Origin of the sequence: Nonomuraea sp. NPDC059023 (genome assembly GCF_042740095.1) — a bacterium.
Lineage (GTDB): Bacteria > Actinomycetota > Actinomycetes > Streptosporangiales > Streptosporangiaceae > Nonomuraea.
On the sequence record NZ_JBHYIO010000023.1, the window covers coordinates 55121 to 112791 of the forward strand.

At 70.7% G+C, this 57671-nt stretch carries 47 protein-coding genes (2 of these 47 running past the window's edge); 30 read left to right on the forward strand and 17 right to left on the reverse strand.

The window, feature by feature from the left end; translation table 11 throughout:
• Positions 1-299, reverse strand: the 5' portion of a protein-coding gene (locus ACFWYW_RS33890; RefSeq protein ID WP_379612474.1) for an MFS transporter. The gene continues 835 nt to the left of window position 1, outside the view; only the first 299 of its 1134 coding nucleotides appear in the window; the start codon lies at positions 297-299; its stop codon lies off the left edge, out of view.
• 78 nt (positions 300-377) lie between these two features.
• Between ACFWYW_RS33890 and ACFWYW_RS33895 the strand changes: the two genes are divergently transcribed.
• The 6 genes from ACFWYW_RS33895 (at position 378) to ACFWYW_RS33920 (ending at position 9089) form a co-directional block, all read left to right on the forward strand.
• Positions 378-1295, forward strand: coding sequence for a LysR substrate-binding domain-containing protein (locus ACFWYW_RS33895; RefSeq protein ID WP_379612473.1), 918 nt, complete (start codon positions 378-380; stop codon positions 1293-1295).
• Positions 1296-1574 (forward strand): acylphosphatase, encoded by a 279-nt coding sequence (locus tag ACFWYW_RS33900; RefSeq protein ID WP_184960384.1) that lies wholly within the window; start codon positions 1296-1298, stop codon positions 1572-1574.
• Between the two features lie 190 nt (positions 1575-1764).
• The gene (locus tag ACFWYW_RS33905) at positions 1765-1959 is read left to right on the forward strand and encodes a hypothetical protein (RefSeq protein WP_157250910.1); all 195 of its coding nucleotides are present in this window, start codon (positions 1765-1767) and stop codon (positions 1957-1959) included.
• A gap of 219 nt (positions 1960-2178) precedes the next feature.
• Positions 2179-5856 carry a chromosome segregation protein SMC gene (gene smc, locus ACFWYW_RS33910; protein WP_379612472.1) on the forward strand — a complete coding sequence of 1226 codons (3678 nt, stop codon included), beginning with the start codon at positions 2179-2181 and terminating at the stop codon, positions 5854-5856.
• Positions 5857-5910: 54 nt separating this feature from the next.
• Positions 5911-7083, forward strand: coding sequence for a signal recognition particle-docking protein FtsY (ftsY, locus tag ACFWYW_RS33915; protein ID WP_379612471.1), 1173 nt, complete (start codon positions 5911-5913; stop codon positions 7081-7083).
• A 335-nt stretch (positions 7084-7418) separates the two neighbouring features.
• Positions 7419-9089 (forward strand): tetratricopeptide repeat protein, encoded by a 1671-nt coding sequence (locus ACFWYW_RS33920; RefSeq protein ID WP_379612470.1) that lies wholly within the window; start codon positions 7419-7421, stop codon positions 9087-9089.
• Positions 9090-9147: 58 nt separating this feature from the next.
• Here ACFWYW_RS33920 and ACFWYW_RS33925 read toward each other — a convergent pair whose 3' ends face one another.
• The 3 genes from ACFWYW_RS33925 to ACFWYW_RS33935 are packed head-to-tail and all read right to left on the reverse strand — an operon-like array spanning position 9148 to position 12007.
• Positions 9148-9930, reverse strand: coding sequence for an ABC transporter ATP-binding protein (locus ACFWYW_RS33925; protein ID WP_379612469.1), 783 nt, complete (start codon positions 9928-9930; stop codon positions 9148-9150).
• Positions 9927-10979: a FecCD family ABC transporter permease gene (locus ACFWYW_RS33930; protein WP_379612468.1), complete on the reverse strand. Its 1053-nt coding sequence runs from the start codon at positions 10977-10979 to the stop codon at positions 9927-9929. Before ACFWYW_RS33930 ends, ACFWYW_RS33925 begins: the two co-directional genes overlap by 4 nt.
• The gene (locus tag ACFWYW_RS33935) at positions 10976-12007 is read right to left on the reverse strand and encodes a FecCD family ABC transporter permease (protein WP_379612467.1); all 1032 of its coding nucleotides are present in this window, start codon (positions 12005-12007) and stop codon (positions 10976-10978) included. Before ACFWYW_RS33935 ends, ACFWYW_RS33930 begins: the two co-directional genes overlap by 4 nt.
• A gap of 95 nt (positions 12008-12102) precedes the next feature.
• On the opposite strand from ACFWYW_RS33935, the gene ACFWYW_RS33940 reads away from it, so the two are divergent.
• Positions 12103-13074: an ABC transporter substrate-binding protein gene (locus ACFWYW_RS33940; protein WP_379612466.1), complete on the forward strand. Its 972-nt coding sequence runs from the start codon at positions 12103-12105 to the stop codon at positions 13072-13074.
• On the opposite strand, the gene ACFWYW_RS33945 is transcribed toward ACFWYW_RS33940, so the two are convergent.
• Positions 13071-14144 carry a PLP-dependent cysteine synthase family protein gene (locus ACFWYW_RS33945; RefSeq protein WP_379612465.1) on the reverse strand — a complete coding sequence of 358 codons (1074 nt, stop codon included), beginning with the start codon at positions 14142-14144 and terminating at the stop codon, positions 13071-13073. The two genes, ACFWYW_RS33940 and ACFWYW_RS33945, sit on opposite strands and share 4 nt — an antisense overlap.
• A gap of 245 nt (positions 14145-14389) precedes the next feature.
• Here ACFWYW_RS33945 and ACFWYW_RS33950 point away from each other — a divergent pair, with 245 nt between their 5' ends.
• Positions 14390-14974: a sigma-70 family RNA polymerase sigma factor gene (locus tag ACFWYW_RS33950; RefSeq protein ID WP_379612464.1), complete on the forward strand. Its 585-nt coding sequence runs from the start codon at positions 14390-14392 to the stop codon at positions 14972-14974.
• On the opposite strand, the gene ACFWYW_RS33955 is transcribed toward ACFWYW_RS33950, so the two are convergent.
• Together ACFWYW_RS33955 and ACFWYW_RS33960 are read right to left on the reverse strand one after the other, a co-directional pair.
• The gene (locus ACFWYW_RS33955) at positions 14951-15907 is read right to left on the reverse strand and encodes an anti-sigma factor RsbA family regulatory protein (RefSeq protein WP_379612463.1); all 957 of its coding nucleotides are present in this window, start codon (positions 15905-15907) and stop codon (positions 14951-14953) included. The two genes, ACFWYW_RS33950 and ACFWYW_RS33955, sit on opposite strands and share 24 nt — an antisense overlap.
• Before the next feature lie 28 nt (positions 15908-15935).
• Entirely contained in the window at positions 15936-16769 is an 834-nt protein-coding gene (locus ACFWYW_RS33960) for an EamA family transporter (protein WP_379612462.1), read from the reverse strand.
• Positions 16770-16857: 88 nt separating this feature from the next.
• Here ACFWYW_RS33960 and ACFWYW_RS33965 point away from each other — a divergent pair, with 88 nt between their 5' ends.
• The 6 genes from ACFWYW_RS33965 to ACFWYW_RS33990 all read left to right on the forward strand — a co-directional run bounded on the left by ACFWYW_RS33965 (position 16858) and on the right by ACFWYW_RS33990 (position 22298).
• Positions 16858-17433 (forward strand): helix-turn-helix domain-containing protein, encoded by a 576-nt coding sequence (locus ACFWYW_RS33965; RefSeq protein ID WP_379612461.1) that lies wholly within the window; start codon positions 16858-16860, stop codon positions 17431-17433.
• A 75-nt stretch (positions 17434-17508) separates the two neighbouring features.
• The gene (locus tag ACFWYW_RS33970; protein ID WP_379612460.1) at positions 17509-17814 is read left to right on the forward strand and encodes a hypothetical protein; all 306 of its coding nucleotides are present in this window, start codon (positions 17509-17511) and stop codon (positions 17812-17814) included.
• A gap of 57 nt (positions 17815-17871) precedes the next feature.
• Positions 17872-18630 (forward strand): polysaccharide deacetylase family protein, encoded by a 759-nt coding sequence (locus ACFWYW_RS33975; protein ID WP_379612459.1) that lies wholly within the window; start codon positions 17872-17874, stop codon positions 18628-18630.
• Complete coding sequence (locus tag ACFWYW_RS33980) at positions 18627-20135, forward strand: helicase HerA-like domain-containing protein (RefSeq protein ID WP_379612458.1); 1509 nt, start codon at positions 18627-18629, stop codon at positions 20133-20135. Before ACFWYW_RS33975 ends, ACFWYW_RS33980 begins: the two co-directional genes overlap by 4 nt.
• Before the next feature lie 30 nt (positions 20136-20165).
• Positions 20166-20816 (forward strand): DUF2461 domain-containing protein, encoded by a 651-nt coding sequence (locus ACFWYW_RS33985; RefSeq protein WP_379612457.1) that lies wholly within the window; start codon positions 20166-20168, stop codon positions 20814-20816.
• A gap of 54 nt (positions 20817-20870) precedes the next feature.
• Entirely contained in the window at positions 20871-22298 is a 1428-nt protein-coding gene (locus tag ACFWYW_RS33990) for a DUF2079 domain-containing protein (RefSeq protein ID WP_379612456.1), read from the forward strand.
• Here the strand turns inward: ACFWYW_RS33990 and ACFWYW_RS33995 are convergent.
• Positions 22295-24784, reverse strand: a complete 2490-nt coding sequence (locus ACFWYW_RS33995) for a hypothetical protein (RefSeq protein ID WP_379612455.1) — start codon at positions 24782-24784, stop codon at positions 22295-22297. The genes ACFWYW_RS33990 and ACFWYW_RS33995 overlap by 4 nt on opposite strands.
• Positions 24785-24926: 142 nt before the next feature.
• On the opposite strand from ACFWYW_RS33995, the gene ACFWYW_RS34000 reads away from it, so the two are divergent.
• Complete coding sequence (locus ACFWYW_RS34000; protein ID WP_379612454.1) at positions 24927-25541, forward strand: hypothetical protein; 615 nt, start codon at positions 24927-24929, stop codon at positions 25539-25541.
• Between the two features lie 51 nt (positions 25542-25592).
• On the opposite strand, the gene typA is transcribed toward ACFWYW_RS34000, so the two are convergent.
• A complete protein-coding gene (gene typA / locus ACFWYW_RS34005) occupies positions 25593-27446 on the reverse strand; it encodes a translational GTPase TypA (protein ID WP_379612453.1) in 1854 nt (617 codons plus the stop codon).
• Between the two features lie 72 nt (positions 27447-27518).
• Positions 27519-28058 (reverse strand): TetR/AcrR family transcriptional regulator, encoded by a 540-nt coding sequence (locus ACFWYW_RS34010; protein WP_379612452.1) that lies wholly within the window; start codon positions 28056-28058, stop codon positions 27519-27521.
• 78 nt (positions 28059-28136) lie between these two features.
• Here ACFWYW_RS34010 and ACFWYW_RS34015 point away from each other — a divergent pair, with 78 nt between their 5' ends.
• Genes ACFWYW_RS34015 through ACFWYW_RS34030 form a run of 4 tightly spaced genes read left to right on the forward strand, consistent with a single transcriptional unit; the run spans position 28137 to position 32500 of the window.
• Positions 28137-28871, forward strand: a complete 735-nt coding sequence (locus ACFWYW_RS34015; protein WP_379612451.1) for an AMP-binding protein — start codon at positions 28137-28139, stop codon at positions 28869-28871.
• 42 nt (positions 28872-28913) lie between these two features.
• Positions 28914-31328: a LuxR C-terminal-related transcriptional regulator gene (locus tag ACFWYW_RS34020; RefSeq protein ID WP_379612450.1), complete on the forward strand. Its 2415-nt coding sequence runs from the start codon at positions 28914-28916 to the stop codon at positions 31326-31328.
• 55 nt (positions 31329-31383) lie between these two features.
• A complete protein-coding gene (locus ACFWYW_RS34025; protein WP_184960361.1) occupies positions 31384-31734 on the forward strand; it encodes an AMP-binding protein in 351 nt (116 codons plus the stop codon).
• 10 nt (positions 31735-31744) lie between these two features.
• Positions 31745-32500, forward strand: coding sequence for an alpha/beta hydrolase (locus tag ACFWYW_RS34030; RefSeq protein ID WP_379612449.1), 756 nt, complete (start codon positions 31745-31747; stop codon positions 32498-32500).
• Positions 32501-32928: 428 nt separating this feature from the next.
• Here ACFWYW_RS34030 and ACFWYW_RS34035 read toward each other — a convergent pair whose 3' ends face one another.
• Positions 32929-34362 (reverse strand): aldehyde dehydrogenase, encoded by a 1434-nt coding sequence (locus ACFWYW_RS34035; protein ID WP_379612448.1) that lies wholly within the window; start codon positions 34360-34362, stop codon positions 32929-32931.
• A gap of 424 nt (positions 34363-34786) precedes the next feature.
• Entirely contained in the window at positions 34787-37720 is a 2934-nt protein-coding gene (locus ACFWYW_RS34040) for a M14 family zinc carboxypeptidase (protein ID WP_379612447.1), read from the reverse strand.
• A gap of 274 nt (positions 37721-37994) precedes the next feature.
• On the opposite strand from ACFWYW_RS34040, the gene ACFWYW_RS34045 reads away from it, so the two are divergent.
• The 3 genes from ACFWYW_RS34045 (at position 37995) to ACFWYW_RS34055 (ending at position 40904) form a co-directional block, all read left to right on the forward strand.
• Positions 37995-38885 carry a coiled-coil domain-containing protein gene (locus ACFWYW_RS34045; protein ID WP_379612446.1) on the forward strand — a complete coding sequence of 297 codons (891 nt, stop codon included), beginning with the start codon at positions 37995-37997 and terminating at the stop codon, positions 38883-38885.
• Complete coding sequence (sigJ, locus tag ACFWYW_RS34050) at positions 38885-39730, forward strand: RNA polymerase sigma factor SigJ (protein WP_379612445.1); 846 nt, start codon at positions 38885-38887, stop codon at positions 39728-39730. The genes ACFWYW_RS34045 and sigJ overlap by 1 nt, the downstream gene beginning before the upstream one ends.
• A gap of 64 nt (positions 39731-39794) precedes the next feature.
• Positions 39795-40904, forward strand: a complete 1110-nt coding sequence (locus ACFWYW_RS34055) for an NAD(P)/FAD-dependent oxidoreductase (RefSeq protein WP_379612444.1) — start codon at positions 39795-39797, stop codon at positions 40902-40904.
• On the opposite strand, the gene ACFWYW_RS34060 is transcribed toward ACFWYW_RS34055, so the two are convergent.
• A complete protein-coding gene (locus ACFWYW_RS34060; RefSeq protein ID WP_379612443.1) occupies positions 40886-42178 on the reverse strand; it encodes a GH1 family beta-glucosidase in 1293 nt (430 codons plus the stop codon). The genes ACFWYW_RS34055 and ACFWYW_RS34060 overlap by 19 nt on opposite strands.
• A 71-nt stretch (positions 42179-42249) precedes the next feature.
• Between ACFWYW_RS34060 and ACFWYW_RS34065 the strand changes: the two genes are divergently transcribed.
• A complete protein-coding gene (locus ACFWYW_RS34065) occupies positions 42250-42897 on the forward strand; it encodes a TetR family transcriptional regulator (RefSeq protein WP_379612442.1) in 648 nt (215 codons plus the stop codon).
• On the opposite strand, the gene ACFWYW_RS34070 is transcribed toward ACFWYW_RS34065, so the two are convergent.
• Both ACFWYW_RS34070 and ACFWYW_RS34075 read right to left on the reverse strand, forming a co-directional pair.
• Positions 42894-44351 (reverse strand): peptidoglycan D,D-transpeptidase FtsI family protein, encoded by a 1458-nt coding sequence (locus ACFWYW_RS34070; protein ID WP_379612441.1) that lies wholly within the window; start codon positions 44349-44351, stop codon positions 42894-42896. The two genes, ACFWYW_RS34065 and ACFWYW_RS34070, sit on opposite strands and share 4 nt — an antisense overlap.
• A 36-nt stretch (positions 44352-44387) precedes the next feature.
• The gene (locus tag ACFWYW_RS34075; RefSeq protein WP_379612440.1) at positions 44388-44756 is read right to left on the reverse strand and encodes a MerR family transcriptional regulator; all 369 of its coding nucleotides are present in this window, start codon (positions 44754-44756) and stop codon (positions 44388-44390) included.
• Between the two features lie 69 nt (positions 44757-44825).
• Between ACFWYW_RS34075 and ACFWYW_RS34080 the strand changes: the two genes are divergently transcribed.
• Positions 44826-45749, forward strand: a complete 924-nt coding sequence (locus ACFWYW_RS34080) for an aldo/keto reductase (RefSeq protein WP_379612439.1) — start codon at positions 44826-44828, stop codon at positions 45747-45749.
• On the opposite strand, the gene ACFWYW_RS34085 is transcribed toward ACFWYW_RS34080, so the two are convergent.
• Positions 45746-47611, reverse strand: coding sequence for an ABC transporter ATP-binding protein (locus ACFWYW_RS34085; RefSeq protein WP_379612438.1), 1866 nt, complete (start codon positions 47609-47611; stop codon positions 45746-45748). The genes ACFWYW_RS34080 and ACFWYW_RS34085 overlap by 4 nt on opposite strands.
• 141 nt (positions 47612-47752) lie before the next feature.
• Here ACFWYW_RS34085 and ACFWYW_RS34090 point away from each other — a divergent pair, with 141 nt between their 5' ends.
• From ACFWYW_RS34090 to ACFWYW_RS34115, 6 genes are all read left to right on the forward strand, one after another.
• Positions 47753-50161, forward strand: coding sequence for a LuxR C-terminal-related transcriptional regulator (locus ACFWYW_RS34090; protein ID WP_379612437.1), 2409 nt, complete (start codon positions 47753-47755; stop codon positions 50159-50161).
• 20 nt (positions 50162-50181) lie between these two features.
• Positions 50182-52542, forward strand: a complete 2361-nt coding sequence (locus tag ACFWYW_RS34095; protein ID WP_379612436.1) for a tetratricopeptide repeat protein — start codon at positions 50182-50184, stop codon at positions 52540-52542.
• A 392-nt stretch (positions 52543-52934) separates the two neighbouring features.
• Positions 52935-53714, forward strand: a complete 780-nt coding sequence (locus tag ACFWYW_RS34100; protein ID WP_379612435.1) for an AMP-binding protein — start codon at positions 52935-52937, stop codon at positions 53712-53714.
• A 109-nt stretch (positions 53715-53823) separates the two neighbouring features.
• The gene (locus ACFWYW_RS34105) at positions 53824-55122 is read left to right on the forward strand and encodes an ABC transporter substrate-binding protein (RefSeq protein WP_379612434.1); all 1299 of its coding nucleotides are present in this window, start codon (positions 53824-53826) and stop codon (positions 55120-55122) included.
• 49 nt (positions 55123-55171) lie between these two features.
• A complete protein-coding gene (locus tag ACFWYW_RS34110; protein ID WP_379612433.1) occupies positions 55172-56053 on the forward strand; it encodes a carbohydrate ABC transporter permease in 882 nt (293 codons plus the stop codon).
• Positions 56050-56877 (forward strand): carbohydrate ABC transporter permease, encoded by an 828-nt coding sequence (locus tag ACFWYW_RS34115; RefSeq protein WP_184960344.1) that lies wholly within the window; start codon positions 56050-56052, stop codon positions 56875-56877. The genes ACFWYW_RS34110 and ACFWYW_RS34115 overlap by 4 nt, the downstream gene beginning before the upstream one ends.
• Here the strand turns inward: ACFWYW_RS34115 and ACFWYW_RS34120 are convergent.
• Positions 56867-57671 carry the 3' portion of a 2-hydroxyacid dehydrogenase gene (locus tag ACFWYW_RS34120; RefSeq protein ID WP_379612432.1) on the reverse strand. It continues 215 nt past the right edge of the window, so the window shows 805 of its 1020 coding nt (coding positions 216-1020); its start codon lies off the right edge, out of view; its stop codon occupies positions 56867-56869. The two genes, ACFWYW_RS34115 and ACFWYW_RS34120, sit on opposite strands and share 11 nt — an antisense overlap.

The window sequence follows — 57671 nt, forward strand, 5'->3', positions numbered from 1 at the left end:
AAGTTGGGCGCGAGCGCCGCCACCACGTTGGACAGCACCAGCAGCGCCATGAGCCCGGCCAGCAGCATGCGCCGGTCGAGCCCGCGTACGCTCATGGCCAGCACGGGCGCGGCCACCGCGGCGACCAGGCCGGGCGCCGACATGGTCAGCCCGGCGACGCCGGTGGAAACTCCCATCGCGCCGCTGATCGGCGTCAGCAGCCCGATGGGCATCATCTCGCTGGTCACCACGATGAAAATGCCCACGGCCGTGGCGAGGACGGCGGGCCAATATGCCCGGGATGTGTCAATCGTCGTCATGGTCCAAGCCTGTGAACGAGCGCACGCGGGAACAATGCCGAAGATCGAATCCTTGGTTTAGCTGGACTAAGGAGTGCCGTGGAGTTCAGACAGCTGGAGACGTTCGTCGTGGTGAGCGAGGAGCTCCATTTCGCCAAGGCCGCCGAGCGGCTGTACCTGTCTCCCGGCCGGGTCAGCCAGATCGTCCGCTCGCTGGAGGACTCGATCGGCGCCCGGCTCTTCGAGCGGACGAGCCGCCGGGTGCGGCTGACCCCGCTGGGCGAGCGATTCCTCGCCGACGTACGCCCCGCCTTCGAGGGGCTGCACGGCGCGGTGAACCGCGCCAGATCGGCCGCCAGGAGCGTGTACGGCGTGCTGCGGGTCGGATTCCTCAGCACGCCGGGCGAGGTCGTCACCGGGGCGGTGCGCGCCTTCGAGCACCGTTTCCCCGAGTGCGCGGTCGAGCTGGTCGAGGTCCCGCTGTCCGATCCGTTCGGCAAGGTGCGCGAGGGTGTGGTGGATCTCACGTTCACGCTGCTTCCGGTCGCCGAGCCCGACCTGGAGACGAGCGTGGCGCTGAACCGGGTGCCGATGCAACTGGCCCTGTCGCCGGCGCATCCGCTGGCCGGGCGCGTGTCCATCGACGCAGAGGAGCTGGCCGGAGTGCCGCTGGTCGGGGTGGAGGGCCCGGCGCCGCGCTGCTGGAGGGAGCTGACGGCCCCGGTGACGACGCCCGGCGGCCTGCCCATCCCGTCGGCCGGAGAGGTTTCCACGAGCCAGGAGGGCCTGACCGAGGTCGCGCTGAACCGCGGGAGCATGTTGTTCTGCACCCCGACGGCGGCCTATCTGGGGCGCGACGACGTCACGTTCGTGCCGGTCACGGGCCTGCCGGACTCGGTGCTCGGCCTGGTGTGGCAGCGTACGAGGCGCACGACGGCGATCACCGCGTTCGCTGAGCTGGCTGCCGACCGAAATGCCGGAGAAGTGGCAGTAAATCTACAGAGAGTGACCGGATGAATGGGCGATGACACGCGGCTGACGGCCTGGGTAAGGGGTCGTGTCCAGGGTGTCGGCTTCCGCTGGTGGACCCGCGCGCGGGCGCTTGAGCTGGGGCTGGCCGGGTGGGCGCGCAACATGGACGACGGCCGGGTGGAGGTCGTCGCGGAGGGGTCCAGGGAGTCCTGCGTCAAGCTGCTTGAGCTGCTGCGAGGTTGCGACACGCCGGGCAAGGTGACGGGAGTAGTGGAACGGTGGAGCGAACCCCGAGGTAGTTTGGTTGGGTTTATGGAGAGGTAGACCCTTTCGTTAAACCCCCCAAATAGGGTATATTTGTATGTCGGGAGTGCCCATCGGTGCGTCTCTGCGGTGCGTTCGACTTGACCGCCCACACTGCCGGTGCGACTCTTGTTAGGTACCACGCGCACCCCTCCCGCGGAATAGAAGTGCGCGAACCAGTCTGGTCACTCAGCGTGGAGGACCCTTAACCATGGCGAAGGCTCTACTAGGCCACGTCGGCGGTCCTGACCCTCGGATGGTCTCGGAGATGCGCCGCCTGCAACAGCGTATTCGGGATCTGGAGGCAGAACTCATCCGGCTCCAGGCCCAGAATGACGCTCTTGCGGCGCAGACCCGTGATGAGGCACGGGGCCGTATGCAGGAGCGCGAGCCGGCACTCACCTGAGTGGTCGGAGCGCTACATCTAGGGACGTCTCGGAGAGGCGTCCCTTGCTATTTGTCCACATTTCTGAAGAAGTTCACGTTGGTGGTCCGCGAGTGCGCAGACACGCGCGGATAACCGCCCTCACCCGCCCTGCCGTATCGCAGACTGGTTCTTAGCACGAGCCCAAGGGCAGAGACCAGTAGGCTTTCCGGAACGCGGTCGACGGGAGGGGGTCATCAGGTGTACCTGAAGACCCTCACCCTGCGTGGATTCAAGTCGTTCGCCTCGGCCACCGCACTGCGTTTCGAACCGGGGATCACCTGTGTCGTCGGGCCCAACGGGTCCGGCAAGTCCAATGTCGTCGACGCCCTCGCCTGGGTCATGGGCGAGCACAGCGCCAAGTCGCTGCGCGGCGGCAAGATGGAGGACGTGATCTTCGCCGGCACCTCCAGCCGGCCGCCGCTCGGCCGTGCCGAGGTCACGCTGACGATCGACAACTCCGACGGCGCGCTGCCGATCGACTACACCGAGGTGACGATCAGCCGCCTGATGTTCAGAAGCGGCCAGTCCGAGTACGCCATCAACGGCGACACGTGCCGCCTGCTCGACATCCAGGAGCTGCTGTCCGACTCGGGCATCGGCAGGGAGATGCACGTCATCGTCGGCCAGGGCCAGCTCGACGCCGTGCTCCACGCGGGCCCCGAGGATCGCCGCGCCTTCATCGAAGAGGCCGCCGGCGTGCTCAAGCACCGCAAGCGCAAGGAAAAGGCGCTGCGCAAGCTCGACGCGATGCAGGCCAACCTCACCCGGGCCCAGGACCTCGCCACCGAGCTGCGCCGCCAGCTCAAGCCGCTGGGCCGCCAGGCCGAGATCGCCCGCAAGGCCGCCGTCATCCAGGCCGACCTGCGTGACGCCCGGCTGCGGCTGCTGGCCGACGACGTCGGCATCCTGCGCGACACGCTGCTCAGGGAGGCGGCCGACGAGGCGGCGATCCAGGCCCGCCGTACCCAGGTCGAGACCGAGCTGGCGCAGGGCCAGGAGCGCGAGGCCGCCCTGGAGGAAGCCGAGGCGCAGGCCCAGCCGCGGCTGTCGGCCGCGCAGGAGACCTTCTTCCGGCTGTCCTCCCTGCGCGAGCGCACCTCGGGACTGGAACAGCTCGCCGCGGAACGCCACCGTCACGCCGTCGACGCCGCCGCCATCGAACGGCGTGGCCGCGACCCCGAGGAGCTCGAACGCGAGGCCGCCGAGGCACGCGAGCAGGAGCTCATACTCAATGCCGAGCTGGAGCACGCCCAGGAACTGCTGGAGGAGGCCGTCCAGCGCCGGGCCGAGGCCGAGGCGGAGCTGAGCGGCGAGGAGCAGCGCCTGGCCATGGCCGCCCGCGCCCAGGCCGACCGCCGCGAGGGCCTGGCCAGGCTGCGCGGCAAGGTCGACTCGGCGCGCAGCCGCGCCCGCGCCGCCGACGAGGAGATCGGCCGCCTGGCGCAGGGCGTCTTCGACGCCGCAGAGCGCGAGCGCGCCGGCCGGATGGAGCTCGAGGAGCAGCAGCGCGCCGAGCCCGCCGTCGACCCGGCGCTCGCCGAGGAGCTCGACACCGCGCAGACGCTGGTCGAGGAGGCCAAGGCGGTCGCCGACGAGGCCCGCGCCGCCGTGGAGGAGTCCAGGTCGGGTCTCGACGTCCCGCGCGCGGCCCTGCAGGCCGCGAAATCCGCCGTGGGTACGGCCCGCACCGCCGACCAGCAGGCCCAGAAGGCGGTGGCCGGCCTCCAGGCCCGGCGCGAAGCACTCGAACTCGGCCTGAGCAAGGGCGCCGACGGCGGCGCCGCGCTGCTGGAGGCCGACCTGGCGGGAGTCCAGGGCCCGCTGGCCACCGAGCTGACCGTGGCGCCCGGCGCCGAACTGGCCGTCGCCGCCGTTCTGGGCCCGGTGGCCGAGGCGATCGCGGTGAAGTCGCTCGACACGGCGGTGGAGGCCTTCGAGCTCCTGCGCGCCGGTGACGGCGGCCACGCGACCATCCTGATCGCGGGCGAGAGCCGGGCGGGGTCCCGGCCCGCCCTCGACGCGCGGGGTGTCTGGGCCGCCGATCTGGTGACCGTTCCCGACCATCTCAGAGCCGCCGTCGACCACGTGCTGGCCGGTGTCGTCGTGGTCGACGACCTGGCCGGGGCGAAGGAGCTGGTCGAGCGGCGCCCCGAGCTCAGGGCCGTGACCAGGCAGGGCGACCTGGTGGGCGTCCACCTGGCGGGCGGCGGCGCGGTGGGCGGCTCGTCCGTCCTGCAGATGCGCTCCGCCCTCGACCAGGCCACCGCCGACCTCGACGCCGCCCAGATCACCGCCGAGCGTAGCGCCGCCGGCTTCGAGGCGGCAGTCGAGGCGGAGCACGAGGCCCAGGCCCGGCTCGAAGCCGCCCAGGCCCGCGTCACCGAGGCCCAGACCGCCGTCAGCACCGCCCAGTCCGGCCTCAGCGCCGCCCAGGGCACGCTCGACCAGGTCAGGGGCAGGCAGCGCGAGGCCGACCAGCGCAACGCCGCTGCCGCCAAGCGCCTGGCCCAGCTGGAGGCCGCCGCCGAGGCCGCCGCCGCCGAGGCCGCCCGCCTGGCCAAGAGCGTCGCCACCGCCGAGGAGGCGCGGGCCGAGGCGCTGGAAGAGGTGGCCGAGCTGGAGATCCGGCTGGCCGAGGCGGAGTACGCGGGCGAGCTGGAGTCCGAGCCCACCACCGACACCCGCGACGAGCTGGCCGAGGCCACCAACCTCGCCAGGCAGCGCGAGATGGAGACCCGCCTGCAGGTCCGCACGGCGGAGGAGCGGGTCAAGGGCATCGAGGGCCGGGCCGACGGCCTGGTGCGGGCCGCCGAGCGCGAGCGTCAGGAGCGCGCTCAGGCCGCCGCGCAGCGGGCCAGGCGCCGCAGGCAGGCCGTCGTGGCCGAGGCCGTGGCCAAGGGCGCCAAGCGGGTGCTCGGGGCGCTGGCCGGCTCGATCGAGCGGGCCTCGCGCGAGCGTGACGAGGCGGACCTGGCCAGGGTGGCGATCGACGCGGAGCTGAAGCAGGTACGCCTGCGCGTACGCGAGCTGTCGCAGGAGCTCGACAAGCTGGTCAACCGGGTGCACGGCAGCGAGGTGGCCCGTACCGAGCAGCGGCTCCGGCTGGAGCAGATGGAGCAGCGGGCGCTCGACGAGTTCGGCGTGGAGGCCGAGTCGCTGATCTCCGAGTACGGCCCGGCCGTACCGGTCCCCGGGGATCCGCCCGTGCCGTACGTCCGGGAGGAGCAGGAGAAGCGCGCCAGGATCGCCGAGAAGCAGATGAACCAGCTCGGCAAGGTCAACCCGCTGGCGCTGGAGGAGTTCGCCGCGCTGGAGGAGCGCCACGCCTTCCTCAACAGCCAGCTCGAAGACCTCAGGAAGACCAGGCGTGAGCTGATGACGGTCGTCCAGGAGGTCGACAACCGGGTCGAGGCGATGTTCTCCTCCGCCTACGAGGACGTCGCCCGCGAGTTCGAGCAGATCTTCACCCGCGTGTTCCCTGGCGGCGACGGGCGGCTCGTGCTGACCGACCCCGCCGACATGCTGACGACCGGCATCGAGGTCGAGGCCAGGCCGCCGGGCAAGAAGGTCAAGCGGCTGTCGCTGCTGTCGGGCGGTGAGCGGTCGCTGACGGCGGTGGCGTTCCTGATCTCCATCTTCAAGGCGCGGCCGTCGCCGTTCTATGTGATGGACGAGGTCGAGGCGGCGCTCGACGACACCAACACGCAGCGGCTGCTGACGCTTTTCGAGGAATTGCGGCAGAGTTCGCAGCTGATCGTCATCACGCACAACAAGCGCACGATGGAGATCGCCGACGCCCTGTACGGCGTGTCCATGCGTGGTGACGGCGTCACCCAGGTCGTCAGCCAGCGCCTGCGGGAGCGCGAACCGGCCTGACGCGCACGCTCCCCGGGCGCGAGCATGCGGGCTGATCTGGAAAACTGACTTGTTGTGGATGGTTACCTGGGCATCATCGTGATCGTGGTCGTCGTCGCCCTGCTGGCGGCCGGCGGCCTCTTCCTGCTGTTCAGGCCGGGTGGCAAGGGCGCGCCGCCGGTCGAGCCGCCGGCGACGATCCCGCTTCCCGAGGAGAAGGAGAAGCGGCCGGCCGGGGGTGGTGAGGAGTCCGAGGGCGCCACGACCACCGTTCCGCCGCCCGCTCCCGCGGTCGTGGTCAAGCCCGAGGTCGAGGTGCCGCCGCCGTCGGCCGGCCGCATGGTGCGGCTGCGCTCGCGGCTGGCCCGCTCGCAGAGCGCGTTCGGCCGCGGCCTGCTGGAGCTGCTGTCCCGCGACCGTCTCGACGACGAGGTGTGGGACGAGATCGAGGAGAGCCTGATCACCGCCGACGTCGGCGTCGCGCCGACGCAGGTGATGGTCGAGGAGCTGAAGACCAAGGTCAAGGTGCTCGGCAGCCGGACGCCGCACGAGGTGCGCGGTCTGCTGCGCGAGCAGTTGCTGACGCAGGTCAACCCCGACCTGGACCGCACGCTGCACATCGCCAAGCACGGCGAACGGCCCGCGGTGGTGCTCGTGGTCGGCGTCAACGGCACCGGCAAGACCACCACGACCGGCAAGCTGGCCCGCTCGCTGGTGGGCGACGGCAAGAAGGTCGTGCTCGGCGCCGCCGACACCTTCCGCGCCGCCGCCGCCGACCAGTTGCAGACCTGGGGCGACCGGGTGGGCGCCGAGGTCGTGCGCGGCCCCGAGGGCGGCGACCCGGCGTCGGTCGCCTTCGACGCGACGGCCAAGGGCATGGCGGATAAGGCGGACGTCGTGATCGTCGACACCGCGGGCCGCCTGCACACCAAGACCGGCCTCATGGACGAGCTGGGCAAGGTCAAGCGCGTCATCGAGAAGAAGGCCACGGTCGACGAGGTCCTGCTCGTGCTCGACGCCACGACCGGCCAGAACGGCATGCGGCAGGCCCAGGTGTTCGCCGAGGTGGTCAACATCACGGGCATCGCGCTGACCAAGCTCGACGGCACGGCCAAGGGCGGCATCGTGATCTCGGTGCAGCGCGAGCTGGGCGTGCCGGTCAAGCTGGTGGGCCTGGGCGAGGGGGCGGACGACCTGGCGCCGTTCGATCCGGAGGTCTTCGTCGACGCGATCTTGGGTGACGACTGAGGCTTTTGGTGGGTTTTCGGACGCTCCATGGGGTTCCGTGGAGCGTCTCCTTATTTGGTGGGTAATGACCCTTACCCCGCAGGTCTTGATCTCCGACTCGGCCGTGTGTTCACATGAGTCGGTCACCTAGAGATCGCGGTCGTATTCGGAACGTTCGCGTCATGAGGTGTGTGCGGAGTGGAAGGGCAAGAATGAAAAAGGTCGTGGTTCACAAGCCGGGAACAGTCAAGCCTGCAGGCGTCGACGCGCCGCGGCACAAGAACTGATCTCAAAAGGGCGGTCCGTCTCCTTCTCCTGGGAGATGCGGGCCGCCCTTCGGCTTGGAAAAGGACCTGGTGAACCTTCCGACCATCGACGCCGACCGGCGTCCCCGCGGCCCCTACACGTTCGGTGCGGCGCTCCTGGACGCCCTCGTGCCCGCGGCGCTCGTGTACGGGCCCGAGCTGGTGGCCGCCCACGACATCGAGATCAGGGCCGCGGCGCCGCACCTCGCGCCGCGGGTCCCGCGCGGCAGGGGGTCGCTGGCCGACGACCTGCCCCGTGAGCAGCGCATCCTGATCCCGGGCGCTGGGCGTACGCTGCGGATCGCCAACGGGCTGGCCGAGTTCGTCCGTGACCACCTGGCCAGGACCGGGCCGCTGGTCGTCGCTGTGGCGAACCTGGCCGCGGCCGACCCGACCGACGTCCAGCTGGTGGAGGTGCTGCGGCGGCGCGTGCCCGAGCTGGTGATCACCGAGGTGGAGGGCCGGCCCGGCGGCGGGCCGTTCGCCGCCGACTACGACCGCTTCCGCGACGAGGGCTTCCACCACGCCATGGCCGAGGCCGGGCTGGCCGAGCTGGAGGTGCTCACCCACGATGACGACCCCGAACGCTGGTGGACGCTGCTGCACCGCACCACCGCCGCGCTGGAGGCGATCGGCCGCGAGCCCGCCGCCCGGGACCTGTACGAGCGGGCCAGGCGCGTCACCACCGAGCCCGGCCACCGCGCCACCGTGGCCTGCTCGATCGCGATGCTGTTCGTCCGCCACCACGATCCCGGCCGGCGCGACCCCGAGGAGGCGCTGGCCTGGATCAACGAGGCGATCACCATCACCTCGCTGCTGCCCGACCGCCGCGAGCGCGCCTTCCACCTCGGCTTCGACCTCAACGGCAAAGCCCTCATCGAGGTACGGCGAGGCCGCCTGACCGCCGCCCTCACCCTGGTCGAGCAGGCCATCGAGCTGGCCGACCGCGACCTGCCGCCGGACGCGCACCCGATCCACCGGCTGGTGCTGCGGGCCAATCGCGGTCAGCTCCTCGGCGTGCTGGGCCGTACTGGGGAGGCGCTGGCCGACTACGCCGCCGCGATCGCCGCCGACCCCGGCTATCCCGACTACTACCTCGACCGCGGGACACTCCTCCACAAGCTGGGGCGTCTCGACGAGGCGGTCGCCGACTACGAGAGCGCGATGCGGGTCAGCCCGCCTTTCCCCGAGCCGTACTACAACCGCGCCGAGGTCCGCTACGCGCGCGGCGACCTGGCCGGAGCGCTGGCCGATCTCGACTACGCGCTGGAGCTCGATCCGGGTTTCGCGCCCGGCTACGTCAACCGGGCCGGGCTGCGGGCCGCCCAGGGCGACCAGGGCGGGGCGCGGGCCGACGTGGAGGCGGGGTTGCGGCTGACGCCGCGGGAGCCGTACCTGCTGTGTGTGCTGGGGCAGGTCGAGCAGGCGGCGGGCCGGCGCGCGGCGGCCAGGGCGGCCTACGACGGCGCGCTGGCGCTGGACGGCGGGCTGGCGGCGGCGTGGGCGGGGCGTGGCGGGCTGGCGTTCGAGGAGGGCGCGCACGAGGCGGCGGTCGCGGACCTGACCCGCGCGCTGGAGCTGGGGGAACGCGCGGATCTGCTGTTCAACCGGGCGCTGGCGCTGCGCGCGGCGGGACGGGAACGGGAGGCGCGGGCGGATCTGGAGCGGGCGGCGCGGCTGGACCCGGACGACCCCGACGTCCGGCGCGAGATGGCCCGATAGCCGGTGAAGCGACAGCAGGCGAAGCGATCAGCCGGTGAAGCGGCCAGCCGGCGGAGCGTCAGCGGTGCGAGCCGATGGGCACGACCAGCGGGGTGCCGGCCACAGGGTCGGTGATGACCTTGGAGTCCAGGTCGAAGACCTCCCGGATGAGCTCCTCGGTCAGCACCTCGTGCGGCGTGCCCGCCGCCACCACGCTGCCGTCGCGCATCGCCACGAGCCGGTCGGCGTAGCGGGCGGCCAGGTTGAGGTCGTGCAGGACCATCACGATGGTACGGCCCGCCTGCGCGTGCAGGTCGCGCACCAGCTCCAGCACCTCCACCTGATGGGCCAGGTCGAGGAAGGTCGTCGGCTCGTCCAGCAACAGCAGGTCGGTGCCCTGGGCCAGCGCCATGGAGATCCACGCCCGCTGCCGCTGCCCGCCGGACAGCTCGTCCAGAGGTCGCTCGGCGAGGTCGGACAGGCCGGTCATGTTGAGCGCGACGCCCACGGCCTTCTCGTCGTCGGAGGACCACTGGCGGTACCAGGTCTGGTGCGGGTGCCGTCCCCTGGCCACGAGGTCGGCGACGGTGAGCCCTTCTGGGGCCGAGGGCGACTGGGGCAGCACGGTGAGGATCCGCGCCACCTCCTTGGTGGCGATTGTGGAGATCTTCTTGCCGTCCAGCAGCACCTCGCCGCCCGACGGCTTGAGCAGGCGGCCGAGCGCGCGCAGCAGCGTGGACTTGCCGCAACCGTTGGGACCGATGATCGTGGTCACGGTTCCGGCCTCGACTCCGAGGTCGAGCCCGTCCACGATGACGCGGTCGCCGTAACCAAGTTTGACGTCTACGGCCTGCAGTCTCATGTGCGCCCCTTACGGATGCGGATCAGAAGGTAGATCAGATACGGTGCGCCGAGCACGGCCGTGACGACACCGACCGGCAGTTCGATGGGGGAGAAGGCGGTGCGAGCGAGCAGGTCGGCGCCGGCGGTGAGCACGGCGCCGACGATCGCCGACGACAGCAGCGGCGGCTGGGCCGAGCGGATCAGCCGCAGCGCGATCTGCGGGGAGGCCAGCGCGACGAAGGCCACGGGGCCGGCCGAGGCGGTGGCCACGGCCGCCAGCAGCACCGCGGCCAGGATCATCAGGGCCCTGGACAGGTTCATGCGCACGCCGAGCGCGGTGACGGTGTCGTCGGAGAAGCGCAGGGCGTTGAGCGAGCGGGTGCCGAGCAGGGTCAGCGGGATCAGGACGGCCAGCGCCAGCGCGACCGGGATCACGTGCTCCCAGCCGCGGCCGTTGAGCGAGCCGCTGATCCACACCATCGCCTGGGCGGTGTCGTTGACGTCGCCGATGGTCATCAGCCAGTACTTGACGTTGGTGAAGACCGCGGCCACGCCGATGCCGACCAGGACGAGGCGGTAGCCGTCGAGGCCGCGCCGCCAGGCCAGGCCGTAGACGATCACGGCGCCGATCAGGCCGCCCAGCAGGGCGAGCACCGGCATGCCCACGCTGGACAGCAGCCCGCTGACCCCGCCGTGAACGCCGCCGCTGACCACCACTCCGGCGACCACGGTGACCGAGGCGCCGGTGGTGACACCGAGGATCTCGGGGCTGGCCAGCGGGTTGCGGGCGATCGACTGGATGATCGCGCCGGACAGGGCCAGGGCCGCACCGACCAGCGCGCCGGTCAGCGCCCTGGGCAGGCGCAGTTCCATGATGACGAAGTGGGCGGGGCTGGAGGCGTCGAAGGTGTCCCTGAACACCTCCTGAACGGTCATGGGCAAATCGCCGATGCGCATGTTCAGCGCCATCAGCAGCACCAGGAGGATCAGGCCGCCGAACGTGACGGCGACGCCGCGCAGCCGTACCTGCCAGGACAGGCCCGCGAGTCTCAACGCGTAGGAGGTCACAGCCGCACCGGCTTCCTGCGGCGGACCAGCGCCACGAAGAAGGGCGCGCCGAGCAGCGCGAGCACCACGCCGACCTCGAGCTCGCCGGGCGGTGCGACGACGCGGCCGATCACGTCGCCGAGCAGCAGGAGCGCGGCGCCGATCAGCCCGGAGTACGGCAGCAGCCACCGATGGTCGGTCCCGGACACGCGGCGGGCCAGGTGCGGCACGATCAGGCCGATGAACGACAGCGAGCCACACGCGGCGACGGCGGCGCCGGTCAGCAGCGTGACCGAGGCGACGCCGACGGCCCGGGTGAGGGCGATGTTCTGGCCGAGGCTGCGGGCCACGTCCTCGCCGAGTGACAGGGCGTTGAGGCCGGAGGCGTTGAACAGGGCCAGGAGCAGCCCGGCCGCGACGAACGGCAGCACCTGCCAGATCACCTCGGTGCCCCGGGCGGCGATGGAGCCGGACTGCCAGAAGCGGAAGACGTCCATGGCCTGCTCGTCGAGCAGGACCATCGCCGAGGTGAGCGCGTAGAGGAAGGCGCTGACGGCGGTGCCGGCCAGGGCCAGGGTGACCGGGGTGGGGCCGCCGCGCCCGCCGACCATGCCGAGGGCGAAGACGCCGACGCTGGCGACGAGCGCGCCGGCCAGGCCGAACCAGATGAAGCCGAGCAGGCTGGTGGCGCCCAGGAAGATGATCGAGGCGACCATGGCGAAGGCGGCGCCCTGGGTGACGCCGAGCAGTCCGGGATCGGCGAGCGGGTTGCGGGTGTGGCCCTGCATGAGCGCCCCGGCGACGCCGAGCGCGATCCCGGCCAGGATGCCGAGGGCGGTGCGGGGCAGGCGCAGCGAGCGGATGATGATGTCGCTCTCGGTGCCGGTGGGCGAGGTCAGCGCGTGCCAGGCGTCGGTGAGCGGCACCGCCTTGGCGCCGATGGTAATGCTCAGGACGATCGCGAGCACGAGTACCCCCGTGAGCCCGATCAGCCAGGTCAGGCGGCGGTGACGGAGTTGGGGAAGCTTCACGGCGGTGGTTGCCACCATGCCTTCCTCCTACTCATTTGCCCGATCCTGGTGAAGTATGCCAGCTTAGGCAGGGCTAACCTAATTTAGGGTTGCCTTATTGGGAGAGGGACAACATGAGAGCGTTCCGTGCGGTCGCGGTAGCCGTACTCGCGATGGGACTGGCGGCGTGCGGTGGCCAGGCCGCGGCCCCCAAGGCCGCCGAGAGCGCGCAGGCGCCCTTCCGCGTCATCAAGCACGCCATGGGCGAGACGAAGATCCCCACGCAGCCGAAGCGCGTGGTCGCCCTCGACCAGAGCTTCGTCGACGCGGTCCTCACGTTGCAGACGCCGGTCGTCGGCTACACGAGCTACCGGGCGATCGAGGACAAGCTGCCCGACTACCTGGGCGCCGTATCGGCCGAGTACGGCAAGGAGGCCACCTCGGTCGGCACGCTGGAGCAGCCCAGCCTCGAGAAGATCATGGCGCTCAAGCCCGACCTGATCGTCTCGGCGAAGGTCCGGCACAAGGACCTGTACGACAAGCTCGCCAAGATCGCCCCGACCGTCTTCAGCGAGACCACCGGCGCGATCTGGAAGCAGAACCTCGTCCTCATGGGCCAGGCCCTGGGCAAGGAGGCGCTGGCCGAGGAGACGCTCAAGAAGTTCGAGGAGCGCGCGGGCAAGATCGGCGCGGGGATCAAGGAGAAGGAGGGCAAGCTGCCCACCGTCGCCGTGGTCCGCTTCGCCGGCGAGCCCACGGTCCGGCTCTACGTGGAGAACTCCTACTCCGGTGTCGTGCTGAAGGACGTGGGCTTCCCGCGTCCCACCGACCAGCCGAAGGACCCGAACCAGATCATGGTCCCGATCAGCCAGGAGCGCATCGCCGAGCTGGACGCCGACCACATCTTCGTCTCCACCTACGCCGACCCGACGGCCGACGCGCCGAAGCAGAAGTTCGTCACCAACCCGCTGTGGAACAAGCTCAAGGGCGCCAAGCACGACGTCGCCGACCTCACGTGGATGAGCGCCGTCGGCATCCAGGGCGCGCACGCGATCCTGGACGACCTGGCGAAGTTCTTCTCCGTGGACCCCGCGAAGGGCGCCTAAACGCCGAGGAAGGCGCGCAGCTCGGACAGATGCGGCTGGATGTCCAGGCCCTGGGCCTCCAGCCAGGCGTCGTCGCCGTAGGTGCCGGCGTAGCGCTCGGCGCCGTCGCAGATCAGCGTCACGACGCTGCCCTGGTCGCCCTCGGCGCGCATCTCCTCGATGAGATCGACGCAGGCGGCGATGTTGGTGCCGGTGGAGGCGCCGACCGGACGGCCGGTGACCTCCCGCACCCACCGCATCCCGGCGACCGAGCGGGCGTCGGGCACGTGGATCATGCGGTCGATCACGTCCGGCTGGAACGACGGTTCCACCCTCGGACGGCCGATGCCCTCGATGCGCGAGCCGCTCGCGGTGGTCGTCCAGTCACGCTCGGCCCAGGCCGGGTAGAAGGCCGAGCCCTCCGGGTCGGCGACGGCCAGGCGGGTGTGGTGGCGGCGGTAGCGGATGTAGCGGCCGATCGTGGCCGAGGTGCCGCCGGTGCCCGCGCCGACCACGATCCAGGTGGGCTCGGGATGCGGCTCCAGGGCGAGCTGGCCGAAGATCGACTCGGCGATGTTGTTGTTGCCGCGCCAGTCGGTGGCCCGCTCGGCGTAGGTGAACTGGTCCATGAAGTGGCCGCCGGTCTCGGCGGCCAGGCGGCGCGACTCCTCGTAGATCGCCGACGGCTGGTCGACCAGGTGGCACTTGCCGCCGTAGAACTCGATGAGGGCGATCTTCTCCGGGGAGGTGGCCGCCGGCATCACGGCGATGAACGGCAGGCCGATCAGGCGGGCGAAGTAGGCCTCGCTGACCGCGGTGGAGCCGCTGGAGGCCTCCACGATGGTGGTCCCGGGGCCGATCCAGCCGTTGGCGAGGCCGTACAGGAACAAGGAACGAGCGAGCCGGTGTTTGAGTGAACCTGTAGGGTGCACCGACTCGTCTTTCATATAAAGGTTTACGCCCCAGCGCGCGGGCAGCGGAAAGACGTGGAGATGGGTGTCACTGCTGCGATTGGTATCGGCTTCGACTCTCCGGACGGCCTCGGCAACCCAATGCCGGGCGCCGGAGTCGTGGCGGTCGACGAAGTCCATGGTCCATACGCTATCTCATGTGACTCTGGCCACTTTATCTGCGGAAATGGGTGGATAGTGTTACGATAATGAGACTAGTCCGGCCGTGGACGTGACTACGCACGCCGCGAGCAGTAGGACTGTTCACCTCCCTGACCAGGCAGAACCGGTTAACGCGGCCCTTACGGGGGTTTTGCGAGCATGGAGCTGCTGTCTGGCGGCTCGTGCCGAGACGGGGGATAGCAAGGGGGAATGATTTGATCACGATGACCGAAGAGCAGCGTCAGGATTGGTTCGAGCGCGATGTCGTGCCCGTGACCTCGCAGCTGTTCGCCTCCGCGATGCGCCTCACGCGCAACACCGCCGACGCGGAGGACCTCGTCCAGGAGACCGTGGCGAAGGCGTACACGTCCTACCACCAGTTCCGCGAGGGCACCAACCTCAAGGCGTGGCTGCACCGCATCCTCACCAACAACTTCATCAACGACTACCGCAAGAAGCAGCGTTCGCCCAAGCTCTCGGCCGCCGAGGAGGTCGAGGACTGGCAGCTGCACGCGGCGGAGTCGCACAGCTCCACCGGCCTGAAGTCCGCCGAGACCGAGGCCCTGGAGCGCCTGCCCGACAGCAGCGTGATGAACGCGCTGCGCGCACTGCCCGAGGACTTCCGCGTCGCCGTCTACCTGGCCGACGTCGAGGGCTTCGCCTACAAGGAGATCGCCGACCGGATGGGCACCCCCATCGGCACCGTGATGTCCCGGCTGCACCGCGGCCGCAAGCAGCTGCGCACCATGCTGGAGGAGTACGCGGTCGAGGAAGGCGCCGTGCGCCTACCCGCCCAGCGGGCCGCCTAGGCCCAGGTGGAGGCGGACCCGGAGCGTTCCGGCATCGTCCCGCATCTCCACCAGATCGCAGAGCTGACGACTGATCCAGAGCCCGTATCCCCGAGGGGATTCGGGCTCAGGTGGTATATAGCCGGGTAACGGGTCGTCCAGGACGCCGCCCGGGTCGGCGATCTCGCAGACCAGTTCCCTGCCCGTCACCCACATCCTGATCATGCCGTGGCCCGCGCCGTGCTCGACGCAGTTGGCCGCGATCTCCGAGACGCTGAGCACGAGCGAGGAGACCAGGTTGCGCTCCATCCCCGCCGCCCTGGCGTAGTCGGCCACGGCCTGCCTGAAGCGTTTGAGCTCGTGGGCGGTGAAGCCGACCGAGGTGACCTGGCCCGTGGGGTCGGGCAGCGGGTGGCGGTCGCCGTCCAGGATCAGGTCGTGGGGCTCGACGAAGGCCTCGCTGACGGCCTCGCCGTTCAGTCCGGCCAGGAACGGGTGGGTGACGGCGCGGTAGTCGAGCGCGGCGGTGGGCGTGGTGCGCAGGTCGTAGAGGCAGACGACGATCGCGGGCGCGGCGCCGAGCGCGGCGTTGAGCACCGATTCGTAGCGGATCCACTCGCGGATCTCCCGCTCGGTCCTGCCCTGCCAGCTGGGCTCGCCGACGATCAGTGTCGGGAGGTCTCTGGCGTACTCGTGGTAGGCGGCCAGCGTCCGCTGCGGATGCGCGTACCAGGAGGCGGCGATCCTTCTGTCGATCCGGCCGGCGTCGCGGTCCAGCGCGTCGGCCAGGAGCTGCAGCTTGCGCGAGCAGGTGACCGCGAGCACCCGGCGGCCCTCGTGGAGTGCGGCGCGTACGCGGGGCAGGACGAGGCGGAGGAAGCCCTCATCGGAGTCGTAGGGCATCCCTATGTGCCGTAGCGACTCGTGGTCGGCCTGTGCCCGCGCGGGGTGCACGGCCGAAACGTAGCAAGCGGCCGGTGGGCTACGCAACGGCTATGAGCGCGACCGCCCCGAGCGCGCAGGCGACACCCGCCACCTGGATGGTGTGCAGCCGCTCGCCCAGCACGTATCTGGCCAGCAGGAGCGTGCTGGCCGGGTAGAGCGAGACCAGCACGGCGACCAGGCTGAGCATGCCCTCCTGCTTGGCCAGCAGGAACAGCACGTTGGCCGCCATGTCGAGCAGGCCGGCCAGCGCGATGATGCGCAGCGAGCCGCCGGTGGGCCTGAGCGAGCGCCGCGCGACGACGGCCAGCAGCACGACCAGCGTCACCGAGGAGATTCTGGCGCCGACCAGCGGCCACAGCCCGGTGCCGTCGGGGGACAGGTCGAGCAGGATGAAGAAGCCGCCGAAGCCCGCCCCGGCGGCCAGGGCGATCAGCACCGATCCGAGCGAGCCGCGCTTGTCCGCCGTCGGGTCCTGGCTGACCAGCATCACCGCGGCCAGCGCCAGGACGATGCCGATCAGGGCCTGCGGCGCCGGCCGCTCGCCGGTCACCAGGCCGAAGACCACCGGCAGGGTGGCGGAGGTGACCGCCGTGGTCGGCGCGACCACCGACATCGTCCCGGTGGCCAGCGCGCGGTAGAACAGCACCAGCCCGGCCGCGCCCGCGACGCCCGCGCCCATGCCCCACCACAGCGCCCTCTGGTCGAACAGGCCGGGCAGCAGCGGGAGCAGGGCGAGGATCAGGACCAGGCCGGCGATCTGTGAGAGCGCCACCACCGACAGCACGCGCGATCGTCGCGTGGCCAGCCCGCCGCAGAAGTCGGCCGTGCCGTACACCACCGCGCAGACGGTCGCGAGGATCACCGCAGTCACGTCACACTCTCCAGTTCACTCGGTTGAACTATTAGTACAGTACATGGAGTGCTACAGACTAGACATTTTGTTCACTAGACTGCACCGCATGGAAGATCCGGAGACGATCACCGCGGCCATCGCGAACAACGTGCGGGCGCAGCGGGCCCACCGGGGCCTGACGCTCGACGCGCTGGCCGCCCGCTCGGGTGTGAGCAGAGGCATGCTGGTCCAGGTCGAACAGGCCAGGACCAATCCCAGCGTCTCCACGCTCACCCGGATCGCCTCCGCGCTCGGCGTCACCGTGGCGCGGCTGGTCGAGGTGGCCGACGTCCCGGTCGTGCGCATCATCGACAAGGCCGACGTGGTCAACTTCGAGATGGGCGCCTCGCGCGCCATGCTGCTGGTCGGCGCCGACGAGCCGATGATCCTGGAGCTGTGGGACTGGCGGCTGGCCCCCGGCGAGCACCACGACGGCGACGCCCACCCGCCGGGCACCCGCGAGATGATCACCGTCCTGCGGGGCGAGCTGACCCTCACCGTGTACGGCAAGAGCCACCGCGTGGGCACCGACGACGCCGCCCTGTTCACCGCCGACCGGCCCCACCGCTATGCCAACGACGGCACGGAAGAGGTCAGAATGATCATGGTCGTGGCCGAGCCGCGAGTCGTTCACGACCAATAACGGCGAACACCTTCCGGATGACGGCCCGGAGTTCCATGATTACTCCGAGGGGCGGTGGGTCAACAGGAGGTATGCGTGAGTGAGGCCCGTGCTGCCACTGAGAAGCTCCGCGGGGAACTGCAAAGTCTCGGTGTGACCACGGCGTACGACGTGGGCGACGACGCGACCCTGTCGGTATGGATCGGCTTGGTCGTGCGATTCAGGGATGGTTTTTACCGCTGGCAGGAAGGAGCGGTGAAACGTCGGCATTTGGGTACGGATCCGGTTGGATGTGCCATAAGAGTGGCGCGTCGCTATGCGGAACTGCAGGCCGATGTCCCAGCCTGGTGGGAAGAACTGGCCAAGGAATTGCGGGGGGACTCGGCCGGCGATTACCCATAGCGCCCCCGTCGCGATTCCGGGGGGAATATGCGCTGGTGGGGGTGGCCGTTGGCGCTGATGCTGACGGCAGGGTGCGCGCACGTCCAACCGATGGCCGGGGTCGCGTCGGTGCTGCCGATGCGGCCGCCGGACCCTGACCCCGTCGACCCGGGCGTCCTGGCCAGGCAGCTGACCTCCATGCAGCTCGACTGGCCGGGCAGACGCCGGATCGACTGCAAGAAGGCCAAGTGCGTCGCGCTGACCTTCGACGACGGACCGGGCGACCACACCGCCCGGCTGCTCGGCATGCTGCGCAGGCACGCCGCCAAGGCGACCTTCTTCGTCGTCGGCCAGATGGTCGCCGCCGACAGGCAGGGCAACCTGCGCCGCATGGTCGACGACGGGCACGAGCTCGGCAACCACTCCTGGAGCCACGAGCAGCTCACCACGCTGTCGGAGTCCGGGCTGCGCTATCAGCTCAAGCACACCCAGGACGTGGTCGAGCGGGAGACCGGGGTGCGGATGACGCTCATGCGGCCGCCGTACGGGTCGACCGACGCCTCGGTGGCCGCCGCGACCCGGCGCGAGGGACTGGCCCAGATCCTCTGGAACGTCGACACGCTCGACTGGCGCGACCGCAGCGCCTCGATCGTGGCCAGGCGCGCCGTCCAGGCGAAACCCGGATCGATCATCCTCATGCACGACATCCACCGCACCACGGTCGACGCCATGCCCAAGATCCTCGACGTGTTCGCGGGCAGGGGCTTCGCGTTCGTCACCGTGTCCGAGCTGTACGGCAAGCCGCCGGCACCAGGCAGGAAGTACACCGAACGATGATCGACGACATCATCAGGGGCTACACCTTCGACGAGCCCACCATCGACCTCGGCGCCCTGGTCGTGGACGGCGCCGGCCGCCCCGACGCCCAGGTACGCCTGCCGCTGCGCATGCTCAACCGCCACGGCCTGGTCGCCGGCGCCACCGGCACGGGCAAGACCAAGACGCTGCAGGTCATCGCCGAGCAGTTGTCGGCCGCCGGCGTACCGGTGTTCCTGGCCGACATCAAGGGCGACCTGTCCGGCATGGCCCAGCCCGGCGACCCGTCCGACAAGCTCATGGAACGCACCGCCGGCATCGGCCAGATCTGGTCGCCGCAGGCCTGCCCCACCGAGTTCTACGCGCTCGGCGGCATCGGCGAGGGCATCCCGCTGCGCGCCACCATGACCGCCTTCGGGCCCACCCTGCTGTCGAAGGTGCTCGGGCTCAACGACACCCAGGAGTCCTCGCTCGGGCTCATCTTCCACTTCGCCGACCAGGCCGGGCTGCCGCTGCTCGACCTCAAGGACCTGCGGGCGGTCATCCAGTACCTGCTCGACAACCCCGACGCGCTCAAGGGCGTGGGCGGGCTGTCCAAGCAGACCGCAGGGGTGATCCTGCGGGCGCTGGTGAACTTCGCCGCCGAAGGGGCCGACCAGTTCTTCGGCGAGCCCGAGTTCGACACCGCCGACCTGCTGCGGGTGATGCCGGACGGGCGGGGGATGGTGTCGATCCTGGAGCTGCCGGCCGTACAGGATCGTCCGGCGATGTTCTCGACCTTCCTGATGTGGCTGCTGGCCGACCTGTTCAGCGGCATGCCCGAGGTGGGCGACCCGGACAAGCCGCGCCTGGTCTTCTTCTTCGACGAGGCGCACCTGCTGTTCAGCGACGCCTCCAAGGCGTTCCTGCGCTCGATCACGCAGACCGTGCGGCTGATCCGCTCCAAGGGGATCGGCGTGTTCTTCGTCACGCAGACGCCCAAAGACGTGCCGGCCGACGTGCTCGCGCAGCTCGGCGCCCGGGTCCAGCACGCGCTGCGGGCCTTCACCCCGCAGGACGCCAAGGCGCTGAAGGCGACCGTGTCCACCTTCCCCAACTCCTCCTACGACCTGGAGGAGGTGCTCACGCAGCTCGGGATCGGCGAGGCGGTCGTGACCGTGCTGTCGGAGAAGGGCATCCCGACGCCGGTGGCCTGGACCCGGATGCGGGCCCCGGGCTCGCGCATGGCGCCCGCCGACGCGGCCGTGGTGCAGGGCGTGATCGCCGCCTCGCCGCTGCGTCCCAAGTACGCGCAGGCCATCGACCGCGACTCGGCCTACGAGATCCTGGCCGCGAAAGTGATCCCCCCACCTGAGGCTCCGCCCGAGGTTGAGCGGCCGGTGGAGCCTCCGCGCTCCGCCGAACCCACGCTGCTGGAAAGCGTGCTTGGTTCGTCCGTCTTCAAGTCGTTCGCCCGCTCCGCCGCCAGCTCGCTCGGGCGCGAGATCAGCAGATCCATCTTCGGTACGGCCCGCCGCCGCCGCTGACTGTCGGTCAGGTCTGGCACCCTGGTCGGCATGGGTTTCACCGGCTTCCCCGACGAGGCGTTCATCTTTTTCGAGGGCCTTGAGGCGGACAACTCCAAGGCGTACTTCACCCGCCACAAGCACCTCTACGAAGACGCGGTCAGGGCGCCGATGCTCGCCCTGACCGACGCGCTGGGCCCGGAGTTCGGGGCGGCCCAGCTGTTCCGGCCCTATCGCGACGTGCGCTTCGCCAAGGACAAGTCCCCGTACAAGACCCACCAGGGCGCCTTCATCGACACCCAGCCGGGCATCGGCCTCTATGTCGAGGTCAGCGCCGCCGGGCTGTTCCTGGCGGGCGGCATCTACACGCAGGCCGCCGACCAGGTGGCCCGCTACCGCGAGGCCGTCTCCGCCGACCTGTCCGGCAAGCCCCTGACCAGGATCGTCGCGGACCTGCAGGCCCGGGGCTACGAGATCCGCGGCGACCGCCTGAAGACCCGCCCGCGCGGCGTCCCCGAGGACCATCCGCGCCTCGACCTGCTGCGCCACCGCTCCATCTACGCCGGCGTGCGGGCCGAGCCGGAGCCGTGGGTCCACACGCCGGAGGTCGAGTCCCGGGTCCGCGCGGCCTGGCGGGAGTTCGGGCCGCTGGTGGAGTGGCTGTCCACACACGTACGCGGCTCCGAGCTGCCTCGCCGCTGAGAGCTTTGGGCCGCTCCGTCCCGGCCGGGGTTGCGGCACCGGTACCGTTGCAGCGTGTTCGGCGACGTTCCCGGGGCCTCCAGGCGGGAGTGGCTGTGGATCTGGGGGATCGCCGGGGTGGCCGCGGTGGTCTACTCGGTGCTGTCGTTCGTACGGGTCCACGCGCTCAAGGCCGGCACCTACGATCTGGTGATCTTCGATCAGGCGGTGCGGTCCTACTCCGAGTTCCGGCTGCCGATCGCCATCGTCAAGGGCGTGCACAACGACTTCGGGGCCGGCTTCTCCGTGCTCGGGGACCACTGGTCGCCGATCCTCGCCCTGCTGGCGCCGCTCTACTGGCTGCACGACGGGCCGGAGACGCTGCTGATCGCGCAGTCGGTGCTGCTGGCGGCGGCGGCCGTGCCGCTCTGGGTGTTCGCCCGGCGGGCGCTCGGGACGGGAGCCGCCTACGGGGTGGCGATCGCCTACACGCTGTCGTGGCCGGTGGCCGAGGCGGTGGCCTTCGACTTCCACGAGGTGGCGTTCGTGCCGCTGCTCACCGCGGTCATGCTCGAACGCCGGCAGGCCGGGCGCAAGGTCGCCGTCGTGGTGGCCGCGCTCGGGCTGCTGTGCGTCAAGGAGGACATGGGGCTGCTGGTCGCCGGGTTCGGGCTGGTGCTGCTGACCCAGGCCGGGTGGCGGGTGCTCGGTGGCGGGTTCGTGCTGGGCGGGGTGGCGTTCACGGGGCTGGCCTCGCAGGTGCTCATCCCGGCCTTCGGCGGGCGGCCCGACTACTACTGGGCCTACGGGGCGCTCGGCGACGGGGTGTCCAGCGCGGTGCGGACGATCGTGACCGACCCGCTCACGGCCTTCGGGTTGCTGGGGACGCCGCCGGTCAAGCTGGTGACCCTGCTGCTCCTGCTGGGGGTCTCGGCGCTGGCGGCGCTGGGCTCGCCGCTGGTGCTGATGGCGGTGCCGTTGCTGGCGGAGCGGATGCTGGCCAGCTCGTTCCCCAACTGGTGGGTGCCCGAGTACCACTACAACGCGTTCCTGGTCGTGGTGATCTTCGCGGCCGGGGTCGACACGGTGCGGCGGTTCGGGCGGCTGCGGAAGGTCTGGGTGGCGGGGATCGTGGTGTTCGCGCTGGCCGCCGTGCCGTTCTTCTCGCTGGCGCAGCTCGCCGACCCCGGCTCGTACCGGCGTGAGCCGCGGGAGGTGGCCGCCGCCGGGGCTGTGGCCACGGTGCCCGACGGGGCGCTGGTGGAGGTGGCCAACAACCTGGGGCCGCTGCTGACCGGACGGGCGCGCGTGCTGCTGCTCGACCGTACGCCCCGGTGGGCGCCCTGGGTGGTGGTGGAGGTCGGGCGGCGCGTGTTCCCGTTCAAGAACGCGGCGGAGCAGGCCGACCGGCTCGACGCGCTGGTGGCGGCGGGGTACCAGATCCGGTTCCGGCAGGACGCCTACGTCGTGCTGCACCGGCCTGGTCCGGATCCGAAGCTCTAGGGGCCGCCGGTCTGCACCTGGTCGCCGCGCAGGATCCGGTCGACGGACTGGCTGGCGGCCGAGGTGGCGGCGGTGGTGACCACGGCGATCAGGACAGCGACCAGCGGCGTGGCCAGGCTGCGCAGGCTGCGGACGTTTCTGACCCGGCCCCACGGCTCCCCGGCCAGGTGCATGAGCCGCCACTCCCAGAAGAGCCCGAGGCCGATGTAGACCAGCGCGACCTGCCCGACCACGATCGCCAGTAACTGGAGCTTGTCGAAGGCGGAGACGTCCGGCTCGGCGAAGGCGGGCAGGTACGCCGACAGCTCCGTGACCAGGGCGGCGGCCATCAGGTGCAGCACCTTCGTCATCGGCTGCGTGCCCCGGATACGCGGGTAGAAGTAGCCGAACAGGAAGCCGAACGCGGGCAGCGTCAGCAGGTATCGGGCGTCGAAGAGGTAGCTGGCCAGGTCGGGGCCGGTGGGCAGGCCGTACATGAACAGGAACGGCAGGCTCAGCAGCAGGCAGATCACGAAGGCGTGCACGCCGTTGTGCCAGGGCGTGCAGGCGGCGCTGGTGGCGAAGGCGGTCTCGGGGTGGCGGCCGTGCCCGTCCAGGGCGGTTTCGAGCTCGTCGCGCTGCTGCTCGAAGTCGCCCATCGACAGCTCTCCGGCGCCGATCCTGCCGCGGCCGACGCGGTAGAGCTCCTGCTCGGAGACGAGCAGCAGCCGCTTGTGCAGGGCGCGGCGCACCACCGCGCGGTGCTCCTCGGGGGTACGCGGCTCGTCCAGCCCCTCCGGTACGGGCCCGAGCAGCCACCACGCGGAGATCCACGCGAAGACCGAGGTGACCGAGAGCAGGGGCACGGTGACGTCGAGGTCGGGCAGGCTGCCGGTGCCCCTGGGCGACAGGTGGAGCACCATCAGGCAGACGGTCACGCTGGCCACGGCGGCGCGGTGGTGCACGGCGCCCAGCTCGCCGCCCAGGCGGCGCAGCCGCAGGATCAGCAGGACGAAGCCGAGCAGGAGCAGCCCGAGCACGCCGCGGATCAGCGGGGTGAGCTCCAGCGTGCCGAGCATGGGCTCGGGGTGGTCGACGGGCGTGCTCCAGGACCCGTCGTCGAGCCATTCGGTGGGCCAGCCCTGCATGAGCAGGCTGAGGATCACCGCGGTCACGACGGCGCCGCGCGACCAGGTTCTGGTGACGACGGCGACGGCGCCGATCGGGATCAGCGACCAGAACAGGCCCAGTACCAGGTGGACGCTGTCGGGTGGGTAGACGTCGTAGAAGAGCGCCTTGAACCACAGGGCGAGCGCCAGGGTGCCGATGGCGGTTCCGGCGGCCACGGCGGCCAGCCGTACCACCACGAAACGGATGCCGAGGTCGGCGCTGAAGGCGATCGCGGCGCCCGCCGCGGCCAGCGCGGCGACGGCGACGCCGGTGATCAGCTGGGGCGGGTGGAGCTGGATGTGGCGGGCCGACCACAGGAACATGGCGAAGGCCACCAACACGCCGAGCGCGGTCACCGCGAGCGCGTCGCGGCTGGTCCAGGGCGCGGGCGTGGGCACCATGCGGCTGGCGTGGCGTACCGCGATCGCGGGCAGCACGCCGAACATCACCACGTACGCGATGCCCTGCAGGCCCTTGGCGTAGAACGGGCTGGCCAGCACGGGCGCGGCCAGCAGCAGGCCGATGAACAGCTCCCGGTTGTGGAGCCGCTGCCACCACGGGCGGCCGAGCGAGCGCAGCAGGAAGGCGATCAGCAGCAGCGCGGTGACGATCGCCAGCTCGCTGCCCCAGGAGAAGGCCTCGTCCTCCTCGTGGTCGACGAAGCCGTGGGAGTCGTGAACGAGGGTGACGGTGACCTGGTAGTTCACCGTGAACTGCAGCCGCTCGGCCTCCTCCCGCTCCGGTTCGAGACCCGAGGCGCGCAGCACGCTCCACTCGGTGGGGAACAGCGTGATCGTGCGCTGGTTGATCAGCGAGGGCTGGACGCCGGGCGCCTGGAACTCCAGCGTCAGCTCCTCGCCCCTGGCCAACTGGCGCAGCACGATCACGCGGAACTCGGCGGTGGACTTGCCGCCGGAGGTGGTGAGCTCGGCCGGGTACCTGACGGTGGGCGCGAGCCAGCCGCCGCCCACCTTGAGCGCGCCGAGGCCCTTGTCGGTGATCGCCCGCAGGTCCGGGGGCACGCTGCCCCTGATCCAGCCGGCGAGCGGGTCGTCCTCGTCCATGCGGAACGTGTGGGTGATCGTCACCCTGACCTGATGCCGGCGCTCGTCGATGCGGGCCGGCGGCACCTGGCGAAGGTCGGCGGCGGTGGCCCTGGCGATGGTGACGTCGGTGGTGGCCCGGCGCTCGTCGGCCGCGCCGGAGGGCAGCGGCCGCGACCCGTCGGGCTGTCCCCGCGACAGCGGCCGATCCACCGGCATCGCCGTGAGCGTGCACCAGATGATCGCCGCAGCCGAAAGGGCGGCGAGCCCGTACGCGACGACCCTCCGGATCAAGCCCACACCTTGGATGATTCATGTGAGACCGCTGATGTTCCACGGACCTAGGTAACGGTGTGATTACACCGGTCCGCGAACTGGGAGATCGGGCTAATCTGCCCCCTTTGTGCCCGATGAGCAGAGAGGGGACTGCGAAATCGTGTGGATCACCCGGCGGCTTCGCCGCGACAAGCAGAAGGGACAGGCCGACGACGGCCGCTTCCCGGTCGAGCGGAAGTGGGGCTGGCAGCTACAACTGAGCGCCCAGGCGGAGACCGCCTTCATGACCGGTCTGCGCGCCTACGAAGAAGGGGGCGGCAAGCTCACCATCCACGGGGAACACGGGATTCTGACGCTCGCGGACCCGCCGCGGGCGATCTCGCTCTACGTGCTGGCCGCGCGCTTCGCGGCCCTGAGCCACAACGCGCTGCGCGACCCGGAAGGCGCGGTCGAAGGGCTCATGAAGGTCTGCGTCGAGGTCGCGCAGCCCGGGGTCCTGCACCTGCGCGGGACGGCCTCCACCGAGGTCCTCGCCGCCGTGCGCGAGGTCACCGAGAACCTCGGCAGCTGGTACGGCGACGCCGAACTCGGCTACGTGTCGGTGATCGCCCCGGGCGAGGACGAGAACACGCTGATGATCGATCTGGCCAAGGCGGCCGGACGCCACGCCGCCGGTGCCGCCATGCGGGAGGTGGTCCAGGGGCTCATCGACGACGGTGAGGTGACCTGGGCCCGGCCCCCGGTGGGGGAGCAGCGGCGGCTGTCGCTGCAATAGAACGCCGAAGGGGTACGGCAGACGCCCGCCGTACCCCTTTGACGTGGTGTGTCAGTTGTTGCGCTTGGCCCGCGCGACGGTGCGGGCGCGGGTGGAGGCGTCCAGCACGACCTTGCGGATGCGGACCGTCTCCGGCGTGATCTCCACGCACTCGTCGTCCCGGATGAACTCCAGCGCCTGCTCCAGCGACAGCACCCGCGGCGGCGTCAGCGTCTCGGTGACGTCGGCCGTGGAGGAGCGCATGTTGGTGAGCTTCTTCTCCTTGGTGATGTTGACGTCCATGTCGTCGGAGCGCGAGTTCTCGCCGACGATCATGCCCTCGTACACCTCGGTGGTGGGGCTGACGAAGAGCGTGCCGCGCTCCTGGAGGTTGAGCATGGCGAACGCGGTCACCGGACCGGAGCGGTCGGCCACCAGCGAGCCGTTGTTGCGGGTGCGCAGCTCGCCGAACCACGGCTCGTAGGCCTCGAAGACGTGGTGCACCAGGCCGGTGCCGCGCGTCTCGGTGAGGAACTCGGTGCGGAAGCCGATCAGGCCGCGCGCCGGGACCACGAACTCCATCCGGATCCAGCCGGTGCCGTGGTTGGTCATGTGCTCCATGCGGCCCTTGCGGACGGCGAGGAGCTGGGTGACGGCGCCGAGGTACTCCTCGGGGCAGTCGACGGTCAGGCGCTCGACCGGCTCGTGGAGCTTGCCGTCGACCTCCTTGGTGACGACCTGCGGCTTGCCGACGGTCAGCTCGTAGCCCTCGCGGCGCATCTGCTCGACCAGGATGGCCAGCGCCAGCTCGCCACGGCCCTGGACCTCCCACGCGTCGGGACGCTCGGTCGGCAGGACGCGCAGCGAGACGTTGCCGACGAGCTCCTTGTCGAGGCGGTCCTTGACCATGCGGGCGGTGACCTTGGAGCCCTTGGCCTTGCCGACCAGCGGCGAGGTGTTGGTGCCGATGGTCATCGAGATGGCCGGCTCGTCGACCGTGATGAGCGGCAGCGGGCGCGGGTCCTCGGGGTCGGCCAGCGTCTCACCGATCATGATCTCGGGAATGCCCGCGATCGCGATGATGTCGCCGGGACCGGCCTCCTCGGCGGGCTTGCGCTCCAGCGCGTCGGTCATGAGCAGCTCAGTGATCTTGACGCGCTGGATCGTGCCATCGGTACGGCACCACGCGACCTGCTGACCCTTGCGGATCTTGCCCTGGTGGATACGGCACAGCGCGATCCGGCCCAGGTAGGAGGAGGCGTCGAGGTTGGTGACGTGCGCCTGCAGCGGGGCGCTCGGGTCGTAGGTCGGCGCCGGGATCGTCGACTTGATGATGTCGAACAGCGGCTCGAGGTCCTCGGAGTCGGGCATGCCGCCGTCGTCGGGCCGCGCCAGCGCGGCGCGCCCGGCCTTGGCCGAGGCGTAGACGATCGGGAAGTCGATCTGGTCGTCGGTCGCGTCGAGGTCCATGAACAGTGCGTAAACTTCGTCGACGACCTCCGCGATGCGGGAGTCGGGACGGTCGACCTTGTTGATGCACAGGATGACCGGCATCTTCGCCGACAGCGCCTTGCGCAGCACGAAGCGCGTCTGGGGCAGCGGGCCCTCGGAGGCGTCCACCAGCAGCACGACGCCGTCGACCATCGACAACCCGCGCTCGACCTCGCCGCCGAAGTCGGCGTGGCCGGGGGTGTCGATGATGTTGATGGTCATGTCGCCGTGCTTGACGGCGGTGTTCTTCGCGAGAATGGTGATGCCCTTCTCGCGCTCTAGGTCGTTGGAGTCCATGACGCGGTCGTCGACGTCCTGGTTGGCGCGGAAGGCCCCGGACTGCCAGAGCATGGCGTCGACCAGCGTGGTCTTGCCATGGTCGACGTGCGCGATGATCGCGATGTTCCGCAGGTCGTCGCGGCTGTTCAAAGGCATGATGACGTCTCGCTCTGTGTTCGTGGAGGCAGACCGCGCGAACCGCGGCCTATTAAGTCTAGTTGATCCCGCTCATGGCAGGAGCGGCACGAGGTGCCGGGCGGCGAACGCCCTGGCCTCCTCATCGCTGCTCAGGGGTACGACACTGTCCGGGGTGAGCAGGAACGACAGGGTCACCCTTATGAACACCTCGGCGACCGCTTCTGATTCCGGGCTGCGCAGATGCCCGGCCAGATGTTCCCTCGCCACCCTAAGGTACGGCCCCGCCTCCAGCGTCAGGTGCGGCAGGATCGTCTCCGGCTCCCCGGCCAGGAGCCTGCCGAGCAGCGCGTGCCCGCGCACTCCCCGCAGGGTGACCGCGAACCCCTCCGCCACCTGGTCGGCCAGCGTCGGCAGCGGCCCCACCGCCGCCTCGAACTCCTTCAGGAACCGGTGGAGCTCTCGCATGATCAACGCCTGGATGAGGTCGCCCTTGCGGGAGAAGCGGCGGTAGACGGTCACCCGCGACAGGCCCGCCGCGCGGGCGACGTCGTCCATGGTGGTCCGGCGCAGGCCGTGCTCCACGATCCGCGCGAAAGCGGCATCGAGGATGCGATCGGCCGTCTCGTCCATGGCGCAAGCGTAGAGATACATAGCCGCTTGCACATTCATGATGATGCCGGGGCGGGCGTTGCTCCCTACATTGACGGCATGACCTGGACAGAGTTGGTCATGAACGCGGCTCCGGCCGGCGGCGACCGTCCCGCGGTCACCGACGTACGGACCGGCGAGGTCATGACCTATGCCACTCTCGTCCGCCGAGTCACTCACGCGGCGGCCGGGTTGCGCCGTCACGGCTTGAGGTACGGCGACCACGCGCTGGTCGACCTGCCTCCGGGCGCGGCACTGCCGTGCGCGGTGCATGCCGTCGCCTGGGCGGGCGGGGTGGCGCTGCTCAATCCGGGCGGCGTCGCGCGGCTGGCCGTCGTCCACCGGATGCGCGAGACGCGGGCGGAGAAGGTGTTCACCTTCGAGCCGGGCCAGGGACCGGACCGGTTCTCCTCGCTGATCGGCGAGGAGCGCGTGGACTTCGGCCCGCTGGCAGGACCGGCGCTGACCCTCGACGGCCGGCGGGTGCTGAGCCACGAGGAGCTCGCCGGCGACCTGCGCAGGCTCGCCGCCCGGCTGCTCATCGACAAGGACGACGTGGTGCTGGTGGCCGTCACCGACGTGTTCAAGGCGCTGCGCGCGCTGGACCTCGCGCTCATGTGCGGCGCGCACGTGGTCGTGGCGCACGAGCCGACGCTGATCGGCTGCAGGGTGCTGGCCAGCGAGCACGCGGCCACGCTGGTCGTGGCGCCGTACGAGCTGGCCAGGCGGCTGCTGGGCGATCCGCTGCTGCGGGTGGTCGACGACCGGGCGGTCACGAGCTCACTCGCGCTGTGAGAAAACGGTGACAGAGCGCGCCAAGTGCGCCACTGTGAAGTCATGGCGGATGCCCCGCGGCACAACCTGCCGGCCGAGCCCAACCGGTTCGTCGGCCGTGAGCGCGACATCGGCGACCTGTGCGCGATGTTCGACGAGACGCGCGCGGTGACCTTGTGCGGAGTCGGCGGCATCGGCAAGACGCGGCTGGCGTTACGCGTGGCCCACCGGCTGCTCGACGACTTCGCCGACGGCGTGTGGGCGGTCGAGCTGGCCAAGATCTCCCGGCCCGAGCTCGTCATGCAGGAGATCGCCGAGGTGTTCGGGCTGGAGAGCGAGCGCGGCCGCGACCTCACCGACGCCGTCGTCACCCGGCTGGCCGGGTCGAGCTGCCTGGTCCTGCTGGACAACTGCGAGCACCTCGTCGAGGCCACCGCGCACGCGGCGGCGGCGCTGATGGCCGGCTGCCCGGGTATACGGGTGCTGGCCACGAGCCGGGAGGCGCTGCGCATCTCCGGCGAGCTGATCTGGCACGTGCCGCCGCTCGACCTGCCCGGCGCCGACCCGTCGGCGGCCGAGTCGGTGCAGTTGTTCCTCAACCGGGCGCGGGCCGCCGGAACCCAGCTCGGCGAGGAGAGCCTGCCCGACGTGGCCAGGCTCTGCCGCGCGCTGGACGGCCTCCCGCTGGCCATCGAACTGGCCGCCGCCCGCACCCGCATGCTGAGTCCGGGCCAGATCGCCGACCGGATCGACGACCGGTTCGCACTTCTCACCTCCGGCGACCGTACGGCTCCCGCCCGGCAGCGGACGCTGGCCGCGGCGGTCGAGTGGAGCCACGACCTGCTGTCGGAGGCGGAGAAGACGCTGCTGCGCCGGCTGTCGGTGCTGGCCGGCGGCTTCGACCTCGACCTGGTCGAACGGGTGTGCGCCGAGCCGCCGCTGTCGGAGTCGCGCATGGTCACGCTGCTGGGCGCGCTGGTCGACAAGTCGCTGGTGGTCTGCGACGAGGACCGCGGGCGCTTCCGGCTGCTCGACACCATCCGGCAGTTCGCCGCCGAGCGGCTGGCCGACTCCGACGAGGAGCGGATGGTACGCGACCTGCACCTGAGGGTGCTGTGCAAGCTTCAGGAGCGGGCCTTCGACGCGGAGTTCCTCACGCCCGGCGTCACCTGGCGCGAACGGCTGGCCGCCCACACCGGCAGCCGCGACCGGCTCGCCGACCAGCGGGCCGCCCTGGAGTGGGCGCTGCGCTCCGGCAACGTCACCATGGGCCTGCGGTTGTGCATGCGCAGCAGCGGCCTGCTCTCGCTGGGCGGCAGCGCCGCCGAGGTCGTCGGCTGGGTCGAGCGGCTGCTGCGGCAGGACCTCAGCCGGGTGGCGCCGGAGCAGATCGGGCTGGCGAAGGGCTACCTGGCGTACGGGCTGCTGACCCGCGACGACCTCGACAGCGGCCTGGCCGCCGCCCGCGAGGGCCTGGCCGGCATGGCCGGGGACCCGTTCGTCCTGGCCACGGCCCACACGGTGGCCGGCGGAGCACTGCTGCGCATGGGCAGGGGCGACGAGGCGACCGCCCACATCGACAGCGCGCTGGCGGTGGCCAGGGACAACGGCGACCGGTTCAACGAGGCCGGGGCGCTCATCGAGGGGTCCATCTACTCGCTGCAGCGCGGCCGCCAGCGCGAGGCCCAGCGCGGCGCCGAGGAGGCCTACGCCGTGGCGAGCGCGCACGGCCATCCGTGGATTCTCGCCATGGCCGCCTCCCACCTGGGTCTTGCCGCCGAGACCCGCGGCGACCTGGAGTCGGCGGCCGAGCACTACGACGCGGCCATCTCCTGGCTGCGCGAGCTCGGCAACCGCGGCGACCTGGCCCAGAACCTCGCCAGGAGCGGCCGCGTCTGCGCGCACCTCGGCGACCTGGCCGCCGCCCGCGAACGGCTGGCCGAGGCGGTCGCCATGGCCCGCGAGTGCGGCCTGCGCCAGGCCATGAACCGCTGCCTGGTGTCGCTGTCCGCGCTGGCGCGGGCCGAGGGCGACCTGGAGAGCGCGGTGCTGGCCTCGTCCGCGGTGGCCGCCCTGCGCGAGTCGATGGGCCAGCGGACCGGCTCGGTCAAGGTCGACGAACTGCTGTCGGCCGCCCGTGCCAAGCTGGGCGAGGGCCGTACCACGTCGTTGTGGTCGAGGGGGCGCTCGCGGCCGGCGTACGAGGTGGCGACGCAGGTGCTTGAGGGGCGCAGGCCGGAACCGGCCGCGGGCCCGGTCCAGGTGGAGCCGGTACGCGCCTCACTGCTGACCACCCGCGAACAGGAGATCGCCGGCATGCTCACCCGCGGCCTGTCCAACAAGGCCATCGCCGAGGAGCTGGTGATCAGCCCCGCCACGGTGGCCCGGCACATCGCCAACATCATGGACAAGCTCGGCTACACCTCGCGCGCGCAGATCGCCGTGTGGGCCGCCGACCATGGTGTTCCTTCTGCATAATCATCTGCATAATCCGCCCCATGCGCGCGGAACCCGGCGTCCCTACCGTGGTCGCATGGACCAGCGGATCGTCATGATCGACCCCGGGACGGGGCAGACGCTCACCGAAGAACAGCACGATGAGCGGCTGGCCACGGCGGCCGCGCTGCTCCGGCGGCGAGGGGTGCGGGCGGGTGACACGGTGCTGATCTGCCTGCCGGTCGGATCCGACCTGCTGGTGGCGGCGGACGCGGTGATGGCGGCGGGAGCGGCCGTCTCGCCGCTGGCGCCCGACGGCGACGGCCTCTGGGAGCGGGTCGTGACCAGCTCCGCCCGGCTGATGATCTCCGACGATCCGCGGGCGCTCGCGGCGGCCCAGGACTCCAGGATCAGGGTGGTGATGAGCGCCGCTGAGCTGGGTGCCTAAGCTCGGATTCATGCCGCTTGCGAAGAATTTTCCCGTCATGCTCAGGACCTCGGACGGCATCCGCCTGGAAGGGGTCCACACGCCCTCCGCCTCCGCCTCTGATGCCGGGATCGTGCTGGCCCACGGGTTCACCGGGTCGTGGCGGTGCGCGGACACGCGCCGGATCACGCACGTGCTCAGCCGGTTCGGCGGTGTGGTGTCCTTCGACTTCCGCGGGCACGGGCACTCGGGCGGCGAGAGCACCGTGGGCGACCTTGAGGTCCACGACGTGGAGGCCGCGGTACGGCACGCGCGGGTCATCGGATACCGCAAGATCGCCGTGGTGGGTTTCTCCATGGGGGCGGCGGTCGCCGTACGGCATGCGGGATTGCACGGGGGGATCGACGCGGTGGTCGCGGTGAGCGGCCCCGCGCGGTGGTACTACCGGGGCACCAAGCCGATGCGCCAGGTCCACTGGGCGATCGAGAAGCCGATCGGCCGGATCGCCGCGCGCGTGGTCAAGCGGACCCGGATCGCGCGCGGCCAGTGGGACCCGGTGCCGATGCCGCCGCACGAGGCCGCCGCCCTGATCTCGCCCACGCCCTTGCTGATCGTGCATGGGGACGCGGACACGTTCTTTCCCCTGGAGCACGCCCGTCAGCTCTACGACGGCGCCCGGGAGCCGAAGGAGCTGTGGATCGAGCCGGGGTACGGCCACGCCGAGTCGGCGGCCAGGCCCGATCTGGTTCTCCGGATCGGAAAGTGGATTGATTCGAACCTTTCCTGAGTAATAGGCGTCTACCTAGGGCGGATGGAAGAAAACCGCCGGGAGAAAGTCCTTGGGGAAGGAAACCGCCCCGGGTGGAGACCGTAGGACATACTTCATGTAGTCAGGCGGTCGCCCAGCGTTGCGGGGGCGCGCTGGGTGCCATCTAGACGTGCGAAGGGGCCCGCGGGATCGCGGGCCCCTCTCGTGCCTCCGCACTTTCCCCAGGTCAGCCCAGGTCCACCCGCTTCCGGACCCACCGCTTCCGGGTCCACCCGGGCTCCGGGCCCACCCCGCCTTCCGGGGTTCACCCGCTTCCCGGCCCACCCGCATCCGGGCCCACCCCGCCTTTCGGGGTCCACCCGCATCCGGGCCCACCCGCCGCCGGGGTGATCCGGCGCCGGGTTTGGCTTGTCGGGGTTCGGGTTTTTGTGGCTTTGGGTGGTGGGTCAGCCCAGGCGGGCGATGGTCTTGTACTCCAGGTAGGCGCTCAGGCCCTCGGGGCCCAGTTCGCGGCCGAGGCCGCTGGCCTTGTAGCCGCCGAACGGGACGTTGGCCTCCAGCATGAGGCAGTTGACGCCGTAGGTGCCGGTGCGGACCTGGCGGGCGATGTCCATGCCGTGGTCGGTGTCAGCGGTCCAGACGGTGCCGCACAGGCCGTACTCGCTGTCGTTGGCGATGCGCAGCGCGTCCGCCTCGTCGTCGTAGGGGATGACGGCGAGCACGGGGCCGAAGATCTCCTCGCGGGCGATCCGCATGTCGTTGGTGGCGCCGGCGAAGACGGTCGGGGCCACGTACCAGCCGCGGTCCATCGGGCGGGTCAGGCCGCCGACGACGACCTTGGCGCCCTCGTCCATGCCGATCTTGATGTACCCCTCCACCCGCTCCTGCTGCCGCTTGGCAACCAGGGGGCCGATGCCGGTCGCCGGGTCGGCCGGGTCGCCGACGGGCTGGGAGCTGACCATGGCGGCGACGGCCTCGACGACCTCGTCGTACCTGTTGCGAGAGGCGAGGATGCGCGTCTGGGCCACGCAGGCCTGGCCGTTGTTCATGAGCGAGGCGATGGCGAGCATGCCCATGCTGGCGGGCAGGTCGGCGTCGTCGAGGATGATGGCGGCGGACTTGCCGCCCAGTTCGAGGCTGACCCGCTTGAGCTGCTCGCCGCAGATGGCGGCGATGCGCCGGCCGGCGGCGGTGGAGCCGGTGAAGGCGACCTTGTCGACGTCCGGGTGGGAGACGAGGTGCTCGCCGGCCTCGCGGCCCGCGGGGACGATGTTGAGCACGCCCGCCGGGATGCCGGCCTCGGTGATCATGTCCGCGAACATGTAGGAGTCGAGCGGGGTCTCCGGCGCGGGCTTGAGCACGATCGTGCATCCGGCGAGCAGCGCCGGTGCGATCTTGGTCATCGAGACGAACTGCGGGACGTTCCACGGCACGATCGCGGCCACCACGCCGACGGGCTCGCGCCGGACGGTCGTGGGGCCGAACAGGCCGGGACGCTCCTCCTCCTGCTCGAACGTCTTGCCGTACTCGGCGTAGAACTGCAGCATGCCGAGCGGCTGAGGTGTCTGGGCGAGGTTGGAGAACGTGATCGGCGAGCCCATCTCCTCGGTGATGAGCGCGGCCATCTCGCCCTGCTTGGCGGCGTAGATGTCGGCCAGCCTGCCGATGGCCGCGGCGCGTTCCGCGAAGGTCATGCGGGGCCAGGGGCCGTGGTCGAAGGCCGCGCGGGCGGCGGCGACCGCGCGGTCCATGTCGGCCGGGGTGCCGTCGGGTACCCGGCCCACGACCTCCTCGGTGTGCGGGGAGATGACGTCGATCACACCGGTGCCCGCGGGGGCCACCCATTCGCCCCCGATGAACAGCGTGTCGTGCTGGCGCATGTCGTGAGCCTCCTACCGACCGAATGCTTGCTTGGTTCAGTCTTCCTCTGGCGAAGAGCCGTGTCCAGGGAAACCGAACCATGTTCTGTCCAGAACGGCAAGGGCACGAGGAGCCTTAGCACCCCGTCGCGCCACTCGGGAAGCCTACGGGCCCGGGGGCGCGGGCAACGGCCCGGGAAGGGGCACGGCCCGGGAGGGGGCACGGCCCGGGAGGGGGCACGGCCCGGGAGGGGGGCGTGGCTCGGGAGGGGGTGGGGCTCGGGAAGGGGTGGGGCGCGGCTTGGGAGGGGGCGCAGGCGTGGGGGCTGCGGCCGGGGGAGGGGCCGCGGTGGGAGGAGGTGGTGGGCGGCTGCCGATGCGGGTTGGGTGGGCCTCGTGATGGTGCCCGGTGTTTACTCCGCTTGGCAGCCGCCCGCCTGAGTGGCTAGCCGATCAGGTGCTTCATCGCCCTCCTCACCAGATCGGTCCGGATGGCCTGCGTGGTCAGGCTCTCCGCGCCGAACCCGAGGTAGACCGTGTCACGGGTGACGATGCCGCCGCCCTCCTCGAAGAGCTGGTCGGTGCGGAACCAGTTGTTGACCGAAGGCGCCGACCCCGCCGGCGGGTCGGCCGCGGTCCAGCCGCCCAGGTCCGACTCGAAGGAGGTCTGCTCGGCGCTCGCGCCGTCCAGGGTGACCGTGAAGTCGTCGAGGAAGACGCCGGCGCCCTGGGTGGCCCAGTCGCTGATGTAGGAGATCGACAGCTCGACCTGCTTGCCCGCGTACGGGGTCAGGTCGATCTTCCACTGCTGCCAGCCGCCCGAGTTGCCCGAGGCGGCGTGCCAGGCGCCGGAGGTTCCGGTGGGCTCGCAGTTGACGCCCTGGTAGCGCTGGGTGAAGGGGTGGATGTCGCGCCAGCCGCCGGAGTTCTCGGTCTTGCAGCTCTCCCCGGTGTCCTGGGTGGTGTGGCCGTTGGCGTCGGGCAGGGTGGTCCAGTCGTCCTGCCCGGCGGTGCGGGCCTCGACGGTCAGGAAGTCCCAGGCGCCCTCGGTGTCGTAGGAGGTCCAGAACGACAGGTCGCCGCTGCTCTTGCCGGTCAGGTTGACGGTCTTGGTCAGGCGTTTCCAGGAGACGTCGGCGATGCCGCTGTAGACGTCCCAGGCGCCGGTGTGCGGGTCGAAGGGGCCGCCGGGCCGTACCCACTTGATCTGGGCGGAGCTGGCGAACCGCGGGAACTGCGCGGCGGGCAGGATCGCCGAGGTGGCCACGTAGGAGTTGGTGTGGGTGGGTTCGAGCGTGCCGTTGAAGCCCTCGAACCTGCCGCCCTTGCCCTGGAGGGCGAAGGGGTTGCCGGTGCCGTGGTCGGTGCCGGCGTCGTCGAAGAAGACGTAGGCGCCGAGCCAGTACTGCTGGAAGTCGTTGAAGATCGGGATGCACGGCGGGTCGGACGGTGTCGTGCACTCGGGCTGCGTGGGCTGGTTGGGCTGGTAGAAGTAGGCGCCGTTGTTGTTGGCGGCGTAGGACGGGTATTTGCCGGCGTGCAGCAGCTTGCCGCCCTCGTTGAGGTAGTCGCGCACCGCGAGTTCGGTGTCCACGCCCAGCTTGGACGTGGTGCCGGGGGCCTGGCCGACGCTTCTCGGGATGATGTCGTCGCCGGTCTCCCAGACGATCGCCTTGTAGTGGCTCAGCGTGCCGAGCGGGTGCGGGGCCTTGCGTCCGGCCTTGTCCACGTCGTAGACGTCGGAGCTGTAGCCGGCCTCGTCGAGCGACTTGACGTACTCGTCGGCGTACTTCGCCTCGGTGACGCCCTGGACGGGGCTGATGCCGGTGACGTCCTCGGCGGCCAGGACGAGAACCTTGCCCCCGATGTCGCTGTTGACCTTGTAGGTGAAGGAGTCGCTCTTCTTGGCGATCGAGCTGAACCAGACCTTCACCGTGTCGCCTGGCCGGGTGCCGGTGATCTTGCCGCGCATCCAGTGGTAGTAGCGGTTGTAGCCGTCGCCGTAGCGCTCGCCGCCGCGCCACTCGCCGGTCAGCACGGTCTTGGTACGCCCGCCGTTGACCTGGTACTGCAGCCAGATCGGACCCAGCTTGCGCTTGGCGTTGACCTGGACGACCTGGTCGCGGCCGTTGCTGGTCTCGAAGGTGTCCAGGACGAAGTCCGGTGTCGTGTTGCCCAGGTGGCTGACGGGCTCGACCGGGTTGCGCGCCGACTTGGCCACGTCGAGTGCGAAGGGGATGTTCTTCTCGAACTCCGCCTGGACCAGCGCCTCGTCGTCGGGGAAGACGAAGCCGCAGCCTTCGCAGCCCTCGTTCAGCTCGGGAGTCCAGGACAGCGTGCCGTACTGGGAGTGCGCGCGGTCGTTGGTGTCGCCGTTGGTGATGTACAGCTCGGCGCCGAGGTCGGGGTCGAAGCCGGGGATCGCCGGGTTGGCGTCGTCGCCCGACAGCGCCTCGTAGATCGGGTTGTCGGCGGTCTCCGTGGCGATCTGCACACCCAGCGGGTAGAGCAGCAGCGGGCCGAAGGAGTGGTAGTTCACGTTGAACGCGAACCGGATGCGCTTCATCAGGCCGTCGAACGCCTTGGTCTCCGGCTCGCTGGCCGGGCCGGCGCCCCGGTAGGTGTCGCTGCTCGGGATCGAGGAGGAGCCCTCCTCGTCGTAGTGGAAGTTCGTGGGGAAGTTCCGGTTCGGGTCGACGCCGTCGCCGCGGGTGATGGTCCCGTCGCCGTTCACGTCGCGCAGGTTCTTACGCCAGAGGCGGTTGCCCTCGGTGAAGCTGAAGTCGTAGCCGTCGGGGTTGGCCACCGGCAGGAACCAGAGCTCGGTGGTGCCCAGCAGACTGCGCAGCGACGCCTTGTTGGCGACCACGTGCTTGAGCAGCCGCATGTTGACCTCGGTCGCGATCCACTCGCGGGCGTGCTGCGTGGCGGAGTAGAAGACCGCGGGTTTGGCGCCGTCCGGCAGGATGCGGGCCAGTGAGGTGACCTTGGCGGCGAGGATGTCCTTGCCCTGGATGGTCTTGCCGATGGACATCAGCTTGACCACGTCTTTGTTGGCGTTGGCGATGGACCTGAGCTGGTCGGCGATGCCGCCCGGCTCCGTGTAGGACTTCCAGACGGTGTAGCCGCCGGCGGCCTGGGCCTTGGCCGCCTCCAGTTGTGTCTGGCCCTGCTGGTTGCGTACGGGCTCCGGCTTGTGGCCGAGCTTGGCGAGCCCCGCGAGCCCCGCCTGGTCGGCGGTCAGCTCGATGTGCTCCTTACCGCCGTTGACCTGCTGTTGTACGACGTCGAAGCCTGCCTCCCTGAGCCTCTCGCCGGTGCCGAGCGGGCTGTCGAGCTGGTAGAGCTCGATACGATCGCTGGGCGGCAGTGGATCCACGACCGACGCCTGGGCCTCGACGGAGACCAGGGAGCTGCCTAAGCCGATTAAGACGGCTGTGAGGAGCGTTAGAGAACGTGACACGGTCTGCCCCTTCGCAGAGACGATTCGCTCGCAATTTCGCTCCGCGGGGTGTCCTCGGCAAGACCCAAAGTTCGGGGCTACCTCACAAAGTGGTAGATACTTCGCCAATGGTGCATGGGTTAGTCGGTTCCGGTGGCAACGACCAAGATCATCTTCTATAGTCACCACGTCTAGGAGGGGAGGGACGAGCGTGGGAGTCAGGCGTTTCGCCGCCATCGCCACCGTGCTCGTCGGCCTGCTCGCAGCGCCCCTTCCGCAGGCCGCCACCGCCGATCCCGGCAGCCCCGCGCAGCTGCGCAAGCTGACGAAGCAGGCCGCCCAGCTCAACAAGCTCTTCCGTGGCCAGATCGAGTTCCTGGAGGACGCGCGCATCCAGGCCAAGAAGGCCACCGAGAACGCCGACAAGCTCAGGGGCCAGCTCGGCGCGGCGCGCGGCGAGGTCGCCAACATCGCCCAGAGCACCTACATGAGCGGGCCGCTCGACGGCACCCAGCTCCTGGCCATCGCCGACCCCGCCATGCTGCTCGGCCAGGCCGCGAACATGCAGTACATGTCCGACGAGCGCACCAGCCGGGTCCAGCGCATCGAGCAGCTGATCAAGAGCGCCAACACCGCGAAGAAGGCGGCCGACGCCAAGATCAAGGAACTCGAGAAGAAGATCAAGGAGATGCGCGACAAGCGGCGCGACGTCGAGAAACTCCTGGCCAAGTACGGCTTCCAGACCCCGACCGGCGGCGCGGGCCTCACCCAGCGCATGACCAGCGTGAAGATCGAGGTCATGCAGAACTTCCCCATGCCCTACGGCGTGGGCTGCCTGCGCCCCGGCGACCCCGGCGAGCACGGAAAGGGCCGGGCCTGCGACTTCATGATCTCGCGCGGCTACGCCTCCGGCGCCGACGCCGACCGCGGCGACGCCCTGGCCGAGTTCCTGATCAAGAACGGCTCCCGCCTCGGCGTGATGTACATCATCTGGAAGCAGCGCTACTACGACATCCGCTCGGGCGGCGGCTGGGACCCCATGTCCGACCGGGGCAGCGTCACCGCCAACCACTACGACCACGTCCACGTCTCCGTCTTCTGATGGACTTCGAGGAGCACCGCAGCCACCTGTGGGCCGTGGCCTACCGGCTGCTGGGCAGCGTCGCCGACGCCGACGACGCCGTGCAGGAGACCTGGCTGCGCTGGCGGCAGGCCGACCAGGCCGCCGTCACCGCGCCCCGGGCCTACCTGACCACCGTCGTGAGCCGGATCTGCTACGACCAGCTCGGCTCCGCCCGCGCCAAGCGCGAGTCCTACATCGGGCCGTGGCTGCCCGAGCCGGTGGTCGAGGAGCCGGGGCCGGAGGACCGGGCGACCATGGACGAGTCCGTGGGCATGGCGCTGCTGGCCGTCCAGGAACGGCTGAGCCCGGCCGAGCGGACGTCGCTGGTGCTGCATGACGTGTTCGCGATGCCGTACGAGGAGATCGCCGGCATCCTGGGCAGGAGTCCCGGCGCGGTCCGGCAGCTCGCGGCGCGAGGGCGGCTGCGCGTGCGGGACTACGCGCCGCGGCGCTCGCTCGACCGCGACGAGCAGGCGGCGGCGGTGCGGGCCTTCGCCGCGGCGGCCACCACCGGCGACCTCCGGGCGCTCGTGGCGGTGCTCGACCCGGACGTGGTCTGGCGCTCCGACGGCGGCGGCGTGGTGGGCGCGGCGCTGGTGCCGGTCGTCGGCGCCGAGAAGGTGGCCAGGGTCGTGATGGGGCTGGTCGAGCGCTGGTTCACCGGCATGGCCGCGCACTTCCGGGAGGTCAACGGCGGTCCGGGCGTCGTGATCGTGAACGAGGGTGCCGCCGTGGACACGGTCATGTCCTTCACCGTCTCCGACGGGCGGATCACCGAGATTGATGTGGTGAGAAATCCCGACAAGCTGGGCCATGTGAGGTAGTTCACTCAGACGTTTTCCTCAACCGTCCTGTCTCCCCTGCAGAAGCGAAGGACAGGAGACGGACATGGGCATCATGGACATCGTGGTCATCGGAGCCGGCTACGCGGGCATGACGGCGGCGCTCCGCCTCGACAGGCGCCACCGGATCACCCTGATCAGCGCCGGCGACAGCTTCACCGAGCGGATCAGGCTGCACGAGTTGGCGGCGGGGCGGCCGTCGGTGAGCACGCCGCTGGCCGAGCTGACCCGGGGGACCGGCATCAGGACCGTCGAGGGCCGGGTCACCGGCATCGACGCCGAAGCCAGGACCATCACGCTGGGAGACGGGCGCGAGTTCCGCTATGACACGCTCGTGTACGCGCTGGGCAGCTTCACCGACACGAGCGTCCCGGGCGTGGCCGAGCACGCCTACGCCGCCGAGAACGCGGCCGAGCTGGGAGAACGGCTGCGCCGGGGCGGTGGCCACCTGGCCGTGGTGGGCGGCGGGCTGACCGGGATCGAGCTGGCCACGGAACTGGCCGAGTCGTACCCGCGCTGGCAGGTCAAGCTGGTCACCGGCGCCCACCCGGCCGCCGGGCTGTCGCGCCGTGGCCGCGCGCATGTCGCCAAGGTGCTGTCCAGGCTGGGGGTGAGCGTCCACGCGGACACGCGGGTCGAGGCGGTGACCTCCGGCGGGCTCAGCACGGCGCAGGGCCCGATCGAGGCCGACGTCGTGGTGTGGGCGGGTTCGTTCGCCGTGCCGGAACTGGCGGCCAAGGCCGGGCTGGCGGTGGACGGGCGCGGCAGGACGCTGGTCGACGCCACCCTGCGCTCGGTCTCCCACTCCGACGTCTACGTGGTCGGCGACGCCGCCGCCGTGGACCTGCCGAGGGCCGGGGTCTCGCGCATGTCGTGCGCGGTCGGGATGCCGATCGCCGCGCACGCGGCCGATGCCGTCAACGCCCGCGCCCGCGGCCGCGCGGCCCGGCCCTTCCGCTTCCGTTACATGATCCAGTGCGTCAGCCTCGGCCGCCGCGACGGCGTCATCCAGGTCGTGCGCCGCGACGACTCGCCGATCGAGCTGATCGTGCCCGGCCGCCCGGGCGCGTGGGTCAAGGAGCTGATCTGCCGGTACGCGGCCGGCTCGCTGCGCGTCGCCCGCCTGCTGCCGCGCTCCTACTGGTGGCCCAAGTAGTCCTTCAGCCAGTGGTAGGAGCTCTTGGGCGTACGGCGCAGCGTCTCGAAGTCCACGTGGACCAGTCCGAAGCGCTGGTTGTAGCCCTCCGCCCACTCGAAGTTGTCCAGCAGCGACCAGACGAAGTAGCCGCGCACGTCCACGCCGTCCCGCCGGGCCCGCTGGAGCGCGGCGAGGTGGCCGTCGAGGAAGGCGATGCGCTCCGGGTCGTCGACGGTGCCGTCGGGGGAGAGGCTGTCGGGCTGGGAGCAGCCGTTCTCGGTGACGTAGACGGGCGGGAGCCGCTGGCCGTACCGCTGCTTGAGGCCCGTCAGCAGCTCGTGCAGGCCGTCGGGGACGACGGGCCAGCCGAAGGCGGTGGTGGGGTAACCGGTGATGCCGGCGTCGTCGAAGGGGAAGCCGTCCTGCCGCGGCGCGGCGATGCGGGTGGGGTTGTAGTAGTTGACGCCGAGGCCGTCGATGGGGGTGGAGATCACGTCCAGGCCGTCCTGCGGGGCGTCCTTGCCGAAGGCCGACAGGTCCGGGTACGCGCCGGTGAGGATGGGATCGTTGAACAGCCGGTTGTGCAGCGTGTCGTAGGCCTCGGCGGCGGCGAGGTCCTCGGGGCGGTCGGAGGCGGGCCAGACCGGGGTGCAGTTGTTGGAGATGAGGATCTCGCGGGCGCCGGCCGCGCGGAGCGCCTGGGTGGCCAGGCCGTGGGCCAGGAGCTGGTGGTGGGCGGTGGGCAGGGCGTCGAGCAGCAGGCTCTGGCCGGGGGCGTGCACGCCGAGGGCGTAGCCGAAGGCCATGTGGACGAAGGGCTCGTTGAGGGTGATCCACGTCTCGACCCGGTCGGCCAGGCGGTGGGCCACGATGGCGGCGTAATCAGCGAATTTTCCGGAAATATCGCGGTTCATCCAGCCGCCCTCGTCCTGGAGCTCCTGCGGCAGATCCCAGTGGAACAGGGTGGGCACCGGCGTGATGCCCTCGGCCAGCAGGTCGTCCACGAGGCGGTCGTAGAAGGCCAGACCCTTGTCGTTGGTACGGCCGCCAGGCTGAACTCTCGGCCAGGAGATGGAGAAGCGGTAGGCGTTGACGCCGAGACCGGACATGAGCGCGATGTCCTCGGCGGTGCGGTGGTAATGGTCGCAGGCCACGTCGCCGGTGTGGCCGTCGCGTACGCGGCCGGGCTCATGGGTGAAGGTGTCCCAGATCGAGGGGCCCCGGCCGTCTTCCGCGACGGCGCCCTCGATCTGGTAGGCGGCGGTAGCCGTACCCCACAAGAAGGTGCTCATAAGAGGTGAGTATCACTCATGTAATTGCCGGGCCGAAAGAGCAAGACTGTACTTGCTGGTAATGCGCCAGGATGGAGAACATGACGAGTACCTTGCGCCGCCGCCCCGCCCAGCGCCGCAGCGTGGAGAGGGTTGAGCGGATGCTCGACGAGTGCGCGCTGCTTCTCGACCAGGTGGGGTACGACGCGCTGACCACCAAGGAGGTCGCGCGCCGAGCCGAGGTTCCGATCGGCACGTTCTATCAGTTCTTCCCCGACAAGCAGGGGCTGGTCCGCGCCCTGGCCATGCGCAACCTGGAGGCGTTCCTCCAGCGGGTGACCGAGCGGATCGCCGGAGCCGACCTTGAGCACTGGACCGACCTCGTCGACCTGGCCATCGACGAGTTCGTCGCGATGAAGCGCACGACGCCGGGGTTCGCCGTGGTGGACTTCGGGGAGGTGCTGCCGACGCCCGGCGGACCCGCGGTCGAGGGCACCAACCGGACGCTGGACGCGGCGCTGGAGAACAACGTCATCGTGGCCGACCGGCTGCGGGCGCTGACCGTCGACCTGCTCCACGCCCCCGCGGGGTCGGGGCTGGACCGGGCGCTGCTGGTGGCGGTGGAGGCCACGGACGCGGTGCTGAAGCTGGCGTTCCGCATGCACCCCGACGGCGACCCCGAACTGATCGCCGAATGCAAGCAACTGGTCCGCCGCTACCTGGCCGACCACCTTCCCTAGGGGAGCGCCGAGCGGAGGACGGCCTGGGCGATCGGCGCGGCCGTCTCGCCACCGGAACCGCCGTTCTCCACGACCACGCCCACCGCCACCTCCGGCGCGTCGGCCGGGGCGAAGGCGGTGATGACGGCGTGCGCCGCCGCCCCCTGGGCGTGCTCGGCCGTCCCGGTCTTGGCCGCCACAGCCACGCCGGGGATCGCCGCGGCGGCGCCCGTACCACCGGGCTGGGTGACGGAGACCATCATCGCGGTGAGGTCGGCCGCCACCGTCTCGGGCATCGTGGTGCGGTACTCGGTGGGCCAGGCGCGGTTGATGACCGAGCCGTCGGGCAGGCGGGCCTCCTCCACCAGGTATGGGCGCATGAGCGTGCCCCGGTTGGCGACCGCCGCCGACATCATGGCGATCATCAGCGGCGTCGCCCGGTCCTCGTACTGGCCGATCGCCGACAGGGCGGTCTGCGCCTGGTCCAAGCCCTTCGGGTAACCGCTCTCCGCCACCGGGAGCGGCACGGTCAGCTCGTCGGTGTCGAACCCGAACGCCTGCGCCCCCTCCCGCAGCGTGTCCGGCCCCAGGTCGAGGCCGATGTTGGCGAACGCGGTGTTGCAGGACACCTGGAAGGCGTAGCCCAGCGGCGGATGCCCGTCGCCGCACGGCGTCCCGCCGGAGTTGCCCAGGGAGGTGGTCGTGCCGGGAAGCTGCAGCTGGACGGGCGCGTCCACCTGCGAGGACGGCGTGTACGCGCCGGAGGCCAGCGCCGCCGCCGCGGTCACGACCTTGAACGTCGAGCCGGGCGGATAGTTCTGGCCAAGCGCGCGGTTCAGCAGCGGCCTGCCGGGGTCGGCGCGCAGCCGCCGGTCGGTCTCGGCGAGCTCGCGGGCGTCGAACCCGGCGAAGGCGTTCGGATCGTAGGACGGATACGAGGCCATCGCCAGGATCGCCCCGGTCACCGGGTTGATCGCCACGGCGGCGCCGGGCCGCCCGGTCGCCTTCAAGGCGTCGTAGGCGGCCCGCTGCACCCGGTCCACGATCGTCAGCCGGACGTCGGCCCCCGCCGCGCTCCCGTCCTTCACCAGCGCGCGTACCTTGACCTTGGCGTCGGACCCCGACAACACGCCGTCCTCCGCGTGCTCGACGCCGGTCTCGCGGTAGAGGGACAGGTAGCCGGTCGCGGGCGCGTAGAGCTTCCCTTCTGGATAGACCCGCCGATAGAGGTACGGCCCGCCGTACGCGCGCTCGCTGTAGGCGATCACCGAACCGTCATAGGTGGCGATGTCCCCCCGGGCATGGTCGAACCTGGCGATGATCGTGCGCTGGTTGCGCGGATCGGCGTTCAGGCTGTACGCCTCGAACGTCTGCAGATAGGTGACGTTGGCCAGCAGCGCGAACAACATCGCCGAGCAGACCAGCGCCACTCGGCGCAGGGGGATGTTGATCCGTTTCGCCCTGGGTCCGGCCATGCTCCTCGGTCTAACAGCCGGAAACCCAAGCCAGGGCTAGAGGACGCTGCGGTAGTAGGAAATCTTGTGGTGGATGTACTTCTGCCGCTCGGCGAGGTTGGCGATCTGCTCCTTGACCCGCCGGTCGTGCTCTTCGAGGAGCTCGATGCGCTCGGCGACGGTGTGCTCGCCCTGGCGGACCAGGTCGGCGAAGCGCAGCATCCCGGCGATGGGCATGCCGGTGTCGCGCAGGCAGCGGATCAGGTTCAGCCAGCCGAGGTCTTGCTGGGTGAAGCGGCGCTGGCCTGCGGAGTTGCGCTCGATGCCGGACAGCAGCCCGATCTTCTCGTAGTAACGCAGGGTGTCGAGGCTGAAGCCGGTCTCCTCGACGACCTCCGACGGTGTGTAGACGCTCACGCGACCCATCGTCCCACCTGGAGTGGGCTCCAGGTCAAACTTGACCTGGAGTGGGCTCCAGGACCCACAGTCATCGCCATGAAACTCGCACTGGGCACGATCGGCTTCGGCACCGCCGTCACCATGGACGACACCTTCGCACTGCTCGACCGGTTCGCCGAGGCCGGCGGCACGATGATCGACACGGCCAACAACTATCCCTTCTGGGTGGAGGGGTGCACCGGGGACGAGAGCGAGACGGCCATCGGGGCGTGGCTGGCCGCGCGGGGCAACCGGGACCGGGTGGTGCTGAGCACCAAGGCCGGCGCCCGGCCGACGGTCGCCGGTGACCGTACGCTCGACTCGATGGAAGGGCTGTCGGCGAAGGCGATCGCGAAGGCGGCCGAGGGCAGCCTCACGAGATTGCGGACCGACTACATCGATGTGTATTGGTCGCACATTGATGATGCTTCCGTCACGCTTGAGGAGTCTTTGGGGGCGTTCAACGCGCTGGCCGAGGACGGCAAGATCCGCGCTCTCGGGGCCAGCAACATGCGCGCCTGGCGGCTGGAGCGGGCCAGGAACCTGTCGGCGGGGCGCGGCTGGATGCCGTACACCCACCTGCAGCTGCGCCATACCTACCTACGGCCGCGCCCGCAGACCCTGCAGGCCGAGAGCGCGCACGTGCTGGTGACCGAGGAGACGCTGGAACACGCGGCCGACACCGGGATCTCGCTGTGGGCCTACAACACGCTCATGTCCGGCTCCTACACCGGGCGGGCCGACCGGCCGCTGCCGGAGTCCTACGACCACCCCGGCACCACCCGCCGCCTGGCGGTCCTGCGCGAGGTGGCCGCCGAGCTGGGCGCCACCCCGAACCAGGTCGTGCTGGCCTGGCTGCTGGCCGACGGGCACGTGCCGATCGTGGGCGCCACCCGGCTCGCCCAGCTGGAGGAGGCCATCGGCGCCACCGCGCTGAGCCTCGACCCGGCCCAGAAGGACCGCCTCGACGCCGCCGTCTAGTCGCGGTAGGCCGACGACTGCAGGGTGTAGAGGTCGGCGTACAGGCCGTTCAGCGACATCAGGGCGGCGTGGGTGCCGGCCTCGACGACCTTGCCGTGGTCGAGGACGTAGATGCGGTCGGCGTAGCGGACGCTGGCCAGCCGGTGGGTGATCAGCAGGACCGTGCGGCCGTCGGCGTGGTCGCGGATACGTTCGAACAGGGCGTGCTCGGCACGGGCGTCGAGGGCGGCGGTGGGCTCGTCGCAGATCAGCAGCGGGGCGTCGCGGTGGAAGCCGCGGGCCACGGCGATGCGCTGCCACTGGCCGCCGGACAACTCCTGGCCGTCCTTGAACCGGCGGTCGAGCAGGGTGCGGTAGCCGTGGGGGAGGTCGGCGATGACCTCGTCGGCCCCGGCCACCCGGGCGGCGGCGTCAAGCGCCTCCTCGCCCTTGCCGGTGCCCATGGTGATGTTGTAGCGGGCGGTCAGGGGCCAGCGGGTGTGGTCCTGGGCGATGACCGCGGTGCGCAGCCGCAGCGCCTCGGGCTCGACGTCGCGCAGGTCGACGTCGTCCCAGGTCACGCTGCCCGAGTCGGGTTCGTAGAGGCCGGAAAGGATCTTGGCGAGCGTGGTCTTGCCCGAGCCGTTCTCACCCACGAACGCGATGACCTCGCCCTCGTTGACCTCGATGGAGACGCCGCGCAGCGCCGGGTCGCCGGAGCCCGGGTAGGCGAAGGTGACGTCCTGGGCGGAGATCCGGGCGAAGGACGCCGGAGCCTCCACCGGGCGCGGCTTGGCCAGGCGGCGCTCGGCGTCGTCGCAGAAGTCGAGGAAGTCGGTGAAGTAGAGGCCCTCCTCGTAGAGGCGGTTGGTGGCGTACATGAGATTGCCCAGCGACGACTGGCCCTGGCGGATGGCCAGGACCGCGGTGCCGGCCACGGCCAGCGGGATGGAGCCGAGCGCGAGCAGGACGCCGAGCGCCACGTAGACCAGGCCGCTGCCGAGGCCGCCCAGGGACTCGCCCACGACGCGGGTGAGCGTCTGGCGCTTGGCCAGGCGCAGCAGAACCTCCTGCTCGGCGCGGGCGACCGCGTCGTACATGCGCAGAAGGAAGCCGCGCATCGTGAACGAGCGGACCTCAGCGGCGGGCTGCCGGTTGGCCAGTAGCTCGGCGATGATCCATTTGCGGCGGTTGGCCGGGATGAGGGTGTAGAGGGTGGTGTAGCGCATGCGGGCGCTGCGCACCGCCGCCCACGCGTCGGGCAGTACGGCCAGCAGCAGCAACGGCAGCAGCACCGGATGCAGCACGCCCAGCACGCCGGCCACCGCCAGCAGCCCCACCGCGGCGGTGACCACGTCGATGGCCGAGGTGACCACCGAGTCGGCCATGGCCACGCCGCGCAGCCTGGCCCGCTGCAGCGCGTCGTGGAAGTCTGGGTCGTCGTAGGCGGCGAGCTCGACCCTGCTGGTCAGGCCGTAGAGGCGCTCCTCGGTCAGCCGGCTCACCTGCGGGTCGAGCCGCGACTGCGCCCACCCGGCCCCCGCCTGTACGGCGGTGCGCATCGCCGCCGCCCCCGCCACCAGGGCCAGGCTCGGCAGCGCGGCCACCACCCGGTCGGGCGTCGGACCGTCGCTGAACAGCGCCGTCAGCACCCCGGTCGTGGCCAGCAGCCCGAACGCGGTGAACACCCCGCCGAGCAGGTTGAGCGAGACGGTGGCGACGGTGTCGCGCGGGCTGGCCCGCCACGCCAGCCGCATGGCCTGCCCGATGAGCGAGGGCAGCCGCCTGGCGATGGTGAGGAATCCGGCCTCGGCCATCTTGTCGGTGTGGGCGTGCCAGTCGGAGATGGTGATCTCGCCGATTTCCAGCGCGTCGTCGGCCATGTATGAAGTGTGCGGCAGGGCACTGACAATCCGATCTGGCCCGCGGTCAGATAAGCCTGGTCTGGCTGGCCCCAAATTCTGCGTGACGGGTGTAACACTGTCGGTAGTGCTGTTGCCCGCCCCCCGCGAGGAGTAACGACGGTGCCCACGAACCTTCCGACGGTTCCCAACGCGTTCATCGGCAGGGAGTCCGACCTGGATGAGCTGTTGCGCCTGCTGATGGCGGTGCGTGTCGTGACCTTGTGCGGCACCGGCGGCATCGGCAAGACGCGGTTGTGCCTGAGTGTGGCGCACGAGGCGGTCGAGGTGTTCAGCGACGGCGTCTGGCTGGTGGAGCTGGCCGACCTCGACTGCGGTGACCTGCTGGCGCAGCGCGTCGCCGCGGTGCTGGGCGTGCAGGTGCCGCCCGACGGCGACCCCGCGCAGGCGGTGGCCACGGCGGTCGGCGGCGGCAAGCAACTGCTCGTGCTGGACAACTGCGAGCACCTCATCGAGGACTGCGCCGAACTGTGCACCTACCTGCTGGGCGCCTGCCCCGACCTGCGGGTGATGGCCACGAGCCGCGAGCCGCTGCGGGTGCTGGGCGAGACGGTCTGGCGGGTGCCGCCGCTTTCTCTGCTGCCGGTGGCCGGCGGCGGCAGCGACGCGGTCCGGCTGTTCGTCGACCGGTCGGTGGCCGGCGGCGGGCTGACCTGGACGGCCCAGGACGACGCCGCGGTCAGCGCGCTCTGCGCGGAGCTGGAGGGCATCCCGCTGGCGATCGAGCTGGCGGCGGCGATGACCAGGGTGCTGTCGGTGGAGCAGATCAGGTCGCGGCTGTCCGACCGGTTCAAGCTGCTGACCAGCGGTTCGCGCTCGGCGCCCGCCCGTCAGCGCACGCTGCTCGCCACGGTCGAGTGGAGCTACCGGATGCTGAGCGCCCCGGCCCAGCTGCTGCTGCAGCGCCTGACCGCCTTCCGCGGCGGCTGGACGCTGGAGCTGGCCGAGCTGACCTGCCCGTGCCCGGGACTGGCCGCCGACGAGGTGCTGGCGACGATGGCCGAGCTGGTCGACAAGTCGCTGGTGCTGGCCGACGGCGAGGCGGGCGGCGAGATCCGCTACCGCATGCTCGACACGGTACGCGACTACGGCAGGCAGCGGCTGCAGGAGTCGGGCGACGAGGAGGAGCTGAGGCAGCGGCACCTGGAGTGCGTGTTCCTGGTCTCGAAGCGGCTGGGCGACCTGATCGCGACCTGCGACCGGCGCCACTGGCCGGAGATCACCCGGCGGGCGCTGGTCATCGACGCCATGCAGCCCAACCTGTACGCCGGGCTGGGGTACGCCCGCCGTACCGGCCAGGTGGAGCGGGGCCTGCGCATGTGCACGGACCTGCAGTGGGTGATCATCGCGGGCGGCCGGTTCGACGAGGCGGCCAGGCACATCGACGAGCTGCTGCAGGACGCCGACACGGTCATGCCCGGCCAGGTGGCGCACGCGCTGGCGATCAGGTCGGTGGTCTGCTTCTTCGGCGGTGACGCGGTCGGCGTGGTACGCCACGGCCGCGAGGCGGTGCGCCTGGGCCGGGCCAGCGGCCATCTGATCAGCGAGGCGCTCGCGATCATCATGATGTGCGCGGTGGGCGCCGGCGACGAGGAGATCACCCTCGACCGGGCCGCCGAGCTGGCGGGCAAGGCCGGCGACGAGTACGTACGCTCGCTCGTGACCTACATCAGGGCGCTGCACGCACAGGTCGCCGGGCAGCTGAGGGAGTCGGCCAGGCTGTACGAGCAGATGATCGACAGCCACCGCGACGCCAACGACTGGGGGATGGCGCTGGCGGTGATCGGCCTGGCCCAGATCGCCCACTCCCGCGGCGACCTGGAGGCGGCGGCCCGCCACTACCAGTACGCGCAGGAGCTGCTCGACCCGATCGACCACCGGGGCGAGCGCATCCGCTGCCTGACCGGGCTCGGCCGGATCGCCACGGAGCTGGGCGACTTCGACACCGCGCGGCGCCGGCTGGCCGAGAGCCTGGCGCTCAGCTCGGGCCTGGGCCAGCGGGCGGTCGCGGTCGAGCTGGTCGACGGCTTCGCCGACCTGGCGCTGCGCGAGGGTGAGCACGTGCGGGCCGTACGTCTGATGGCGGCGGCCTCGGCGCTGCGCGAGCGGATGGGCGGCGCGCTGCTGCTCAGCATGAGCGGCGCGCGGATCCAGGAGCTCCTCGCGCCCGCCAGGCGCGCGCTGGGGGAGACGATGGTGGCGCAGTTGTGGGCGGAGGGCCGCACGCTGCCCTGGCACCAGGCCATCGAGTACGCCGTGCGCGGCGAGCCCCCCGTACGCCCCCGCCTGGGCATCCCGGTCCCGGTGGCGCCCGACGGCACCCTGACCGAGCGCGAACGCGAGATCGCCGGCCTCATCGCCCGGGGCCTGTCGAACAGGAAACTGGCCGAGGAACTGGTCATCAGCCCGGCCACGGTGGCCAGGCACGTCAGCAACATCCTGGCGAAGCTCGGCTTCACCTCCAGGACCCAGGTGGCCACCTGGGCGATCGAGCATGGTATGAACGAGTAGTCGATGTCACACTCAGAGTGATGATTACCGCGTGGAACCTCCCCGCCGAGCCCAACCTTTTCGTCGGCCGCGAGTCGGACGTCGACGAGCTGGCCCAACTGCTCGACGTGGCGCGCGTCGTGACGCTGTGCGGCGCGGGTGGCATCGGCAAGACGCGTCTGGCGATCCGGCTGGCGGCCCGGCTCGCGCCGCGCTTCTCCGGCGGCGCCCGGCTGGTCGACCTGTCGGACCTGGGCGCCGACGCGAGCGTGGCCGACCACGTGGCGGCAGCGCTGGGGCTGGCCGCCGACCCGGGCACGCCCCTGCCCGAGCGGATCGGCGAGCGCCGCGTGCTGGTGGTGCTCGACAACTGCGAGCAGTTGGTGGGCGAGTGCGCCGAGCTCTCGCGCGACCTGGTCGGCGCCTGCCCGGGGGTGACCGTGCTGGCCACCAGCAGGGAGCCGCTGCGGGTGCCCGGCGAGACGGTCTGGCGGGTGCCGCCGCTGTCGCTGGCCGGCGATCCGCGGCGTTCGGAGGCGGTGCGGCTCTTCCACGCCAGGGCGGCCGCGGTCCGCCCCGGATTCGAGCTGAGCGACGAGGTGCTGCCGCAGGTGGTAGGGCTGTGCCGGGCGCTGGACGGGCTGCCGCTGGCGATCGAGCTGGCCGCGGCCATGGTCAGGGCGCTGTCGCTGCGGCAACTGGTCGAGCGGCTCGACGACCGCTTCCGCCTGCTGTCGGCCGGAGCCCGTACGGCCCCCGCGCGCCAGCGCACGCTGCGGGCGGCGGTCGACTGGAGCTACCGGCTGCTGTCGGAGCAGGAGCGCCTGCTGCTGCGCCGCCTGGCGGTCTTCCGTTCCTGCTGGACCCTCGACGTGGCCGAGTGGGTCTGCCAGGGCGAGGGCCTGCCCGAGGAGGACGTGCTCGCCCGGCTGTGCGACCTGGTGGACAAGTCGCTGGTCGTGGTCGACGGCGAGATCGCCGGCGAGGCGCGCTACCGGCTGCTGGAGACCGTCAGGGAGTACGCGGTCGAGCAGTTGTCCCAGACGGACGAGGAGATCGACCTGCGCCGGGCGCACCTGGCGGCGATGGCCCGGCTGGCGGTGGAGTTCAAGCAGGCGGTGGCGCCGGGGGCGCGGACGTCCTGGGCGGTGATGGAGCGCTTCGGCAACCTCTTCGACGGCCTCAAGACCGAGATCGGCGCGGCGCTGGACTGGTCGATCGCGATCGGCCGCCAGGAGGTCGCGCTCAGGATGCTCACCGACATGCGCTACATGCTGGTGGCGAGCGGCCGCAATCTCGGCCTGGCCGGGCCTCTGGACCGCCTCCTGGCGACCGAGACCGGCGACCTCGGGCTCCTCGGGCAGGCGACCGTGCTCCGCGGCGAGCTGGCCGTACAGAGCGGCGACCTCGCCACCGCGGCGCGGTGCGCGCGTACCGGACTCGGGATGTGCAGGTCCGCCGGCGACAGCTACGGCGAGGCCGTCGGCATGATCCTGCGCGCCCAGACCTCCGGCGAGCAGGAACCGCTGCGGCAGGCGCTGGAAGTGGCGGCCAAGAGCGGCGACGCGATCCTGGCCTCGATCGCGCAGGGCGCCAGGGCGGGCCTGGCTCTGCACGACGGCCGGCTGCACGAGGCGCGGCGCGCCTTCGAGGAGGTGCTGGCGCTGTGCGAGCGGCTCGACAACCACTGGGGCCTGTCCAACGGCCACATCGGCCTGGCCCAGGTCGCGCGCCGGGTGGGCGACAGCGCGACCGCCAAGCGCCACTACGAGAGCGGCCTGCGCCTGGTACGCCACGTCGACGCCCGCCAGCAGACCATCAGCTGCCTGGCCGGGCTCGGCAGGGTGGCGCTGGAGCAGGGTGACCTGCGCGAGGCGCGGGCGCGGCTGACCGAGGCGCTGGAGCTCAGCCGGGACGCCGGCCTGCGCACGGGCATCGCCCGCAGGCTGGAGGCGTGGGCCGGGCTGCTCGTGGCCGAGGGCGACGAACGGCGGGCGGTGCTGCTGATGTCGGCATCGGTGGCGCTGCGCGAGCGCCGTCCCGAGGCGCGGGAGGAGGAGATCCTCGCGCCCGCGCGCCGCAGCCTGGGTGAGGCGCTGGTGGCGCAGCTGTGGGCGGAGGGGGCGGCGATGAGCGCGGACGACGCGGTGCGGTGCGCGCTCGACGGCACCCTGCCCGAGCGTTCCGACGTGCCGGTGGTGCCGATGGGCCAGGACAGCAAGCTGACGGCCAGGGAACTGGAAGTGGCCGAGCTGGTCTCACGGGGGCTGAGCAACAAGGGGATCGCCGACGAGCTGGTCATCAGCCCGGCGACGGCCGCGCGGCACGTGGCGAACATCCTGGCCAAGCTGGGGTTCGGGACGCGTACACAGATCGCCGCCTGGGTCATCGAGCAGCGCTGAGCGCAACCTCTCTACACATCTTTCCGCACCGGCGGATACATCCTCGAATGGCCATCTCAGTGCATGTGCCGCGCTCCCGGTCGGCCTAGCGTTTGCCATGTGATCGGCCGACCGGCGCCAACCTCCGAACCCCGGTGCTCCGGGGTGCCCACACCGGAGGCGCGCCCGGCCGGTCCGCCGGGAGCGTCGCGTGCCCATCACGGATCAGGGCCTCCTCGGAGGGGTGGGGGTTTTGGTCTGGGGCACGCGACAGCGGGCTCGAGCCGCGCAGGGCTCGAGCCCGCCCCGCAACGGATTCGGTTGACGAACTGTCGAGGAACCCGGTGAATGCACATCGGTATACATACATCGGTGGATGCTGCGGTACGCATGCCCGCCGTACCGTCCTAAGCATGAAGCCGATCGTCTCGTCTGCGGGCACCGTGACCAACGAGGTGTTCGGCCGGGCCTACGAACGAGGGGACCGGCCGGCGCTCGTGGATCTCCACGGCGGCCTCGTGTACAGCTATCGCAGGCTGGTCACCGAGGTGACCAGGGCGGCGTCCGGGATGGTACGCAGGGGCGCCAGGCGTGAGCAGGTCGTGGGCGTCCACGTGAGCACGGCCTGCGCGCAGACGCTGGCCGTCCACACGGTGCTCGCGGCCGGAGGCGTCGCCGCGCCGCTCGACCCGCGCCTGTCGGGGGCGGAACTGGCCGAGCGGCTTTCCGAGTGTGACGCGCGGACGCTGATCACCACGCCGGACCTGGCGCCGCTGTCGCTGCGGGCGGTGGAGGAGTCACGGGTCCGGCAGGTGATCGCCTTCGGTTCCGTGGTCGACACGATCGACTTCGAGGACCTGCTGAACCTGGAGCCGACGCCCTTACCGTCGATCGACGCCCGGCTGCAGGACGCGCTGGTGCTGTCCGGCGGACGCCGGATGGGCCAGCCGGAGCTGCTGGCGCGGATGGCGGAGCTGGACGAGCGGGTGAAGCTGACCGAGTCCGACGTGGTTCTGGCCACCTGGAAGCCCGATGACGGGTGCGATCTGATCGCGCTGGTCGGGCTGGCGGTGCTGAGCGGCGCGCTGGTGGTGGCGGCGGCCATGTCGGACGCCGCGGATCTGCCCGGCACCAAGCACGACTTCGGCGTCACGGTCGTGACCGGACCGAGTGGCGGGTTCGAACGTCTCTGAGCTGTTATCGCGCATGCCTTGACGTCGCCGCGGGCGAAGTGGGTTGATGGCCCTACTGACAACGTTGTCAACCTGAGTTCGTTCGGGGGTCTCGAAGGGACGGTGTGCGATGCGACGACGGTGGTTGGCAGCCGTCGCGATCACGATGGCTGGCCTGCTCGGAGTGACCGCCTGTGGCGGTGGGAACACACCCGCAGGCCAGGCCACCGATGGCGCTACGAAGGCTGCGTCGAGCGACGTCGAGGTCTTCTCCTGGTGGACCGGGCCCGGTGAGGCCGACGGTCTGGCGGCGATGCGGAAGATATTTGAAACCCAGAACCCCAACCTGAAGTTCCTGGACGCCGCGGTCGCGGGCGGTTCGGGGGACAAGGCGAAGGCTCTGCTCCAGACCAAGCTGCAGGGCGGTGAGCCGCCGGACTCCTTCCAGGGCCACGCGGGCGCCGAGTTGCAGGGCTACATCAAGGCCGGGCAACTGGAGGACCTCACCTCGCTGTATGACGAGCTGAAGCTCAAGGACGTCTACCCGGCCCAGCTGGTCGAGCAGATCAGCGTGGACGGCAAGATCTACTCGGTGCCGGTGAACATCCACCGCTCCAACGTGCTGTGGTTCAACCCGGCGGTCCTGAAGGAGGCCGGGGTCGCGGGCGCGCCGAAGACGATCGAGGACTTCATCGCCGCGCTGGGCAAGGTCAAGGCCAAGGGCAAGATCCCGCTCTCGATCGGTTCGGAGTGGACGGTCACCCACCTGCTGGAGAACGTCATGCTCGGCTCGCTGGGCACCGACGGCTACAACGCGCTCTTCAAGCCGGGCGCCAACTGGGCCGCCCCCGAGGTGACCAAGGCGCTGGAGAACTTCAAGACGATCATGTCGTTCGCCGGTGACCCGCAGGACGACTGGCAGCCCGCCGCCAAGCAGGTGGCCGACGGCCAGGCGGCGTTCAACATCATGGGCGACTGGGCCTACGGCTACTTCCACAACCCGCCGGACGGCGGCCTCGGCAAGACGTCGAAGACCGACTTCGACTGGGCGCCCGCGCCCGGTACCGAGGGCACCTACCTGTGGTTGTCGGACAGCTTCACCCTGCCCAAGGGCGCCAAGAACCGTGAGGGCGCGCTCGCGTGGCTGAAGGTGGCGGCCAGCAAGGAGGGCCAGGACGCCTTCAACCCGAAGAAGGGCTCCATCCCGGCCCGCAAGGACGCCGACGCCGCCTTGTACACCGACTACCTCGGTGACGCGCTGAAGGACTGGTCGGGCAACAAGCTGGCCGGCTCCGTCCAGCACGGCGTGGCGGTCAGCCAGCCGTGGCTCACGGCGATCAACGAGCAGGTCGGCCTCTACCTGGGCAAGCAGGACGTGGCAGCGCTGCAGAAGGGTCTGGCCGACGCGGCCATGGCCAACGCGCAGTGACATCAGAGGGGGTACGGCCGGGCCGTACCCCCTTTGGAAAGGACTGGTTGTGAGACGGGCACGCACCTGGCTGCCTGGGCTCCTCCTCGTGGCGCCGTCCATCGTGGCGATCGGCGTCTTCGTGTACGGCATGCTCGGCTGGAACGTCCAGCTGGCCATGACGGACAAGCACAGCGAGGTGGCCGAGGGGAACTTCGTCGGGCTGAAGAACTTCATCGACATCTGGGACCTGGAGAGGTGGCACCTCTCGGTCAACCACGCGATCCTGTTCACGGTCGTGTTCGTGCTGGGCGCGCTGCTGCTCGGCTGGTTCCTGGCCTTCCTCATGGAGAAGGGGATCAGGGGCGAGGGCACGTTCCGGGCGATCTACCTGTTCCCGATGGCGATCTCGTTCGTGGCGACCGGCATCGTGTGGCGGTGGCTCATGAACTCGGGCACCGGGGAGCGGGCGGTCGGCCTGAACCGGTTGTTCGACACGATCGGGTTGCCGCAGTGGGCGTGGTTCCGTGACCCGGACTGGGGGATGGCCGCGATGGCGATCCCCGCCATCTGGCAGATGTCCGGATATGTCATGGCACTCTTCCTGGCGGGCTTCCGCGGCGTGCCCGAGGAACTGCGCGAGGCCGCCCGGGTGGACGGCTGCACCGAGTGGGGCGTCTACCGGCACATCGTGCTGCCGCTGCTGCGCCCCGTCACGCTGTCGGCGCTGATCATCCTCGGGCACATCTCGCTCAAGGTCTTCGACCTGATCGTGGCGGTGTCCGGCAAGCAGATCATCACCGACGTGCCCGCGGTCTTCATGTGGGTGGCGGTCTTCGACTCCCAGGACCCGGCCAAGGGCGCCACCATCGCCACGTACATCGTGCTCAGCGTTGCGATCTTCGTGATCCCCTACCTCATCTGGACCGTACGGAAGGACAGGCGTTCATGAAGGCCGTGCGCCTGACCCTTCTGCTCGCCTTCGTGGTGGTCTTCCTCATCCCGATCTACGTCCTGCTGGCGACCAGCTTCAAGCCGCTCACCGAGGCGGACCCGTCACAGGCGTGGGCCCTGCCCCAGACCTGGACGCTGGAGCCCTGGCGGGTGGCGTGGGAGAAGCTGGCCCCCGGCATCTGGAACAGCGTGCTCCTCGCGGTGCCCGGCTCGCTGCTGTCGTGCGCGCTGGGCTCCATGAACGGCTACGTGCTGTCCAAGTGGCGCTTCCCCGGCGCGGACCTGCTGTTCACGCTGTTCCTGTTCGGCATGTTCATCCCCTACCAGGGTGTGATGATCCCGCTGGTCGAGCTGCTGGTGGGTCTCAACGACCTCTTCGGCGTCCAGGGCGTCTTCTACGGCGGCCTGCCGGGGCTGATCCTCGCCCACGTGGTCTACGGCATCCCGATCTGCACGTTGATCTTCCGCAACTACTACGTCACCATCCCCGACGAGCTCATCGAGGCCTCCCGGGTGGACGGCGCGGGCATGCTGCGCACCTACTGGTCGGTCGTGCTGCCCGTCTCGGGCCCGGCCATCGCCGTGGTGATCATCTGGCAGTTCACCTCGTTGTGGAACGACTTCCTGTTCGCCGTGTTCATCACCGGGCCCAGGAGCTGGCCGACGACCGTCATGCTCAACAACATCGCCGGGGCGCAGGCCACGCCGTACAGCCAGCAGATGGCGGCGGCGATCCTGGCCTCGATCCCGACGATGATCATCTATGTCCTGCTCGGCCGCTTCTTCATGCGCGGGCTGATGGCGGGCGCGCTCAAGGGCTGAGCAGCTCCGGGTTGGCCAGGTGGGCCAGCGGCTCGCCGCGCGTGTAGCGGCCGACCTCCTCGGCGGCGATGCGCGCGGCGTTGGCCGCCGTCTGCTTGCTGCCGCCGGCCAGGTGCGGGGTCATCACCAGGTTGGGCGTGGTGAGCAGGCGCGAGCCGGCCGGGATGGGCTCCTCGGGGAAGACGTCCAGCGCCGCGCCGAACAGGTGGCCGGACTCCAGCGCGTCGCACAGCGCGTCGTAGTCCAGCAGGGAGCCGCGGGCGGAGTTGACCACGACCGAGCCGCGCGGCAGGGCGGCCAGCTCGGCGGCGCCGATCATCGCGTCGGTCTCGGGGGTGGCGCGGGCGTGCAGCGACAGGAACCGCGAGCGGGCCAGCAGCTCGGGCAGCTCCACCGACTCCTCCAGTTCCACGTACGGGTCGTGCACCAGCACCTCGGCCCCGAACCCGCGCAGCATGCGGGCCACGCGGCTGCCGATCGCGCCGTAGCCGACCAGGCCGACCGTGCTGCCCTCCAGCTCGGGGCCGACGTTGTCGTAGACGTAGTAGTCGCCGCGCCAGACGCCCGCGGCCAGGTCGGCGTGCGTCTGCGGGATGCGGCGGGTGGCCGCGAGCAGCAGCGCCACCGTGTGCTCGGCGGTGGCCACCGCGTTGCGGCCGGGCGCGAACGTCACCGCGACGCCCGCCTTCGTGGCGGCGGCCAGGTTGGCGTTGACCGGACCGCCGCGGGTGACGCAGAACAGCCTGAGGTCCTTGGCCTCGGCCAGCACCCGTTCGGTCAGCGGCGCCATCTGC

Bases quoted from the DNA above. Each gene is read 5' to 3' on its own strand.
- ACFWYW_RS34105 (WP_379612434.1), top strand. From the start codon at position 53,824: ATGCGACGACGGTGGTTGGCAGCCGTCGCGATCACGATGGCTGGCCTG.
- ACFWYW_RS34070 (WP_379612441.1), bottom strand. From the start codon at position 44,351: ATGGCCGGACCCAGGGCGAAACGGATCAACATCCCCCTGCGCCGAGTG.
- ACFWYW_RS33965 (WP_379612461.1), top strand. From the start codon at position 16,858: ATGGAAGATCCGGAGACGATCACCGCGGCCATCGCGAACAACGTGCGG.
- ACFWYW_RS33945 (WP_379612465.1), bottom strand. From the start codon at position 14,144: ATGGACTTCGTCGACCGCCACGACTCCGGCGCCCGGCATTGGGTTGCC.
- ACFWYW_RS34060 (WP_379612443.1), bottom strand. From the start codon at position 42,178: ATGAGCACCTTCTTGTGGGGTACGGCTACCGCCGCCTACCAGATCGAG.
- ACFWYW_RS33975 (WP_379612459.1), top strand. From the start codon at position 17,872: ATGCTGACGGCAGGGTGCGCGCACGTCCAACCGATGGCCGGGGTCGCG.
- ACFWYW_RS33980 (WP_379612458.1), top strand. From the start codon at position 18,627: ATGATCGACGACATCATCAGGGGCTACACCTTCGACGAGCCCACCATC.
- ACFWYW_RS33985 (WP_379612457.1), top strand. From the start codon at position 20,166: ATGGGTTTCACCGGCTTCCCCGACGAGGCGTTCATCTTTTTCGAGGGC.
- ACFWYW_RS34115 (WP_184960344.1), top strand. From the start codon at position 56,050: ATGAAGGCCGTGCGCCTGACCCTTCTGCTCGCCTTCGTGGTGGTCTTC.
- ACFWYW_RS34010 (WP_379612452.1), bottom strand. From the start codon at position 28,058: ATGGACGAGACGGCCGATCGCATCCTCGATGCCGCTTTCGCGCGGATC.
- ACFWYW_RS33935 (WP_379612467.1), bottom strand. From the start codon at position 12,007: ATGGTGGCAACCACCGCCGTGAAGCTTCCCCAACTCCGTCACCGCCGC.
- ACFWYW_RS33925 (WP_379612469.1), bottom strand. From the start codon at position 9,930: ATGAGACTGCAGGCCGTAGACGTCAAACTTGGTTACGGCGACCGCGTC.
- ACFWYW_RS34075 (WP_379612440.1), bottom strand. From the start codon at position 44,756: ATGGGTCGCGTGAGCGTCTACACACCGTCGGAGGTCGTCGAGGAGACC.
- ACFWYW_RS34065 (WP_379612442.1), top strand. From the start codon at position 42,250: ATGGAGAACATGACGAGTACCTTGCGCCGCCGCCCCGCCCAGCGCCGC.
- ACFWYW_RS33905 (WP_157250910.1), top strand. From the start codon at position 1,765: ATGGCGAAGGCTCTACTAGGCCACGTCGGCGGTCCTGACCCTCGGATG.
- sigJ (WP_379612445.1), top strand. From the start codon at position 38,885: ATGGACTTCGAGGAGCACCGCAGCCACCTGTGGGCCGTGGCCTACCGG.
- ACFWYW_RS34085 (WP_379612438.1), bottom strand. From the start codon at position 47,611: ATGGCCGACGACGCGCTGGAAATCGGCGAGATCACCATCTCCGACTGG.
- typA (WP_379612453.1), bottom strand. From the start codon at position 27,446: ATGCCTTTGAACAGCCGCGACGACCTGCGGAACATCGCGATCATCGCG.
- ACFWYW_RS33940 (WP_379612466.1), top strand. From the start codon at position 12,103: ATGAGAGCGTTCCGTGCGGTCGCGGTAGCCGTACTCGCGATGGGACTG.
- ACFWYW_RS34025 (WP_184960361.1), top strand. From the start codon at position 31,384: ATGGACCAGCGGATCGTCATGATCGACCCCGGGACGGGGCAGACGCTC.
- ACFWYW_RS34020 (WP_379612450.1), top strand. From the start codon at position 28,914: ATGGCGGATGCCCCGCGGCACAACCTGCCGGCCGAGCCCAACCGGTTC.
- ACFWYW_RS33950 (WP_379612464.1), top strand. From the start codon at position 14,390: ATGACCGAAGAGCAGCGTCAGGATTGGTTCGAGCGCGATGTCGTGCCC.
- ACFWYW_RS34030 (WP_379612449.1), top strand. From the start codon at position 31,745: ATGCCGCTTGCGAAGAATTTTCCCGTCATGCTCAGGACCTCGGACGGC.
- ACFWYW_RS34080 (WP_379612439.1), top strand. From the start codon at position 44,826: ATGAAACTCGCACTGGGCACGATCGGCTTCGGCACCGCCGTCACCATG.
- ACFWYW_RS34055 (WP_379612444.1), top strand. From the start codon at position 39,795: ATGGGCATCATGGACATCGTGGTCATCGGAGCCGGCTACGCGGGCATG.
- ACFWYW_RS34095 (WP_379612436.1), top strand. From the start codon at position 50,182: ATGATTACCGCGTGGAACCTCCCCGCCGAGCCCAACCTTTTCGTCGGC.
- ACFWYW_RS33900 (WP_184960384.1), top strand. From the start codon at position 1,296: ATGGGCGATGACACGCGGCTGACGGCCTGGGTAAGGGGTCGTGTCCAG.
- ACFWYW_RS34015 (WP_379612451.1), top strand. From the start codon at position 28,137: ATGACCTGGACAGAGTTGGTCATGAACGCGGCTCCGGCCGGCGGCGAC.
- ACFWYW_RS34100 (WP_379612435.1), top strand. From the start codon at position 52,935: ATGAAGCCGATCGTCTCGTCTGCGGGCACCGTGACCAACGAGGTGTTC.
- ACFWYW_RS34035 (WP_379612448.1), bottom strand. From the start codon at position 34,362: ATGCGCCAGCACGACACGCTGTTCATCGGGGGCGAATGGGTGGCCCCC.